General features: G+C 69.6%; 52 protein-coding genes, 2 pseudogenes and 1 other annotated feature. Of the genes and pseudogenes, 28 read left to right on the forward strand and 26 right to left on the reverse strand.

Annotation, left to right across the window (positions count from 1 at the left end; translation table 11 throughout):
* Positions 1–100, reverse strand: a sequence feature (AL1L pseudoknot).
* From HGBR_RS06175 to HGBR_RS06185, 3 genes and pseudogenes are all read right to left on the reverse strand, one after another.
* Positions 1–387 (reverse strand): annotated as a pseudogene (locus HGBR_RS06175) (transposase); the annotation flags it as partial. Its footprint overlaps the feature before it by 100 nt.
* A 262-nt stretch (positions 388–649) precedes the next feature.
* Positions 650–802 (reverse strand): hypothetical protein, encoded by a 153-nt coding sequence (locus HGBR_RS20350; RefSeq protein WP_019158463.1) that lies wholly within the window; start codon positions 800–802, stop codon positions 650–652.
* Between the two features lie 31 nt (positions 803–833).
* Positions 834–2,072, reverse strand: a complete 1,239-nt coding sequence (locus HGBR_RS06185; RefSeq protein ID WP_019481141.1) for an alpha-D-ribose 1-methylphosphonate 5-triphosphate diphosphatase — start codon at positions 2,070–2,072, stop codon at positions 834–836.
* 172 nt (positions 2,073–2,244) lie between these two features.
* On the opposite strand from HGBR_RS06185, the gene phnC reads away from it, so the two are divergent.
* From phnC to HGBR_RS06210, 5 genes are all read left to right on the forward strand, one after another.
* A complete protein-coding gene (gene phnC / locus HGBR_RS06190; protein WP_019158465.1) occupies positions 2,245–3,045 on the forward strand; it encodes a phosphonate ABC transporter ATP-binding protein in 801 nt (266 codons plus the stop codon).
* Positions 3,046–3,145: 100 nt separating this feature from the next.
* Positions 3,146–4,024 (forward strand): phosphate/phosphite/phosphonate ABC transporter substrate-binding protein, encoded by an 879-nt coding sequence (phnD, locus tag HGBR_RS06195; protein WP_026077382.1) that lies wholly within the window; start codon positions 3,146–3,148, stop codon positions 4,022–4,024.
* Entirely contained in the window at positions 4,021–4,857 is an 837-nt protein-coding gene (phnE, locus tag HGBR_RS06200) for a phosphonate ABC transporter, permease protein PhnE (protein WP_019158467.1), read from the forward strand. Before phnD ends, phnE begins: the two co-directional genes overlap by 4 nt.
* On the forward strand, positions 4,854–5,891 hold the full coding sequence (locus tag HGBR_RS06205; protein WP_019481145.1) for a phosphonate dehydrogenase: 1,038 nt from the start codon (positions 4,854–4,856) through the stop codon (positions 5,889–5,891). Before phnE ends, HGBR_RS06205 begins: the two co-directional genes overlap by 4 nt.
* A complete protein-coding gene (locus tag HGBR_RS06210; RefSeq protein WP_245533279.1) occupies positions 5,888–6,643 on the forward strand; it encodes a GntR family transcriptional regulator in 756 nt (251 codons plus the stop codon). The genes HGBR_RS06205 and HGBR_RS06210 overlap by 4 nt, the downstream gene beginning before the upstream one ends.
* A gap of 56 nt (positions 6,644–6,699) precedes the next feature.
* Here the strand turns inward: HGBR_RS06210 and HGBR_RS20715 are convergent, their stop codons facing one another.
* Genes HGBR_RS20715 through HGBR_RS16705 form a run of 3 tightly spaced genes read right to left on the reverse strand, consistent with a single transcriptional unit; the run spans position 6,700 to position 9,357 of the window.
* Positions 6,700–7,578 (reverse strand): type IV secretory system conjugative DNA transfer family protein, encoded by an 879-nt coding sequence (locus HGBR_RS20715; protein WP_245533280.1) that lies wholly within the window; start codon positions 7,576–7,578, stop codon positions 6,700–6,702.
* The gene (locus HGBR_RS20720; protein WP_245533281.1) at positions 7,523–8,437 is read right to left on the reverse strand and encodes a type IV secretory system conjugative DNA transfer family protein; all 915 of its coding nucleotides are present in this window, start codon (positions 8,435–8,437) and stop codon (positions 7,523–7,525) included. Before HGBR_RS20720 ends, HGBR_RS20715 begins: the two co-directional genes overlap by 56 nt.
* Positions 8,437–9,357: a hypothetical protein gene (locus tag HGBR_RS16705; RefSeq protein WP_019158470.1), complete on the reverse strand. Its 921-nt coding sequence runs from the start codon at positions 9,355–9,357 to the stop codon at positions 8,437–8,439. The genes HGBR_RS20720 and HGBR_RS16705 overlap by 1 nt, the downstream gene beginning before the upstream one ends.
* A 169-nt stretch (positions 9,358–9,526) precedes the next feature.
* Between HGBR_RS16705 and HGBR_RS18725 the strand changes: the two genes are divergently transcribed.
* Positions 9,527–9,892 carry an excalibur calcium-binding domain-containing protein gene (locus tag HGBR_RS18725; protein ID WP_218915951.1) on the forward strand — a complete coding sequence of 122 codons (366 nt, stop codon included), beginning with the start codon at positions 9,527–9,529 and terminating at the stop codon, positions 9,890–9,892.
* A gap of 197 nt (positions 9,893–10,089) precedes the next feature.
* Here HGBR_RS18725 and HGBR_RS06230 read toward each other — a convergent pair whose 3' ends face one another.
* The gene (locus tag HGBR_RS06230; RefSeq protein ID WP_019158472.1) at positions 10,090–11,049 is read right to left on the reverse strand and encodes a LysR family transcriptional regulator; all 960 of its coding nucleotides are present in this window, start codon (positions 11,047–11,049) and stop codon (positions 10,090–10,092) included.
* A gap of 161 nt (positions 11,050–11,210) precedes the next feature.
* Between HGBR_RS06230 and HGBR_RS06235 the strand changes: the two genes are divergently transcribed.
* The 4 genes from HGBR_RS06235 to HGBR_RS06250 all read left to right on the forward strand — a co-directional run bounded on the left by HGBR_RS06235 (position 11,211) and on the right by HGBR_RS06250 (position 15,879).
* On the forward strand, positions 11,211–12,650 hold the full coding sequence (locus HGBR_RS06235; RefSeq protein WP_019158473.1) for an aromatic ring-hydroxylating oxygenase subunit alpha: 1,440 nt from the start codon (positions 11,211–11,213) through the stop codon (positions 12,648–12,650).
* Positions 12,647–13,792, forward strand: a complete 1,146-nt coding sequence (locus HGBR_RS06240) for a flavin reductase family protein (RefSeq protein WP_019158474.1) — start codon at positions 12,647–12,649, stop codon at positions 13,790–13,792. Before HGBR_RS06235 ends, HGBR_RS06240 begins: the two co-directional genes overlap by 4 nt.
* A gap of 205 nt (positions 13,793–13,997) precedes the next feature.
* Positions 13,998–14,474 (forward strand): DUF2087 domain-containing protein, encoded by a 477-nt coding sequence (locus tag HGBR_RS06245; RefSeq protein ID WP_019158475.1) that lies wholly within the window; start codon positions 13,998–14,000, stop codon positions 14,472–14,474.
* A 187-nt stretch (positions 14,475–14,661) separates the two neighbouring features.
* The gene (locus HGBR_RS06250) at positions 14,662–15,879 is read left to right on the forward strand and encodes a cobalamin-independent methionine synthase II family protein (RefSeq protein ID WP_019158476.1); all 1,218 of its coding nucleotides are present in this window, start codon (positions 14,662–14,664) and stop codon (positions 15,877–15,879) included.
* 214 nt (positions 15,880–16,093) lie between these two features.
* On the opposite strand, the gene HGBR_RS06255 is transcribed toward HGBR_RS06250, so the two are convergent.
* Positions 16,094–17,239, reverse strand: coding sequence for an ATP-grasp domain-containing protein (locus HGBR_RS06255; RefSeq protein WP_019158477.1), 1,146 nt, complete (start codon positions 17,237–17,239; stop codon positions 16,094–16,096).
* A gap of 527 nt (positions 17,240–17,766) precedes the next feature.
* On the opposite strand from HGBR_RS06255, the gene HGBR_RS06260 reads away from it, so the two are divergent.
* Entirely contained in the window at positions 17,767–18,822 is a 1,056-nt protein-coding gene (locus HGBR_RS06260; protein WP_019158478.1) for a homocysteine S-methyltransferase family protein, read from the forward strand.
* A gap of 139 nt (positions 18,823–18,961) precedes the next feature.
* Here HGBR_RS06260 and HGBR_RS06265 read toward each other — a convergent pair whose 3' ends face one another.
* The gene (locus HGBR_RS06265; protein WP_019158479.1) at positions 18,962–19,816 is read right to left on the reverse strand and encodes an SDR family NAD(P)-dependent oxidoreductase; all 855 of its coding nucleotides are present in this window, start codon (positions 19,814–19,816) and stop codon (positions 18,962–18,964) included.
* 171 nt (positions 19,817–19,987) lie between these two features.
* On the opposite strand from HGBR_RS06265, the gene HGBR_RS16715 reads away from it, so the two are divergent.
* Positions 19,988–20,311 (forward strand): OsmC family protein, encoded by a 324-nt coding sequence (locus HGBR_RS16715; protein WP_083882764.1) that lies wholly within the window; start codon positions 19,988–19,990, stop codon positions 20,309–20,311.
* Positions 20,312–20,498: 187 nt separating this feature from the next.
* Here HGBR_RS16715 and HGBR_RS16720 read toward each other — a convergent pair whose 3' ends face one another.
* The 4 genes from HGBR_RS16720 to HGBR_RS06290 are packed head-to-tail and all read right to left on the reverse strand — an operon-like array spanning position 20,499 to position 26,456.
* Positions 20,499–22,571 carry a dipeptide ABC transporter ATP-binding protein gene (locus HGBR_RS16720; RefSeq protein WP_083882765.1) on the reverse strand — a complete coding sequence of 691 codons (2,073 nt, stop codon included), beginning with the start codon at positions 22,569–22,571 and terminating at the stop codon, positions 20,499–20,501.
* Positions 22,568–23,458 carry an ABC transporter permease gene (locus HGBR_RS06280; protein WP_019158482.1) on the reverse strand — a complete coding sequence of 297 codons (891 nt, stop codon included), beginning with the start codon at positions 23,456–23,458 and terminating at the stop codon, positions 22,568–22,570. Before HGBR_RS06280 ends, HGBR_RS16720 begins: the two co-directional genes overlap by 4 nt.
* Positions 23,455–24,621 carry an ABC transporter permease gene (locus HGBR_RS06285; protein ID WP_019158483.1) on the reverse strand — a complete coding sequence of 389 codons (1,167 nt, stop codon included), beginning with the start codon at positions 24,619–24,621 and terminating at the stop codon, positions 23,455–23,457. The genes HGBR_RS06280 and HGBR_RS06285 overlap by 4 nt, the downstream gene beginning before the upstream one ends.
* A gap of 2 nt (positions 24,622–24,623) precedes the next feature.
* A complete protein-coding gene (locus tag HGBR_RS06290; RefSeq protein ID WP_019158484.1) occupies positions 24,624–26,456 on the reverse strand; it encodes a TIGR04028 family ABC transporter substrate-binding protein in 1,833 nt (610 codons plus the stop codon).
* A gap of 399 nt (positions 26,457–26,855) precedes the next feature.
* Between HGBR_RS06290 and HGBR_RS06295 the strand changes: the two genes are divergently transcribed.
* From HGBR_RS06295 to HGBR_RS16730, 4 genes are all read left to right on the forward strand, one after another.
* A complete protein-coding gene (locus HGBR_RS06295; RefSeq protein WP_019158485.1) occupies positions 26,856–27,266 on the forward strand; it encodes a hypothetical protein in 411 nt (136 codons plus the stop codon).
* Positions 27,267–27,534: 268 nt separating this feature from the next.
* Positions 27,535–29,379, forward strand: a complete 1,845-nt coding sequence (locus tag HGBR_RS16725) for an N-acetylmuramoyl-L-alanine amidase (protein ID WP_019158486.1) — start codon at positions 27,535–27,537, stop codon at positions 29,377–29,379.
* Positions 29,380–29,409: 30 nt separating this feature from the next.
* Complete coding sequence (locus tag HGBR_RS06305) at positions 29,410–30,072, forward strand: VOC family protein (RefSeq protein WP_019158487.1); 663 nt, start codon at positions 29,410–29,412, stop codon at positions 30,070–30,072.
* A gap of 12 nt (positions 30,073–30,084) precedes the next feature.
* The gene (locus HGBR_RS16730; RefSeq protein ID WP_019158488.1) at positions 30,085–30,909 is read left to right on the forward strand and encodes a VOC family protein; all 825 of its coding nucleotides are present in this window, start codon (positions 30,085–30,087) and stop codon (positions 30,907–30,909) included.
* Positions 30,910–31,073: 164 nt separating this feature from the next.
* On the opposite strand, the gene HGBR_RS18730 is transcribed toward HGBR_RS16730, so the two are convergent.
* Entirely contained in the window at positions 31,074–31,706 is a 633-nt protein-coding gene (locus HGBR_RS18730; protein WP_019158489.1) for a CHAP domain-containing protein, read from the reverse strand.
* 244 nt (positions 31,707–31,950) lie between these two features.
* Here HGBR_RS18730 and HGBR_RS06320 point away from each other — a divergent pair, with 244 nt between their 5' ends.
* Positions 31,951–33,873 carry a gamma-glutamyltransferase family protein gene (locus HGBR_RS06320; protein WP_019158490.1) on the forward strand — a complete coding sequence of 641 codons (1,923 nt, stop codon included), beginning with the start codon at positions 31,951–31,953 and terminating at the stop codon, positions 33,871–33,873.
* Positions 33,874–33,958: 85 nt separating this feature from the next.
* Here the strand turns inward: HGBR_RS06320 and HGBR_RS06325 are convergent, their stop codons facing one another.
* The 3 genes from HGBR_RS06325 to HGBR_RS06335 all read right to left on the reverse strand — a co-directional run bounded on the left by HGBR_RS06325 (position 33,959) and on the right by HGBR_RS06335 (position 37,327).
* On the reverse strand, positions 33,959–34,624 hold the full coding sequence (locus tag HGBR_RS06325; RefSeq protein ID WP_019158491.1) for a YoaK family protein: 666 nt from the start codon (positions 34,622–34,624) through the stop codon (positions 33,959–33,961).
* Positions 34,625–34,737: 113 nt separating this feature from the next.
* Entirely contained in the window at positions 34,738–35,652 is a 915-nt protein-coding gene (locus HGBR_RS06330) for a D-isomer specific 2-hydroxyacid dehydrogenase family protein (protein WP_019158492.1), read from the reverse strand.
* Positions 35,653–35,695: 43 nt separating this feature from the next.
* Positions 35,696–37,327, reverse strand: coding sequence for a nuclease-related domain-containing DEAD/DEAH box helicase (locus HGBR_RS06335; protein WP_019158493.1), 1,632 nt, complete (start codon positions 37,325–37,327; stop codon positions 35,696–35,698).
* A gap of 52 nt (positions 37,328–37,379) precedes the next feature.
* On the opposite strand from HGBR_RS06335, the gene HGBR_RS20175 reads away from it, so the two are divergent.
* The 3 genes and pseudogenes from HGBR_RS20175 to HGBR_RS20725 form a co-directional block, all read left to right on the forward strand.
* A complete protein-coding gene (locus HGBR_RS20175; RefSeq protein ID WP_019158494.1) occupies positions 37,380–38,036 on the forward strand; it encodes a hypothetical protein in 657 nt (218 codons plus the stop codon).
* Positions 37,955–38,623 (forward strand): anti-sigma factor, encoded by a 669-nt coding sequence (locus HGBR_RS06345; RefSeq protein ID WP_161601850.1) that lies wholly within the window; start codon positions 37,955–37,957, stop codon positions 38,621–38,623. The genes HGBR_RS20175 and HGBR_RS06345 overlap by 82 nt, the downstream gene beginning before the upstream one ends.
* A 98-nt stretch (positions 38,624–38,721) precedes the next feature.
* Positions 38,722–39,249, forward strand: a pseudogene (locus HGBR_RS20725) (AbiV family abortive infection protein); the annotation flags it as partial.
* A gap of 107 nt (positions 39,250–39,356) precedes the next feature.
* Here HGBR_RS20725 and HGBR_RS19410 read toward each other — a convergent pair.
* Both HGBR_RS19410 and HGBR_RS06360 read right to left on the reverse strand, forming a co-directional pair.
* Positions 39,357–40,403 (reverse strand): IS481-like element ISKrh1 family transposase, encoded by a 1,047-nt coding sequence (locus HGBR_RS19410; RefSeq protein ID WP_083882766.1) that lies wholly within the window; start codon positions 40,401–40,403, stop codon positions 39,357–39,359.
* Positions 40,400–40,855, reverse strand: coding sequence for a DoxX family protein (locus HGBR_RS06360; protein WP_026077386.1), 456 nt, complete (start codon positions 40,853–40,855; stop codon positions 40,400–40,402). The genes HGBR_RS19410 and HGBR_RS06360 overlap by 4 nt, the downstream gene beginning before the upstream one ends.
* An 83-nt stretch (positions 40,856–40,938) precedes the next feature.
* Between HGBR_RS06360 and HGBR_RS19415 the strand changes: the two genes are divergently transcribed.
* On the forward strand, positions 40,939–41,490 hold the full coding sequence (locus HGBR_RS19415; protein ID WP_083882790.1) for a TetR/AcrR family transcriptional regulator: 552 nt from the start codon (positions 40,939–40,941) through the stop codon (positions 41,488–41,490).
* Here the strand turns inward: HGBR_RS19415 and HGBR_RS19420 are convergent.
* On the reverse strand, positions 41,429–41,863 hold the full coding sequence (locus HGBR_RS19420; RefSeq protein ID WP_083882767.1) for a type II toxin-antitoxin system PemK/MazF family toxin: 435 nt from the start codon (positions 41,861–41,863) through the stop codon (positions 41,429–41,431). The genes HGBR_RS19415 and HGBR_RS19420 overlap by 62 nt on opposite strands.
* Entirely contained in the window at positions 41,860–42,114 is a 255-nt protein-coding gene (locus tag HGBR_RS16745; protein WP_019158499.1) for a hypothetical protein, read from the reverse strand. The genes HGBR_RS19420 and HGBR_RS16745 overlap by 4 nt, the downstream gene beginning before the upstream one ends.
* A 173-nt stretch (positions 42,115–42,287) precedes the next feature.
* Between HGBR_RS16745 and HGBR_RS06370 the strand changes: the two genes are divergently transcribed.
* Entirely contained in the window at positions 42,288–43,334 is a 1,047-nt protein-coding gene (locus HGBR_RS06370) for a dioxygenase family protein (RefSeq protein WP_019158500.1), read from the forward strand.
* 124 nt (positions 43,335–43,458) lie between these two features.
* Here the strand turns inward: HGBR_RS06370 and HGBR_RS06375 are convergent, their stop codons facing one another.
* Positions 43,459–44,004: a MaoC family dehydratase gene (locus HGBR_RS06375; protein WP_019158501.1), complete on the reverse strand. Its 546-nt coding sequence runs from the start codon at positions 44,002–44,004 to the stop codon at positions 43,459–43,461.
* Between the two features lie 224 nt (positions 44,005–44,228).
* Positions 44,229–45,704, reverse strand: a complete 1,476-nt coding sequence (locus HGBR_RS20530) for a TM2 domain-containing protein (protein ID WP_019158502.1) — start codon at positions 45,702–45,704, stop codon at positions 44,229–44,231.
* A gap of 167 nt (positions 45,705–45,871) precedes the next feature.
* On the opposite strand from HGBR_RS20530, the gene HGBR_RS06385 reads away from it, so the two are divergent.
* Positions 45,872–46,198: a hypothetical protein gene (locus HGBR_RS06385; RefSeq protein WP_019158503.1), complete on the forward strand. Its 327-nt coding sequence runs from the start codon at positions 45,872–45,874 to the stop codon at positions 46,196–46,198.
* 2 nt (positions 46,199–46,200) lie between these two features.
* Positions 46,201–46,806 carry a class I SAM-dependent methyltransferase gene (locus HGBR_RS06390; protein WP_019158504.1) on the forward strand — a complete coding sequence of 202 codons (606 nt, stop codon included), beginning with the start codon at positions 46,201–46,203 and terminating at the stop codon, positions 46,804–46,806.
* A gap of 34 nt (positions 46,807–46,840) precedes the next feature.
* Here the strand turns inward: HGBR_RS06390 and HGBR_RS06395 are convergent, their stop codons facing one another.
* Entirely contained in the window at positions 46,841–47,590 is a 750-nt protein-coding gene (locus tag HGBR_RS06395) for an IclR family transcriptional regulator (RefSeq protein WP_019158505.1), read from the reverse strand.
* A 228-nt stretch (positions 47,591–47,818) separates the two neighbouring features.
* Between HGBR_RS06395 and HGBR_RS06400 the strand changes: the two genes are divergently transcribed.
* From HGBR_RS06400 to HGBR_RS06415, 4 genes are all read left to right on the forward strand, one after another.
* Positions 47,819–49,003, forward strand: coding sequence for an acyl-CoA dehydrogenase family protein (locus HGBR_RS06400; RefSeq protein ID WP_026077388.1), 1,185 nt, complete (start codon positions 47,819–47,821; stop codon positions 49,001–49,003).
* 14 nt (positions 49,004–49,017) lie between these two features.
* The gene (locus tag HGBR_RS06405) at positions 49,018–50,091 is read left to right on the forward strand and encodes an acyl-CoA dehydrogenase family protein (protein ID WP_019158507.1); all 1,074 of its coding nucleotides are present in this window, start codon (positions 49,018–49,020) and stop codon (positions 50,089–50,091) included.
* Positions 50,092–50,174: 83 nt separating this feature from the next.
* Positions 50,175–51,005 carry a crotonase/enoyl-CoA hydratase family protein gene (locus tag HGBR_RS06410; protein ID WP_019158508.1) on the forward strand — a complete coding sequence of 277 codons (831 nt, stop codon included), beginning with the start codon at positions 50,175–50,177 and terminating at the stop codon, positions 51,003–51,005.
* A 246-nt stretch (positions 51,006–51,251) separates the two neighbouring features.
* Positions 51,252–52,703 (forward strand): sodium:solute symporter family protein, encoded by a 1,452-nt coding sequence (locus HGBR_RS06415; protein ID WP_019158509.1) that lies wholly within the window; start codon positions 51,252–51,254, stop codon positions 52,701–52,703.
* 80 nt (positions 52,704–52,783) lie between these two features.
* On the opposite strand, the gene HGBR_RS16755 is transcribed toward HGBR_RS06415, so the two are convergent.
* The gene (locus HGBR_RS16755) at positions 52,784–53,101 is read right to left on the reverse strand and encodes a TM2 domain-containing protein (protein ID WP_019158510.1); all 318 of its coding nucleotides are present in this window, start codon (positions 53,099–53,101) and stop codon (positions 52,784–52,786) included.
* A gap of 213 nt (positions 53,102–53,314) precedes the next feature.
* Complete coding sequence (locus tag HGBR_RS16760; RefSeq protein ID WP_051013344.1) at positions 53,315–55,900, reverse strand: immunoglobulin-like domain-containing protein; 2,586 nt, start codon at positions 55,898–55,900, stop codon at positions 53,315–53,317.
* Positions 55,901–55,970 lie beyond the last annotated feature (70 nt).

Raw genomic sequence — 55,970 nt, forward strand, 5'->3', positions numbered from 1 at the left:
GCACCCTGCAGATCGGCTCGACCCCGTGCTCATCCCTGTGCGCGTCGATGAACGCGCACATCACCGCGAGGGGCGGTCGAGCTCCGCCGCGAAGAAAGCCGAGGCTTGCCGCAGGATCGTGTTCGCGCGCCTGAGCTCGCGGTTCTCCCGTTCAAGCTCCGCCATCCGAGCCGCGTCTTCCGACGTAGTACCCGGCCTGAGGCCTTCATCAACCTCGGCCTTCTTCACCCAGGTACGCAGCGCTTCGGGGTGGACACCGAGTTGCTCGCCGATCCGATTGAACGCGCCCCTGCGAGCTTCGGGATCTTTGCGCGCATCGATCGCCATCCTCGTGGCTCGCTCGCGTAGCTCGTCGGGGTACTTTCGTGGTGCGACCATGCCGCCCATCCTTCCGGGTTATCGATGTCTCCATTAAACCCGGGGCGATTCAGTACGTGGTCCCCGATTTCCACCCCGTGCCACAGGCAGCCGGGGTCGACGACGGTCGGGCCGACCCGCGCACTGGTGAGGTCGAGAATGCAGGTGCAGATCGTCGAACGAACAGGATTCATCCGCCGAAGCTATCAAAGTTGCAAGATCGACTTAGAGCGTTACGAACTGTAATCGACCATCGAGCGGGGGTTCGGCGAGGGCCCGGAGAGGATCCAAGTCATTCTTTGATTCTCCAGGCCTGGGGCGCTCGGCTCACGATCTGGTCGATCCCCTCCAAGTGGTGTTTGCGCTCGGGCACGATCACCGGTGTGAGCGGCCCGTCACGGTTCCGCGACGCCTGGATCTCCACCAAACCGATCTCGGTCAACACGGTCTCGAGCTAAGCCACACGTCGGACGTGTTCACACTTCAGCAGCAGTGGCGGCTCTCATCGTGATCGCCGAGGGCCACGTCTTGCTGAAATCGACGAGTACCAGGTCGGCGACCGTTCCCTCTGTGAGGGTGCCGCGGTCGTCGAGACCGACGCACGCGGCCGGTCCCGAGGTGACGAGACGCACGGCTTCTGGGAGTGTCGCGATTCTCTGGCTCACCAGCCGCACCACACTCGGCAGCAGCGACGTTGGAATGTAGTCGCTCGCGAGCCCATCCACCAGGCCAGCAGATACAAGCTCAGCCGCAGAAACATTTCCCGTGTGGGACCTACCCCGAACGACGTTCGGCGCTCCAGCGATGACGAGCATTCCCTGGTCTCGGGCGGCGCGCGCCGCTTCTAACGTCGTCGGGAACTCTGCCACCGAACATCCGAGCGCGGCCGCCGCTTCGACGTCGTCCCGCGTCGCCAAGTCATGACCGAAGAGCCGGATCAGGCCCTTCCGGGCAAGGCTTTCCAGCCATGCAAGCACGCGATCCCGCACGCCCTGTCGTTTCTCGCGGCTGCTGCGCCACCATTCGACGTGGTCGGCGGCGTCATCCTGCGACATTCCCTCGTTCAGCACGAGCCAGCGCTGCATCGTCATCGGATCTGCGAATTGCCCCTGTCCGGGCGTGTGGTCTTCATATGACACGACCGGCACACCTGCGCCCCGGCCCTCAGGCGCCGGGCTTCCGGAGCGGTCAGCAGGACGGGATAAGAGCTCGGCTCGCGGCTCAAGTTCCTTCTCGAGCAGTTCGCGGCCGTATTCGCAGCGTACGTCGAGCCGATGCAGGACCTGGTGGTCGACTTGCCTGTCGTCCGTGCAAGCGAGGGCTTCCGAAAGCTCGGACGCGGCAGGAGAGTCAATGGCGGTCCCTACAATCGATCGCTCCTGGAACGCCAGCCCGTGGAGGACCGTGGTGGTCCCCGCAGCTCGAAGGCGCGCACCAGCCGATGCAATGGCAAGACTCGGATCGAGGACGACTCCCGGCCGGGGCCTCATCTCGCGCGACAACATGTCGCTGTGGACGTCGATGAGGCCCGGCAGCAGGTATGCCCCGCGAACATCGAGGTCACAGGAGGCCCCGGGAGGATGCGGCCCGACGTGCGCAATCCGGCCACCACGCACGACTAGCCTGGCGTCCTCGATGACCACGTCCGGCAGCACGGCGGAGGCATGGCCGATCACCAGATCGCTCACTGCGCCGTCCGGGGTAAAGGGTGTCATGGCTGATCAGCCTGACATTTGCTTCTTGCCTGGATGTGTACGCCGCCTTAACTGCTGTGGGTGAACGGGCTGTTTCATCGGGGTTCACAAACCGTTGTCTCCCACAGCGCCCGGACTTCACAAGTCCTCTATACGTTTTCACTCGTACAGCGCACTCGTATAGAGGACTTTCATGATAGAGCTCGTCGATGTCAGCAAGACTTACGAAGGCGGCGTTCAAGCATTGGCCCGAACCGATCTGTCGATCGAGCGCGGAAAAGTCACCGTGCTGCTCGGCCCGTCGGGTGCCGGCAAGTCGACCTTGCTGCGATGCATGAACCTGCTCGTCAAACCCACCACCGGCTCCGTGCGGGTTGACGGGACGGCGTCACTCGACTCCCGCCGCGAATTGCGTCGACACCGCCGCCGCACGGGGATGGTATTCCAACACCACCAGCTGATCCCACGCTTCTCGGCCTTGCGCAACGTGCTCCTCGGCCGGGTCGGTTATCACAGCTTCTGGCAGAGCATCCTGCCCTCCAGTCGCGGCGACCAGCGCATCGCGCTCGAAGCGCTCGAACGCGTCGGACTGCTGGACAAGGCCCTGACCCGGGTAGACAACCTGAGCGGTGGCATGCAGCAGCGAGTAGGCATCGCTCGAGCGCTCGCGCAGCAACCGGACCTGATCCTTGCCGATGAGCCGGTCGCCAGCCTCGATCCCAACTCTGCGCGTCGCGTGATGGAGCTGCTGCGCCGAGTCTGTCAGGAGAACGGCATCACCCTGGTTGCCAGCCTCCACCAGGTCGACCTCGCGCTCGAGCACGCCGACCGCATCGTCGGCCTGGCACACGGGGAAATCGTCTACGACGGCCCTGCAGCCGGGGTCACCGATGAGGATTTGCTGGTGATTTACGGCGGCGTGCCCGCCGACGAGCAGGCCGATGCCCTTCCACTGTCGGCACAGACCGTTTCGCTGCCGACTTCTGCTGACTAGCAAACGCTCAGGACTCAATAACCTCGACCGCCACCCCCGAGATCGACCACCTTCCGAACTGCTGAAACAGGAGTGAATTCCCATGCCTAGACCCACCCGCTTGGCGACTGCCGCGATCGCTGTAACGACTGCCTTCACCTTCGTCCTCTCCGGTTGTGGTGCCAGTTCAGAGGCAACCACCGCCCCGGAAACCCTCCGCGTTGCGCTGCTTCCCGACGAGAACGCGTTGGAGGTGATCAAGAACAATGAGCCCCTCAAGGAGCACCTCGAAAAGGAACTCGCGCTTGACGTCGAGCTCGTGGTGACGACCGATTACTCCTCGATGATCGAGGCGATGGCCCGCGGCCGCATCGACCTCGGCTACTTCGGCCCTCTGTCCTACGTCCTCGCCCAGGAGAAGGCCGACATCGAGCCCTTCGCCGCCCTGCAGGAAGTCGAGGGTGAGGACCCGACATACCAGGCAGTGTTCATCGCCAACGCGGATTCCGGCATCGAGGACCTCGCGGATGTCGCCGGCAAGACCGTTGCGTGGGGAGACCAGGCCAGCACGTCCAGTCACCTCATTCCCAAGGCCATGCTCGCCGAAGAGGCGGACCTCCGAGTAGACCAGGGTGACTACGAGGAACAGCACGTCGACTCCCATGATGCTGTGGCCTTGGCAGTGCAGAACGCCAATGCGGACGCGGGGGGCATGAGCTTGCCCATCTATGAGCGCATGGTCGAGGAGGGGCTCATCGACTCCGAGACTGTCGTGAAAGTCCAGGAATCGGATCCCTATGCCAACTACCCCTGGACGATGCAGTCCAATCTGCCCGAGGACCTGAAGGAGAAGCTGCGGGCGGCGTTCCTGGAACTCGACGATCCCGAGGTGCTCGAACCATTCGGAGCCGCCGGCTTCGCAGAGGTTGCCGATTCGGACTACGATCAGATTCGCGACCTCGCTCCGCTGCTCGACATCGATCTCGAGGATTACCAGTGAGCAGCCCCGCGGTCAGCGTGCCGCGCGAGGATCGCAGAGAGCAGGAATACCAGCGAATCACCGACCAGGCACAATCCGGCTGGAGGCGCTCGTTCTCCATCACGGGCTTGATCCTCGTCGCGGTGATCCTGAGTGCCTGGGCCGTGGGTCTGCTCGACGCCAACCGCATGGTCACAGGCCTCGCCGACATTGCCGACCTGCTCAGCGAGATGTGGGTGCCGGACTTCACCCATCTGAACAGCTGGTGGGGGCCCCTGCTCGACTCGATGACAATGAGCATCGCGGCCACAGCACTGGCTGTGCTGCTCTCCGTCCCTCTCGCATTGCTCGGAGCACGCAACACCTCACCGCACCCGGCGATCTACTGGGTCGCGCGGCTCATCCTGAACGTGCTGCGATCAGTGCCCGAACTGATCATGGCGATCGTATTCGTCGCCGCCGTCGGCTTCGGCGCGCTGCCCGGGGCTTTGGCATTGGGGATCCATTCTGCCGGCATGGTGGGAAAGTTCTTCGCCGAAGCGATTGAGCACGCTGCCGAAGCCCCTGTCGAGGCCGCCAGGGCGACAGGAGCCGGCCCGGCCCAAGTGATTCTCCACGGCATCCTGCCCCAGGTGCTGCCGCAGATGGCCGACGTCACCGTCTACAGGTGGGAGCTCAATTTCCGAGCGTCGATCGTCGTCGGGGTCGTCGGCGCCGGCGGCATCGGCTTCGAACTCATCGCCGCCCTGCGAACCCTCCAGTACGACGAGGTCGCCGCAATCCTGCTCGTCATCCTGGCCACCGTGACCGTAGTCGACGCTCTCGGCGGAGCGTTGCGAAAGAGGTTCCAATGAAACAACACAGTCGACGTCCGAAGGTCGTACTGACGCACCGCGTGCATGCGCCGATCCTCGAATTGCTCAGCGAAAGCTGCGAAGTTGTCGCCAACCAGAGCGACAGCAGTCTCCCGGCCTCCGAGGTGCGGCGCCGCGCAGCAGAGGCCGAAGGATTGATGGTGTTCATGCCCGACCGGGTCGATGCAGAGCTCCTCGACTCATGCCCCAACCTGAAGGTGGTCGCGGGAGCCCTCAAAGGGAACGACAACATCGACGTCGAGGCTTGCACAGAGCGAGGCATCTGGCTGACCAGGGTCGAGGACCTCCTGACCGAGCCCACTGCAGAACTGGCGGTCGGACTGCTCATCGGGCTCGCGCGGAACATCACCGCCGGGGACCGCCGGGTGCGCTCGAATTTCGCCGGGTGGCGGCCGACGCTCTACGGGAGGACCCTCGTAGGATCGACGATCGGCATCGTAGGGGCAGGCAACCTCGGCCGGGCTGTTGCACGGATGTTGCGGGGATTCGCACCCGAGTTGCTCTACTTCGACCCTGAACCGCTATCGGCGGCCGATGAAGCACTACTCGACATCCGGCGTGCGGACCTGTCCGACCTGCTGGAGCGCAGCGACGCTGTTGTGGTCTGCGCCCCACTGTCGGCGGAGACAGTCCACTTGCTCGACCGGAATCGGCTCGAGTCAATACGACCGGGGGCGCTACTCGTCAACGTCGGCCGCGGCTCCGTCGTCGACGAATCCGCGGTGATCGAGCTCCTACGCGCCGGACAGCTCGGTGGCTTCGCGGCTGACGTTTTCGAGTTCGAGGACCTGTCCCGACCGGACCGGCCCGCTGCCATCTCCGCCGAGCTGTTGGCGATGCAGGACCGCACGCTGTTCACGCCACACCTGGGATCTGCCGTGGCCGCGACTCGTCTCAAAATTGAGGAGCACGCCGCCACTGCCATACTGCAGGCCCTTGCAGGGCATGAACCACACGGAGCCGTCAACCGCCCGTGTGGCGTGGGATCTGCTGGAACGCCTACTGCCCTATGATCGGTCCTATCGATCACAGCAAGACGAAGAAGCCTGCCTCTCGCACCCCGTTGTACCTGGCCGCCGCGGACTCCCTCGCTGAGCAGATCGCTGACCAGCCCGTGGGGACTCGCCTGCCGTCAGAAGACGAGCTTGCCGGTCAGCTCGGGGTCAGCCGACTCACCGCGCGGGCAGCACTGGCTGAGCTGGAGAGGCGCTACCTTGTTCGTCGGCGACAGGGAAGCGGAACATACGTCTCCCGACGAGTCGATTACACGATCAGTCGACATCATCCGCCGTCGTGGAGTCAGAGTGTTCGTAGCGCCGGGCTCACCCCCGAGGTGCGCACCACGGGCTGGCGCCTCGAATACCCGCCACCCGAGGTCCGCCGCCGGATGAACATCGGCGCGAGGCAGCAGGTGCTGGTGATCTCACGTGACCGGTACATCGACGATGAACTGGTCGGATTCGCCGAAACCTTCCTCGATACGCACCTGGTCCCTGACTTGCCCCAAGTTCTCGAGCCGTCCGCATCGCTGCACGACGTGCTGGCTGATCACTACAGACTCCAGCCCGTACGAGGATGGTTCGGGGTCGCTATCGATCCAGCGACACCGGAAGTCGCCGAGCATCTCGGCCTCAGCGGTCGCCCGCCGGTCATCTCCATCCGCTCACGAACCGATGCCGTTGCCCAGAATAGCCGTCCAGTGGAACTCACCGTCTCGTGGCTCAGGGCCGATGTCTTTCGCATCGAGATCGACTTCGACACGTAAGGCGCCTCACGCGGTTTAGATCTAGAAGCCACTGAAGACCGCTGTAGGTGGTATTGCTATGGCTGGGCGGCGTTTCGGGCGGCCAGTTGTTCGTAGTAGTCCTTGGAGGCGGTCACGTCGGGCCCGTAGGGCTGGGTGCTGTAGTGCTCCAGCTCCACCAGCGCCGGCGGCAGACCGGATGCCGACAGCACGGCACGGCCGCGGGGCAGGGCGGCGAGGTCGCCCACGTCCAGGAGGCGTTCGCGCTGGATGGCGGTGGACACGGACCGGCCGCCCTTCTGGGTGGAAGAGGTGCGGCGGATGACGTCGTGGTCCCCGATGAGCTGGGACAAAAACGGCAGGAACGCGGAGTCCGACAAGCCCGACCCGGCGACCCGGATGTTCGCCGCACTCCAGAGCTTCTTCATGCCCTTCTCGCCGAAAGCCTCCAGGCCCTGGTCCCAGCCCTGGAAGAAGGAGGACAGCACGATCCCGCGGGAGCCGTAGTGCGAGTACACGTCCGGCAGCTGACGCCAGCGCACGACGTTGGCGACCTCATCGAGGACCCCGGTCATCGGCGGGGAGAGCCGCCCGCCGGGGTTCAGAGCGGCGATCTGTTCGGCCTCGGTCAGCACCGCCACCGCCAGGGCCCCGGCGATGGCCCGGGTGGACCCGGCACCTTCCTTGGAGATCAGGTACAGGGTGTCGGTGGAGGCCGCGAAGCGTTTCGGGTCGAACTCGGCGCGGCCGAGCACTCCGGTGTCCCGCACCCACGGCACCACCCGGTCATAGGACAGCACGTTGACCCAGGGGCGCATGGTCCCATACACGCCGTCGCGCTGCTTCGGGGTCAGCTGCTGGATCTTGGCCAGCGAGGCGGCCACCGCCGTCTGCCCATGCTCAAGCAACAGGTCCCGCGGGGTCTTGTCGTCGGGGGCCTGGGCCCAGACGAACACGTCGGTGATGGGCCTGCCCCCCCACCGATGCCGCGTAGAAGAGCATGGCCAGCAGCCGGCGGCCGTCGGACTCGAAGTAGGCGTCCTGGGTGGCCCCGGCACTGGTGGCCGAGGACACGAAGATGTCCGCCAGGGCCTCGGCCCGCTCCATCCCCGTGATGAAGGACAGCGGGTTCCACCACCAGGTGGGTTCTTCCCCGATGATGCCCTGCACGTCGTGGACCCACACCACCCCGGTCCGGGACCGGGGCCCGCGGGTCAGGTCCACGAGGTCGCGCTTGTTCGAGGTGGCCACGACGGGCCCCTTGGTCTCCAGGACCTGGGGGACGCACACACTGGTGGTCTTGCCCGCCCGGGGTCCCATGAGCCAGATCTGCACCCATTCCCAGGAGGCGTAAAGCCGCTTGCCGTTGTAGACCAGCTTGGCCAGCGGCACCCCCGGCCCGGCGGCGAGGGCCCGGAGCCGCTCGGCATCCCGGGCGGCGTGGGGCTCGGTGAGGGCGTCGAACTCGCGGGCCTTGGCCATCTTCGGCGCTAGATGGTCGATGCGGGTCCGGGTCTTCTGGGTGCGGCGCACCACCACGACGAAGGCGGCCGCGACCACCAGCAGCACCACCAGGCCGAGACCGAACACGGCCAGCTGCACGCCACCGACCGGTACGTTTCCGGTGGCCTGGCCGAGCAGCAGCTCCACCGGGCCGCCGGCGGTGTGGGTGCGGGTCGCGGGGTCGAGCCAGGCCCCGACCGTCCAGAGCAGCGCCCCGCCGAGGACGGCGGTGAGGACTCCGGCGGCTAGCACCCAGCCGGTCTCGGCCGAGGCCGGCTGGGTGCGCCGGCCGGGGCGGGGGTCTCCGAGCATCACTGCACCATGTCCCAGTCGCGGTTGGTGTTGGTGTTGTCGATCTCCAGGTCGGTGAGCTGAACGTGCAGGGGCACCCCGGCCTCCTTGCCGGTCTTGAGCAGGAAGTTCCCCGCCCCGGGGCGCAAGCCGGCTTTGCCGGTCCAGGCGTCCACCGGGGCCTCGGCGATCCAGTCCGAGAGTTGGTAGACCTCGGCGCGGGAGAGGCCGAACACCTCCCGCAGATTGCCCATCTCGCCCTCGGCCAGCCCGCCGAGGAACACCATGGCGGAGCGTTCCACGAACCCCCAGGCGGTGGCCGTCAGGTGCGGTTCGGCCAGTTTGAGGTCGTTCATGGTGTGGGTGACCATCACCTGGGCCATCATCCGGCCCCTGTTGAGGCGGGTGATGGCGTCGATGAAGTGCACCATGTCGGCCGAGGCCCGCAGGATGCGCCAGAGCTCGTCCATGACCAGCAGGTAGGTCTTCCGTTGCCGTCCCTCGTCGGCGGCCAGGTACGCCTCCGCCGAGACGGTCGCGGAGCCGAGATTCCAGCACAGGGACTGCACCGCGGCCATGAGCACGTGGTCGTTCTCGTTGACCCCGGAGATGTCGAACACGGCCGGACGGCCGACCTCGATGTGCTCGGAGGTCGGCTCGGAGAACATCGTCCCGTACATCCCCGACGGGCCCAGGGAGATCAGCGCGTCGAGGACCTCCCGGACGCGGGCGTCGTAGTCGGCGTCGTTGTCGTGGGTCAGGGTGACCGCCCGCAGGGATGCCGGCCGGGCGGTGATGTGGGCGATGACGTCGCCCAGAAGCGGCGGGGAGGTCAGGTCCGGGTCCAGGTCTGTCAGGGCGGTGGCGATCACGGAGCGCTCGTGCGGGGCGAGCTCACGGCCGAGCATCATCCCCACCACCCCGGCGATCAGCGACCACACACCCGGGAGTGGGGCCAAATCAAAGCATCACAGTGGGGCCAAATGAGGTTGTCATACTCACGCGACGTGGCTGCCGCCGCGCAAGGGGTACCGGTGTGAGTATGTCGCCCGTCAGATCCGGGTGAAGCACGACTACGGCCTGTGGGTCACGCAACCGGAGTTCGACGCGATGGAGCGGCTGCTGCTCGACTGCGATGAGGACGCGTTCGGTGAGGACGACTGGCCCGGTCGCGGTGGCGGAGATGTGCGGGAGACGGTGTCGGGGTCATCGGGCGGGTCTTCGAGCGGATCGGGCGGGTCGTCTGGGAGGTCGAGCGGTTCCGGCGGTTCCGGAAGCGCGTCGTCCGGTGGGTCGTCAACCGGGTCGTCGGGACCCGGTGCGTCCTCGGGCGGTGGTTCGTCGTCGGGCTCAGGGAGCGTCTACTTCGAGAACTGCACCGCCGCGCGCGAGGCCGGGGCCGCTCCCGTGCACGCGGGCGAGCCGGGTTATGCCTCGCACCTCGACCGCGACGGCGACGGAGTCGGCTGCGAGTGAGCGCGGCGCGGTCGCGGCTTCGCGACGCATAGCCTGAGGGTCCGACACACCCGCGCCCGCGCGGTCCCGTCGAGCACGCAATCGGCGTGTCGAGGCTGAGGGGCCCGGCGCGGGTGGCAGTGCGCGGTCAGGCCCGCTCGCTCAGACGCACGCGGCCGGCTCGCCCCACATGACCATGACGCGAAGGGGCTCATCCGTCAGGTTATCGAGGTCGTGACCGGCCCCGGATGCCCCATCTCGCCTCGTCCCGCCTCGATCGCTCGTGCCGCATCGCCCAGAGCGGTGAGCGCGGCGTCCACCATGGGGCGGGCCTCACTGCCACGGCGGATGCCACTGAGGATCCGTCGCGACGGGACCGGATCGCCGGTCAGCGGCACGCGCACCACGTCGTGTCCGGCGGGCAGCCGCGCCAGTCGCGGGACGAGCGAGACTCCCAGGCCCGCGCTCACCAGCGCCGCGCCGGTCTCCCACTCGCGGGAGATGTGCGTCTCCCGGGGACGGAACCCCGCCGCCGAGCATGCCGCCAGCACCAGCCCGTGATACGTCGACCCCGGCCTGTCCATGATCCACGGTTCCTCCGCCGCGTCGATGAGGGCGACCGATTCCCGACTCGCCAGTGGATGTGACGCCGGCACCAGGAGGTCGAGCGGATCCTTCAGCAGGTCGTACTGGAGGAACCGCTGGTCGTTGCGGGCCGGCAGCGGATCCGTCGCGACGACGACGGCCACGTCAGCGCGCTCGGCCAGCAGCAGCTCGAAGCACTCGACGGGGTCGGCCTCGACGATCGTCACCTTCCCGCCCGGGAACGCCCGCCCCACCGCCGAGGCCGCGGCCGGCAGCAACGACCCCGCTGCGGTCGAGAAGCCGCACAGGGTGAGGGAGGGATCGCGCACCGCGTCGCCGGCCTGCAGCACCTGCCCGCGCATCTCCTCCCACCGCGTTCTCAGTTCGTGGGCGTGCTGCAGCAGGAGGAGGCCGGCGGCGGTGAACCGCAGCGTGCGCCCCCGCTGCTCCACCAGCGCGACACCCACATCGTCGGACAGGGTCTTGAGCTGGTGCGATACCGCGGAAGGTGTGTACGACAGCGCCTGTGCCGTCGCCGTCACCGTGCCCTTCTCCGCGAGCATCCGCAGCACCGTGAGTCTGCGATCGATCATGCAACCAGTCTGCACGATCTCATGGAATTCCGTTCGCTTATCTTTCCAGCATCAGTGGCCGACACTGAAGATACGGACCGGGGCGACGGGGCCTCCGCATCGGCACGCGGCGGCATCGCACCCTGGTGGACTCACTGCATCGACGCAAGGAGGGACCGACAATGACGACGATCCCACGCCCCACAGAGACCCTGGCCCGGCCCGGCACCGCGGCGGGCGCGGGCAGTGCCCGGGCCACGGCCTCGGCGGCGGCCGCCCAGCCCGGCACCTGGGAGCACGCGGTCGTGAACCGGCGCCCCGGATACTCGCTGGAGGCGCCCTTCTACACGGACCCGGAGTTCTACCGGAAGGACCTCGAGGCGGTCTTCCTGCGCACCTGGATCTTCGCCGCCTCCGTCGCCGAGGTCCCGGAGCCCGGCGATTTCGTCACCCTCGACGTGGGGCGGGCCTCCGTCATCATCATCCGCGACGATGACGAGGAGATCCGCGCCCACCACAACGTGTGCCGGCATCGGGGTGCTCGGCTGCTGATGGAGGTCTCGGGGTCGGTGGGCAACATCGTGTGCGGCTACCACCAGTGGACGTACTCGCCGGAGGGCGACCTCCTGCACGCCGGGGTGCAGGCGCCGGGCTTCGACCGGAAGGAGTTCTCGCTGCGGCCCGTGCACGTGCGCGTAGTCGCAGGCCTCATCTTCGTGTGCCTGGGAGCGGAGGCGCCGGGGGACATCGACGAGGTCGCGAAGCGGATCGGCCCCTACATCGCGCCGCACGCGCTGGAGCGGACGACGGTCGCGTTCCAGGAGGACATCGTCGAGGTCGCGAACTGGAAACTCGTGATGGAGAACAACCGCGAGTGCTACCACTGCGAGGCCGGCCATCCCGAGCTCACCTGCACGTTCTTCCCCACGTACGGGTACAGGGTGGAGGAGATCCCCGCCCGGCTCATGCCCGCCCACGACCGCTACCTGGCCGCCGAGCAGCTCCTGTCCGTCAACGCCGACCGCAACGGTCTGCTGACGGAGGCGATCGAGGAGCTGAGCGGCCGCCCCACCGGATTCCGCATCCAGCGGGAGGCCCTGGACGGAGCGGGCGAGTCGTACACGAAGGACGGGGCGGCGGCGTCGAAGAAGCTGCTGGGCGAGTTCGACACCCCTGTGCTGGGGCGACTGTCCCTGCACGTCCAGCCCAACACGTGGTTCCATTTCCTGGGCGACCACGTCGTCACGTTCGCGCTGGTGCCGCTCGATGTCGACCGCACGCTGGTGCGGACGACGTGGCTGGTCCACGAGGACGCGGTCGAGGGCGAGGACTACGACATCCCGCACATGACGGAGGTCTGGCACCAGACGAACGCGCAGGACGCCGTCCTGTGCGAGCGCGCGCAGCTGGGCGTCAGCAGCCCCGCCTACGTGCCCGGCCCCTACGCGCCGCACGAGTACCAGGTCGACGAGTTCATCGCCTGGTACCTGGAGCGGCTGAGGGACTACGGCGGGCTCGAGGGTGTGGCGGGTGCTGGTGGGGCTGGTGCGGCTGGTGCTGCTGCCGCTGGTGCGGTCGCGGGTTCCGGCGTTGGTGACAGCGGAGCGGAGGCGGCCTCATGACGACGTACTACGACGGCGGGTCGGGGACGCCCACGACCGAGGTGCCGACGGCCTCGGCGTGGGGTGCCTCGACGGCTCTGCCGCGGGACGAGTTCACCGGCGACCTCGTCTGCACCGCCCTCACGCCGGTCACGCACGACGTCCTCGACGTGACGCTGCGGGCGGCTGACGGCGGGACGCTGCCGTACTCGCCGGGCCAGTACTACACGTTCACCTTCCCGGGGCTGGGGCCGGGCGGGGAAGGTGTGGATCGGTGCTATTCGGTGAGCTCGGCGGCGGTGACCGGCGGGGGCGTCGAGGAGCTCACGATCACGGTCAAGCGGGTGCCGGGCGGGCCGGTCTCCGCGTTCGTGCACGAGCGCCTGCGCGTGGGTGACACGCTGCGCGCGGATGGACCGTACGGCGTGTTCGGCTCCGACGTGCGGCCCGGCGCGGGCGCGCTGTACCTGTCCGCGGGCAGCGGGATCACCCCGTTCCTGTCGATGATGCGGACGCGGGCGGTGCTGCTGGAGAAGGGCGAACGGAGCCTGCCACTGTGGTCGTCGGTCGTGCATGTGCACGCGGCGCACTCGCCGGCGGACCTCGTCCACCGCGTCGAGGTCATGGGCCTGTCCGACCGCCACGAGACCACCGTCATCCCGGTCTGCTCCGCGGATTCCCCCGCCGAGGCCTGGGCCGGCGTCCGCGGCCGCCTCACCGCCCAGAAACTGGCGGTCCTGGTGCCGGACCTCATGGAGCGCGAGGTCCTGGTGTGCGGGCCCACCGCGTTCATGGAGGCCGTCGTCGCGATGGTCGTGGACCTGGGCGTTCCGGCCGAGCGCATCCACCTCGAGTCGTACGTGTTCGGGGAGAAGCCGCGGGTGCCGGCCCAGGCCTCGGCGTGGGTGTTCTCCATCGAGTTCCGCGGTGCGGGGCGGACGGTGTCCTGCCCGGCGGGGACGACGATCCTGGCGGCGGCCAGGGAGGCGGGGATCGCGCACCCGTCGTCGTGCGCCGAGGGCGTGTGCGGCACCTGCAAGGCGACGATGGTGAGTGGCGAGGTGGACATGGACCACCAGGGCGGGATCCGGCCGCGGGAGGTGCGGGAGGGGAAGATCCTGCCGTGCTGCTCGGTGCCGCGGACGGACATCGTGCTGGAGTGAGGGTCGCGTGTCGCGGTGGCCCCGTGTGGGGGTAGCATGGCGGCGGCGCAGATCCATCGCCCAGCCATCGCACCGACCCCAGCTCGGACGCGCAGGTGAAGGGGAGCAGATCCTCGGATCACAGCACAAGCACGACCACCGTGGGACCAGTGACGAGTCACGCGCCGTGCAGGCTGGGGATGCGAGCGGCGCGGGAAGACCGCACATGACCACTCGGAGTGACTTCAAGACGATCGTCCGCGCTTGCATGGCGCGCACCGGCGAGAACTACACGACCGCCCGCGCAGCGCTGGAGCTGGATCGCGAGGCCGCGCGGATCGCACACGAGCGCCTCATCCGCCCGCATGTCGAGGGGGCCGGTGAGCACCTGCGCCTTCTTCGGATCCCCGCGCGCAGGCGCCCCCGATTCGCGGTGCTGCTGGAGCTGCTGGCCCGCTTCGTTCCCGGCGAGACCTACACGGAGACCCAGGTGAACGCGATCCTGCGCCCGGTCCACGACGACGTCGCGTACCTGCGGCGCGAACTCATCGACTACCGTCTGCTCGAACGCGATTCGCTGGGCACGTACTGGGTGGCGCCGCGCCCGCCGGTCCGCGACGGGAACGAGGCGCAGGAGTCGGGGGATTGGGAGCGGATCTGGTTGCCGGATTTCTTGGCGGTGGGTGAGCGAAAGACTGAGTGAGAGTGCGGATCGGCCGCGTCGGTTTGTGACGTTTCATCGCCTTCCGTGACGCTCCGCGCGGGCCAGCTGTACACGCGTGTGATGACCTGTGATCGTCCGCACGCGCCGCGGAGTCCTCGGAGACCGGGGTGCGGGCGGGATACCCAAGACACCTAGCCGGGTAACCGGGTTCCACAAGGAGATCACCATGTCCGACGCCATCCGCACCTCCCACGCCGGATCGCTTCCGCGCACCCCCGCCCTCATCGAGGCGAACGCCACAAAGGCCTCGGGGACCGCCAGCCCCGAGGAGTACGCCGCACTGCTGACCGACAGTGTCGTCGACCTGCTGCAGAGGCAGAAGGACCTGGGCATCACCGAGCCCAACGACGGCGAGTACGGGCACGCGATGGCCTCGCAGTTCGACTACGGCGCGTGGTGGCACTACTCGTTCAACCGGACGAACGGGCTGGAGATCTCCGGTGAGGGCCTGTGGAACCTCCCCAAGCAGGTGAGCGAGCCGGGCAACATCAAGCTCACCAGCTTCGCGGACCGCCGCGACCGCAACCTCTTCCCGGCCGCGTACAGCGATCCGGACGCGGGCACGGATACCGGCACGCAGCCGGGGTTCCCCGTGGCCGTCGGCCCGATCTCCTACGCCGGGCACGAGGCCGTCGCCCGTGACATCTCGAACGTGACGAAGGGCCTCGAAGCCGCCGGCTACGAAACGTCGCGCGGCTTCCTCAACGCGCTGTCGCCGGCCTCGGCCGCACGCATCGAGAACGAGCACTACGCCACCTACGAGGAGTTCGTGTGGGCGTGGGCGGATGTGCTGCGCGAGGAGTACCTCGCCATCACCGAGGCCGGACTCACCGTGCAGATCGACGACCCCTCGCTGGCGGAGAACTTCGACCAGATCAACCCCGAGCCCAGCTACGACGACTACCAGGCCTTCACGCAGCTGAGCATCGACGCGCTCAACCACGCCCTGCGCGGCATCGACCCGCAGCAGGTCCGGGTGCACACGTGTTGGGGCTCCTGGCACGGACCCCACGTGACAGACCTGCCGTTCTCCGTCATCGTCGACCAGGTCCTCACGATCAACGCCGCCGGCATCACGTTCGAGGCGGCGAACGTCCGCCACGAGCACGAGTGGAAGATCTGGAAGGACGTCACGCTGCCGGACGACAAATACATCATCCCGGGCATCGTCTCCCACTCGACGAACGTCGTGGAGCACCCGGAGCTCGTCGCGGATCGGGTCTCGCGCCTGGCGAACCTCGTGGGTGCCGATCGCGTCGTGGCCTCGACGGACTGCGGCCTGGGCGGTCGCGTCCACCCGGAGATCGCAGTCGCGAAGCTGCAGTCGCTGGTCGAGGGCACGCGGATCGCGTCGGAGTCGTTCAATCGCTCGGTGCTCGTCTGACGAGAGCCGCTCCCCGATCCCGTCACTGAGTGACATGAGACGGCCGGGTGTTCCCGCCACTTCGCGTGGTGGGGACGCCCGGCCGTCTGTCGTGTGGGACGAGCCTGTCACCGAGCCGAGGGTGAACGGTTCGTCACCAGGGTGCGCGCAGGGAGGTTTCGAACCGCGTGCCCATGTCTCGCGGGGCAGGGGTGTGTGGCGAATACGCCGCTGGTCAGGCGGCTGCGTGCTCGCCTGACACTGTCGCCTGCTCCGCGAGCTCACGAGCGATGAACTCCGCGATCCTGTCCGCAGCGGACAGGCGGCCGGCTGACGTCTCGGCGGACTCGACCGCGGGGTTGTAGTTCGTGTTCGTGTTGATGTCGTAGATGACCTGGTCGCCGTCAGCGGTGTCGATGAACTCGATGCCAGCGATGTCGATCCGCTGCTCTGCCAAGAACGCCTCCAGCCGCTGGACGAGCGGTGACTCGCGGGTGAGGTCCTCGCGCCGGGTGAACAGGCCGGTGAGCTGAGGCGCGTCAGGGCTGGGACCGGAGGCGGTCTCGGATCCGGACGCGGCCTCGGGACCGGGTGCGGCCTCGGGGTCGGTGGTGACGGCGGTTCCGGCCGTCCCCTCAGGAGCGGGAACCGCGCAGACGGCGGTGCTGATGCCGGGCTGGGGGATCTCGCAGGCCTCGGCGGGGCAGAGCTCGAACGAGCCGGCGGACACGTCGACGCGGACGGCGTAGTGGAAGCGGCCGCCGATGAACTCCGCGCGCGTGATGAACGGCTGCGCTGGGCGGACGTACTCCTGGGCCAGCGTGATCCCGTCGTTGGGGGCGTTGTCGCCGCCGGGCGCGAACTCGTGGGCGACGGCGTCGAACTCCGCGTGGCTGTCGAACCGCCGCACGCCCAGCCCCTTGCCGCCCTGGTTGTGCTTCGTGATGAAGGGCGGATCGAGCGTGCGCACAGCGTCGGCCAGCCCCGCCGCGCCCAGCGCCGCGACGGTCCGGGGCACGGAGAAGCCGCGCGTCTCCAGCCGGCGGTGCTGCAGGACCTTGGACACCTCCAGCTCGTACACGTGCGCACCGTTGAGAACTGTGCGACCGCCGGCCTCGAGCCACGCGAGCAGCGCGCGCCCGTACTCCTTCACGTGCGGGTCGGTCCGGGTGTGCGACGACGCGGACAGGCGGGACCAGTAGAGGCCCTGCGGCGGCTCCTGCGACAGGTCGATGGTCGTGTCGGGCAGGAGCCACTCGACGACCTCGATGCCGCGGGTCTCCAGTGCCGTGGCGAACGGTGGGATCCACTCGGGGTTGTCATGGATGACGTGGACCGTCAGTGGAGACGAGGCGGGAGCCGAGGTCGTCGTCGGAACCATGTGCGTGGCCTTTCGCGATGCCCGCCGGGCCGGGCGGGTCTGCGGTGAAGCGTTTCCTGCCCACGGTAGTGCGCGCGGTGGGACGGCCGGGCGGCAACGGTCACAGGGGGTCACAGGCCGGGCGTTGGTCCGAGGGCGGTCGCGAGGATAGGAGGTGGGTGGGGCCTCCACTTCGCGACGGACGGCCGGGTGGCTCGAGGGACACGCGCGTGCACCCGTCCCGCGAGCACTCCGCCCGTCCTTCGCGGATCTGCGCCGCGCGTCAGCCGCACCAGGGCCACGTGGTCCGCCCGTCCCTCGCGACGCATGGTGCCCTCCCTCCATGTGGCCCCGCGAGCTCGCTGTATGACTCCCGGTGACGGGCGAGCACAGGCCGCTGATGGCCCCCGTGCTTAGGTGGCGACGTGATCGCGCCGTGGCGTCACGGACCATCCGTCGTCGCACGAGCATCACTGCCGATGCTGCGATCCCCCGGGATGCGCGGTGTCCAGGCGAAGCCCAGCCGGTGCACAGCCAAGGAGACAGACATGACCGTCACACCCGCACCCACCCTCACCCAGCGCCTCGACGCAGGCCCCGTCATCATCGCGGAGGGATTCCTCTTCGAGCTCGAGCGTCGGGGATACCTGACCGCCGGCGAGTTCGTCCCCGAGGTCGCCCTCGAGTTCCCGGAGGCCCTGCGCGCCCTGCACGTGGACTTCCAGCGCGCCGGCTCCGACATCGTCGAGGCCTTCACGTACAACGGCCACCGCGAGAAGATGCGGGTCATCGGCAAGGAGGAGCTGCTGGAGCCCCTCAACAGGGCGGCACTCACAATCGCGCGCGAGGTCGCTGACTCCCGCCCCGGTGACCTGGTCGCGGGCAACATCTCGAACTCCAACATCTGGGATCCGTCGAACCCGCAGAGCCAGGCCGAGGTCCGCGCGATGTTCGAGGAGATGGTGGGCTGGGCCGTCGAGGAGGGCGCCGACATCATCATCGGCGAGACCTTCTACTACGCGGGCGAGGCGCTCGCCGCCCTGGAGATCGCGAAGGCCAGCGGCCTCGAGGTCGTCCTCACCCTGGCGCCCATGGCGTTCGAGGAGATGGCCGACGGCGTGAGCGTCGTCGAGACCGCGCAGCGCCTCGAGCAGGCCGGCGCGGACGTCGTGGGCATGAACTGCTTCCGCGGCCCGGACACGCTCCTGCCGTACATCCGCCAGATCCGCGAGGCGGTGTCGTGTCACGTGGGCGCGCTGCCCATCCCGTACCGGACGACGCAGGAGGAGCCCACCTTCTTCAACCTGAGCGATCCGCACGCGCGCGTGCCCGCCCCGCACGGCCGGACCTTCCCCACGGCCCTGGACCCGCTGTACTCGAACCGGTATGAGATCCGCCAGTTCGCACAGGACGCGTACGAGATCGGCGTCAACTACCTGGGCGTGTGCTGCGGTGCCTCACCGGTCCACATCCGCGAGGTCGCCGAGGCCCTGGGCCGCGTGACCGACGCGAGCCGCTTCTCCGAGCGCATGGAGAACCACTTCATGTACGGCAGCAACGAGCGCCTGCCGGAGCACATCGTCGCTCTGGGCGACCGCGCCTGAGCTGACCGGCCGGGCCGCTTGAGCTGACCGGACCTATCTGCACCGACGCGCCGCGAGCCTGTTCGACGCACCCCAGCACGCGGGGTCCCGTCGAACACGCTCGCGGCGCGTCGCGATTCAGGGGAGAGGCGGACCGGCCTCAGTACCGCGGCCGCACCCACACCTCGCTGATGACCGCGTCCTCCGGTGCGTCGACGACGTGCCGGACGGACCGGGCCACGCTCGTGGGGTCCATGCGGAAGTCCCGCTCCTGCACCGGATAGTCGTGCTGGCTGGACTCCTGCGACATCCGCGTGTGCGTGGGCCCGGGAGCCACCGTCGAGACGCGCACCCCGTCCTCGCCCACCTGCTGCCGCAGCCCGTCGGCCACCGCCTGCAGTGCGTGCTTCGACGCGGAGTACACCGTGTGGAACGGCACCGAGGTCCGCGAGGCCCCCGAGCCGATGAACACGACCGTCCCCTTGACCATCCGCAGCAGCGGCAGCAGCGACCGGGTGATCTCAGCCGGTGCGATGACATTGGTCGCGAACGATTCCCGCCAGTCATTGGGCGTCGCGTCCTCCACGGTGAAGCGGGGCGCCATCGCGGCGCAGTGCACCAGGACGTCGACGCGGCCCAGCGGCGTGGCCTCCTCGAGGATGATCTCCCCGGCCGTCTCCGGATCCGTCAGATCCGCGAACACGGGGATGACGCGCGACTCATCGACGGCAGCGGAACCCGCGCGTCCCGCCGCAGAGATCTCCGGCGCCGTCGACGCCACGGACTCGACGACCGCCTCGAGCCGCTCCATGTCCCGGCCGATCGCCAGGACCAGGTGGTCGTGCGACAGCTCGCGGACGATCTCCGCGCCGATCCCGCTGGATCCGCCCGTCACCACCGCGACGGGGGTGGAGGACTTGATCCTCTTGCTCGAGAAGTCGAGGACCTCGGCGTTCAGGTTCGAGGGAGTGGGGCGGGAGGACCCGCCGGACTGCGTGAACGGAGAGTGCGGCATTCCCCCATTGTCACGCAGACGACCGGCCCGCGGGGCGTGATGTACGCGTCAGCCGTGGCCAGCGTGCGCGGGATCGTTGCCAGATCGGGTGAGGTGAGCACATGCGTGAGCCGATCCCGCTCCCGCCGCACGATGGTGCACCGCTTATGAGCCCGCGGCGCGTCCAGTCCTCTGGACCAGGTGCTGGGTGCGTTCGTCGCGTGCAACCAGGTGACCTCCGCGATCGTGGCCCAGGGCCAGGGCATCGAGCTGGGACAGTTCTCGGGCCGGGTGGAGGCGGAGCTGGACAACTCCGTGCTGGTCTATGGGGCGGAGGGGAACCCGAACTTCTCGCGCGTCGCGCTCACCGTCGAACTGGAGACCCATCTGGACGACGCCGCTTTCGACGTATTCGTGGCCGAGGTCACCCGGCGATGCCCGCTGACGCAGCTGTTCGTGCGCTCCGGCGTTGAGGTGACGACCGACTGGAAGAACAGGGTGCTTGCCTCAGCCTGACCGATGGTCGGTCCACCCACGTCTGACTGGGCATCGACATCCCGGGTCGGACTCGTCGGGAGACGGGTCGATCACTGCCGGCGGACTGCCCACCCCGGTGATGTCCGACGAGCTGGTGGCCCGTCCGTGTGTCCGTCCGGCGCCCCCGCTCACACATCCCGCACGCACTGCATGATCAGATCGAGAGTCAGATCGACAGTGCCTGCAGGTCCAGCACCTGGGTGTCCAGCGGGCGCGGGATCGCGGCCAGCAGTCGCTGCGTGTACGGATTCTCGGGCCTGGCGAACACCTGCTCGACCAGCCCGGTCTCCACCTGGTGGCCCTGCGACAGGACCGTCACCGAGTGCGCGATCTGCCGCACCACCGCCAAGTCGTGCGAGATGAACACGTACGTGAGCCCCAGCTCCTCCTGCAGCCGCTGGATGAGCTCGAGGATCTGCGCCTGCACCGTCACGTCGAGCGCCGAGACCGCCTCATCGAACACGACCAGCCGCGGCTCGATCACCAGCGCCCGGGCGATCGCGATCCGCTGCAGCTGCCCACCGGACAGCTCCCGCGGCCTGCGCGACGCCAGCCCCGGATCCAGCGCCACCCGCTCCATGGCCTGCGCGACCAGCTCCATGCGCTCGGCCTTCGTGCCGATGCGGAAGTTCCGCAGAGGCTCCGCGATCGACGCCCCCACCGTGTGGACGGGATCCAGCGCGCTCGCCGGGTTCTGGTGCACCAGCTGCACCGTCCGCCGGTACTCGCGCAGCTGCCGCTTCGTGAGGCTCTCCGCCTGGAAGTCGCCCACGCGGATCGTCCCGGACTGCGGCGCGGAGAAGCCCGCGAGCGCTCGCCCGATCGTCGACTTCCCCGACCCGGACTCGCCCACCAGTCCCAGCGTCGTCCCCGCGGGGACGCTGAAGGTCACGTCCTCGATGCCGATGATCGCCGACTGGGTGCCCCCGGCCTCGGCGGACGCGACTGTTCCTGAAGCCGCGCCGGTTTCCGAGACAGCACCTGCTCCCGAGGTCGTACCCGGCTCCCCGTCCTGCGTCTCCTCTCGCGGGACGCGGGCGAAGACCTGGGTGAGGCCGCGCACCTCGACGAGGGGCGCCTGTGTTGCAGCCTCCGAGTCGGACGCCGGTGCCGACGTCGAAGCCGCTGTCGAGGCCTCAGCCCCGTCCGTCAGACCGGTGAGGGCCTGCATCGACGGCGCATCGGCCAGGAGGCGGCGGGTGTACGCGCTCTCCGGACGGCTCAGCAGCAGCTGGGCCGGGCCGCGCTCCTCGACGATGCCGCCGCGGACCACGACGAGGTCGTCGGCGCGCTCGGCGGCGACGGCCAGGTCGTGCGTGATGAAGAGGATGCCGGTGTTCGCCTCGCGGCGCAGGTCGTCCAGCAGATCGAGGATCCGCTTCTGCACCGTCACATCCAGCGCCGAGGTCGGCTCATCCGCAATGAGAAGCTGCGGATCCAGACTGATCGCCGCCGCGATGAGCGCGCGCTGGCGCATGCCGCCGGACAGCTCGTGCGGGTACTGCTGCGCCCGCATCTGCGGCCGGTCGATCCCCACGCGATCCAGCAGCTGGTGCACCCGCTCCCGGCGCTGCGCCGAAGTCAGTGACGTGTGCAGCCGCAGCGACTCGGCGACGTTCGCGCCCACCGTCTTGAGCGGGTTGAGCGACGTGCCAGGATCCTGCGGGATGTACCCGATCCGCGCCCCGCGCACCCGCTGCCACTGCGCGGGCGTGAGGGATCGAAGGTCCAGCTCTGGGTCCTCACCGTGGGCGCCCAGCCGGATCTCACCACTGGTCACCTGCGCGTTCGACGCGAGCAGCCCGATGACCGCGCCCGCCGTCGTCGACTTGCCGGATCCGGACTCGCCCACGACCGCAGTGATCCCGCCGGCCCGGATGTCCAGGTCGACGTCGCGGATCGCCGCGGCCGGCTCGCCGGACCGCGTCGTGTAGGACACGGCCAGGTCGCGCACGCGCAGGACAGTTCCCGCGACCGAGGCCCCCTGCCCATCCGCGGTTCCCTCCGGGTCCGCGAACACAGCCGGGTAATCGATCGAGTAGTCCGTGCCGATCCGGCTGCGGTACTTCTGCGGCGTGCCCACACCCACACCGCGCGGCTTGGGCTGGGGCGTGCTGTCAGCACCCGATGCGGGGGCTGCGCCAGCCGCCGGGGTTGCGCCTGCGCTGGTCGCAGGGGTGGTGCCGTCCGCGCTGGACTGGACCGGGGCCTCGGCGCCGGTGTTCTTCTCGCTGCTCATGCGGCTGCCTTTCGCAGTGCGGTGCCCAGGCGGTGCGTGGAGACCACGACGGCCATGACGATGAGGCCCGGGAGGACGGTGAGCCACCAGGCGGTGGCGACGAAGTTGCGGCCCTCGGCGATGATGAGGCCCCACTCGGGGGTGGGTGCCGGCGCGCCGTAGCCCAGGAAGCCCAGGGTGGAGATCTGCAGGATCGCGCTGCCCACCTGCAGCACCGCCAGCGCCAGCACCGCGGAGATCGCGTTGGGCACGACGTGCCGGATGAGCACGGACCAGTAGCTGCCGCCGGATCCGTAGGCTGCCTGCACGTAGTCGGCCTGCATGATCGTGACGGCCTGCGACCGGGACAGGCGGGCGAACTGCGCGATCGCGGTGATTCCCACGGCGATCGCGACGTTCACGATGCCGAAGCCCAGGACGATGACGATCGTGAGGCTCAGCAGCAGTGCGGGGATCGAGAGGAGGACGTCGACGATGCGCATGAGCACCTCGCCCAGCCAGCCGCCGCGCGACCCGGCGATGAGGCCGATCGCGGATCCCACGATGAGTCCCACGCCCACCGCGATGAGCGCGGCCAGCAGCGATCGTGAGGCGCCGTGGACCACGCGCGAGTACACGTCGCGCCCGATCTGGTCCGTCCCGAACCAGTGCTCCGCCGACGGCGCCAGCAGCGCCGCAGTGTCCCCGCCGTCCACCGGATCATGCCCCGTGAAGAGGCCCGGCAGCAGCGCCCACAGAATCGTGATCCCCAGGATCACCGCCGCGATGATCGTGCCCGGTGTCAGCAGGTCGCGTGCCGTGGAATGGCCTCGGCGGCCGCGTCCCGAGCGTCCCTCCGCGGGCTGCGCGACCGGAGCGTCTGCGCTCGTCAGATCGATCGTGCTCATGCCGGGTCTCCGTTCGTGGACGAGGTGCGGGGCGCCGAGGCTGTGCCACCTGCTGCTGAAGACGGACCGCTCGAGGCCGCCGAGGCCGTGGTCGCCGTGGTCGCGCTGGCTGAGGCCGTGGCGGTCTGGGTGCTGTCAGCTGGGCTCGTGCCTGCCGAGGTTCCGGTCGCAGCGCTCGCCGCGCCGGCGGGTTCGAGGTGCTTGCGCGCGGCGCGGCCGACGCGGCCCCGGTGGCGCAGGCGCGGGTCGACCAATGGGTAGAGCAGGTCGACGATGAGATTCACGATGACGAAGCCGATCGTCGCGATGACGACGATCGCCAGCAGCACCGGGTTGTCGCGGTTCGCGACCGCCTGCGCGGTGAGGCTGCCCAGCCCGTTGCGACCGAAGACGGTCTCCGTGACGACGGCGCCGGCCACCAGCTCGCCGAACAGCAGGCCCGCGATCGTGAGCGCCGGCAGTGAGGCGTTGCGGATGACGGAGTTGACCAGCAGCCATGCCTCGGAGGCCCCCTTCGCCCGGGTGACGTGGACGAACGACTGGGTCCGGACCTCGGCGACGGACCGGATGAGGACCTGCGCGAGGGGAGCCGACAGCGGGATGGCCAGCGTCAGGGTGGGGAGGATGAGGGCTTCGATCGGGCCGGGGTCCACGACGTTCACCCAGCCCAGCTGGAAGCTGAGCACCTGGATGATGACGATGCCCAGCCAGAAGACGGGCACGGACACGAAGAGGCTGGGGGCGGAGTCGACCGCGGCGGCCAGCCACGCGGGCCTGCCGTAGGAGGCCAGCACCGTGACGATGACGGCCAGCACGATCGCGGCGACGAAGCCGCACAGGGCCAGCACCGCGGTGGACGGCAGGGCGGCCGTGATGAGGGTGGACACGGCCGCGCCCGAGTTCACGGAGTAGCCGAAATCGCCCTGCAGGAAGCCCACGAGCGACTGCCAGTACTGGATGTACCAGGGGGCGTCCGCGCCGTAGGAGTCGCGGATCGCCTCGACCTGGTCCGCGGACAGGCCCAGCGCGGGGTTCGCGAAGCGGGCCAGCACGCCGTCGCCGGGCAGGATCATGAGCAGCACGGCGGCCAGGGTGAAGGCCAGGAACAGGACGAGCACCGCCTGCCCCAGCCGGGAGGCCACGTAGCGGAGGGTGGGGGACATGCTCAGGCCTCCTGGCGGGTGGTGGTGCCGGCGGCCTCGGCGGCGGTGGTGCGAGCCGAGCGGGTGGAGCCGGTCGAGCGGGTCTCACCGGCGGCCTCGGCGCGGGTGTCCCCGTCGGCCAGCCAGACGTCGTAGAAGCGGGGGCGGCCCACGGGCTCCGTCGCGAAGCCCTGGACGGTGCGGCGGAAGCCGAACACCTGCGGCTCCTCGAAGAGCGGGATCACCTGCGCCTGGTCGATGAAGTGCTCCTGCAGATCCGCGACGGCGGCCTCGCGGTCCTCCGCGCGGGCGGAGCCGGTGACGCGGGCGAGGATCTCCTCGACCTCCTCGTCGCCCCACTCGCCGGTCTCCGCGTCCTCATTCAGGAACGCGTTGCGGTTGTTCACCGACCACTGGCTGGCGACGACGTCGTAGTCCGCGCGCGCCACCATCGAGTGGTAGATCTGCACGCGGTCCAGGTTCGCGGAGTCGATCGTCTGCTGCGCCTGGTCGCCCTCGTTGATGAGCAGCTGGACGCCCACGCGGCGGAGGTCCTCCTGCACGAGGCTCTGGACCTCGCGTGACCGGGGCTGGGGGAGCGCAATGTTCACGCGCACGCTCAGGCGGGTGCCGTCCTTGACGCGGTAGCCGCCGTCCGCGGGGCGGGCCCAGCCGGCCTCGTCCAACAGGCGGTTCGCCTCCTGGGGATCGAACGCCCACGCGCCGGGCGCTTCGACGTAGCCGGCGGCGCCGCGGGCCAGGATGCCGGTGGCGACGGGGTAGTTGTCCGTGAAGAGCTTGCTGACGATGCGCTCGCGGTCGATCGCGGCGGTGAGTGCGCGGCGCACCTGGACGTCCTCGAGGATCGGGTCGCGCTGGCGCAGTGTCATGCAGTTGTTGATGCCGTTCGTGGGCTGTGCGAACAGCTGGATGCCCTTCTCCACGACGCGGGCCTCGTCCGGGGCCTGCACGTCGCGCACGCCATCGGCCTGGCCGGAGACCAGGGCGCCGATCCGCACGGAGTACTCCGCGTTCACCAGGTAGTCCAGCCCGTCCAGGTGGGCGCGACCCTGGTGCTCGAAGTGGGGCGGCGCCCAGTCGTAGTCCTCACGGGCGCGGATCGACAGGCGGGTGCCCACCTCCTCGTCTGCGATGTAGAAGGGGCCCGAGGTCGCGATGCCGGTCGACCGTCCGGGGCCGAAGCCCTCCGAGTCGAGGTCGAGCGTCGCGTTCGACAGGAGGCCCGCGTTCATCGTCGAGGTCGCCTGCGGGAAGCCCGGCGCGGGCGCATCGAAGCGGAAGCGGACGGTGCGGTCGTCCAGGACCTCGCTGCCGGCGTAGTTGGTGATCTGCTCGGAGATCGGCAGGCCGCGGGCGTTGTCGCCCAGGCCGAAGAGGTCGAAGTTCTTCGCGACGTTCGCCGCATCCAGCGCGGAGCCGTCCGAATACGTGACGCCCGTGCGGATCCGGAAGGTGAACTCCGTGGCATCCGCGTTGACCTCCGGCAGTTCCTCCGCGATCCACGGGTGCAGCTCGAGGGTCTCCTCGTCCTGGTACAGCAGCCGGTCGGTGATGTTGTTGACGATGCCGCCGTTGGGGTAGAAGCCGGCCTGCGGAGGGAAGAGCGTCGTCCACGTCTGCGGTTCGAAGTACCGCAGCACGCCGCCGCGCACGGGCTCATCGCCCGCGGGCAGCGGTGTCGTGTCCGTGGGCGTGCACCCCACCAGCGTGAGGAGGGCGCCCAGGCCCAGACCGCCGCCCAGCACGGCGCGCCGGGGCACGGCGCGTGCGGGGAGGGTGCGCGGGGGCAGGGTGCGACCCAGGGCAGGGGAGGAGGGGGTCAGCGAAGAAGGCACGGATTCTCTCGTCTGCAGTGCGGAGTGCGATGTCACGCGTGCGTCGCGGTGGGACGCGCGTCGCGGTGGGGTGCGCGGGGCGGGACTGTGTGCGGTCCCAGGGCGCGGGGATGCCGGAAACCGGCAGATGAGCCGGGGGCTCGGAGAGATCAGCTCAACACGTGGCTGTCGTGACGACCATGTGGTCGATGTGCCGGCGGCGCCAGCACAGCAGGGACTCGGGTCGTGTCATCACGCAGACGATCACACCACCGATTGCTTGCCGTGTCAACTGAAGTGTGGTCGGCGGCAGCAGTGGCCCGTGACTGTGGCGCGCGTTACAGTCGAGGCAGGCGGCGGGCAGTGCCCATGTCACGGGTACGGTCCGGGACGCCAGCACCCTCGATGAAGGAGGTCAGCATGACTGACGAATCACGCACGCGCGACACGGAGCCCCGCGGAGACGGTGCGCCCGGCGACTCCAGCGGAGTCGATGCGATCGACACCGTGAATGAGGGCGCTCGGAAGGTGCTGGGTGACGCCCAGGTGAGCTACGGCGAAACGCAGACCTACAACGAGCCCGACGAAGCGGCGCTCCAGACGGAGGCCGCCCTCCACGGCGACCGGATCACGCGGAACCCGGACGGGACCCACGAGGTCACCTCCCTGGCACCCGGACCCGCGGATGACCCGGCCGGCGGCTGGGCGGACCTGCCCGCGGGTCGCAAGGGCGACGGGGCACTGACGGAGACCGTCGAGGAGACGGAGGCGCGTCAGGCGGAGGCGCGTCAGGCCGAGCAGCGGGACGCGGACGCGCAGACACGGGACTGACGACCGCGTCCGGTCCTGACGACCGCGTCCGGTCCTGACGACTCGCCCGCGGGGGCCGCACGTACCCCCGCGGGCGGATTCGGTCCGGCCCCGGCCACCGCCGGGTCACGACTGGGGCGCACCGCGCGTCGCACCCGGATCCGTTCACGCGGATGTGCCAGCATGTCCGTTGACAATCACATACGCACCCCTGTGAGTCGACGCGCGCATCGCCGGACCTGACCGACGGATCGCGCGCCACTTCCCCCACGAACAGAGGTTCTTCCCCATGCATGCGCGACCCCTCGCGGCGCTGGTCGGTTCGACGACCGCGCTGCTCACTGTCCTGACCGTCGCCCCGGGCACCGCCCTGGGCGCGCCGGAGACCTCGGACGCCCCCGAGACCACCGAGTCCCAGCTCCAGGGCATCGACGAGTCCGGACTGCAGCTGCCCGGCGCTCGTGGCTCCTCGACGTCGACGACGGCGACGACGGACTCCCTCACGACCAACGTGCCTTCCCTCTTGCGTGCGCCCGCTGCGCAGGCGCAGCTGTCGACGGGCTTCACGCAGTCTGTCGCCCAGCAGGTGGGCGGCACGACCGGCGGTGACGCATCCGGTGGCCTGCCCACCGGCGGCGCGCAGGCGGCGAACCTGGGCACGGGACCGGGCGCGGCCTCGGGCGCGGAAGGTTCCGGCGTCACCGGACCCGGCGGGACGGGCGAGGACTCGCCGTCGACCGCGGAGGCCGAGGTCGACGTGCCCCCGCCGTCCGGGTCTGTCTCCCAGACCACGGAGGACGGCATCACGATCGCCGCCCTCTCCGACGAGATGGCGCTGCCGGAGGACGCCCCGGGGGTCGTGGGCCTCGTCTACGACGCGCACTCGGACGTGCAGTTCGAGGTGCGGACGAAGGTCGACGGCGAGTGGACGGCCTGGGACCGGCTCGACGCGGAGGAGGTCGACGGCGGCACGCCCGGCACCGACCCCTACTACGTCACCGGTGCGCAGGGCCTGCAGGTGCGGATCCTGGGCGACGACTGGGATCCCGCGGGCACGCGGGTGCTGCTGGTCGATCCCAAAACCCTCGATTCCGACGCCGAGGCCGTGCGCGACAACCAGCCCGTCGTCCCCGAGCAGGGGGAGACGGACGAGGACGCGGGCACCGACGACGGTGCCGGGACCCCGGAGACAGGGGCCGAGGACGGCGCAGATGAGGGTCCCTCCACGGACGGACCTGTGGACGGGCTGACGGTGCAGAACGCGTCGTTCCCCGTTTCGGGTGGGACGAGCAGTGTCACCGCAGGGGCGGACGGTGAGTCCTCGGGCGCCAGCGGTGCCGGCGGCTGGGAAGCGACGACGACCTCGGCGAAGGTCAAGAAAGTCGAGAAGCCGAACGTGCGCACCCGCAAGGACTGGGGCGCCAGCAAGAAGCTGGGGACGACGGACCACGATGTGGCCGGTGAGACGACGGCTGCGATCGTCCACCACTCGGCGGGTGCGAACGACTACGACGCAGAAGACGTGCCCGCGATCCTGCGCGGCATCCACACCTTCCACGTGGAGGGCCGCGGCTGGGACGACGTGGGCTACAACATGTTCGCGGACAAGTACGGACGACTGTGGGAGGGCCGCGCGGGCAGCCTCAGCAAGGCGGTCGTCGGTGCGCACGCGGTGGGGTACAACACCGGGACGTTCGGCATCTCCGTCCTGGGGACGTACGAGAAGAAGGCGCCGCCCACGAGGACGCGCGACGCGGTCGCCGGCGCGATCGCGTGGAAGCTGTCGCAGAGCGGTACGTCCGCGGATGCGAAGACGACGATCGCCGGTGACCGCATCCGCACCGTCAGCGGCCACCGCGACGTGGGGCAGACGAGCTGCCCGGGCGACGCGTTCTACTCGAAGCTGGGGGAGATCCGATCGACTGCGGTGGAGATCCAGCAGGGCGACCGCGACGTGAACCCGCCGAAAGAGAAGAAGGAGTCGGACAAAGAGGACTCCGGGAAGAAGGACGCGAAGGACTCCGGCGGGTCGAAGGACTCCGGCGGCAAGGACTCGAAGAAGTCTGAGAAGAAGGAGTCCGGCGGGATGACCGGCGGGGCCTCGGACATGACGCCGGGGGTCGCCCAGGACTGAGCGGACGCGGGGGTTCTGTAGGGTCGGATCATGGCGATCACGACTGCTCTGGACCATCTCGTCTACGTCGTTCCGGACCTGGAAGCCGGGGTGAAGCGCTTCGCGGAGGCGACCGGCGTCACGCCCGTCTACGGCGGTGCGCACGTGGGGAAGGGGACGGCGAACTTCCTGGTGGGACTGCGTCCTGCCGGATGGGGGTCGGACCCCGCCCCGCTGACCTACCTGGAGATCCTGGGGCCCGATCCGCAGCAGGTGGTCGCACCCGGCACCCCGCTACCGCTGGAGGTCGACCGCGTCGACTCCGCGCGCCTGCAGACGTGGGCGATCCACCCGGACGGGTTCGACGGGGTGCTGGACGCCGCGGCGACCCGCGGTGTGGACGTGGGCGAGGCGCGCGACATGTCGCGGCGCACCCCGGAGGGCGAACTGCTGGAGTGGCGGCTCACGATGCGGGATCGACTGCCGTTCGAGGGACTCCAGCCCTTCCTCATCGACTGGGGCACCTCGACGCATCCGGCGACGCGCACGCTGCCGGTCCTGGGACTCCAGTCGCTCACCCTCACGCACCCGGACGCGGACGGTCTGCGGGCGGCGCTCGATGTGCTGGGTGCCGGCGGGACGGACGTGGAGCAGGGCGCCGAGCGCCAGGTGCACGCGGTGCTGGAGACCCCTCACGGTGCCGTCGAGATCTGAAAGGCGGACACGATGACGGATGTGAACGCCGAGGGTGGGGTGTCGGACAGCGGGGCCGTGCGCCCGGACGGTGCGTTGGCGACTGCTCCCGGAGTGGTCCGGACGTTCGACCACCTGGTCGTCGCGGTGCCGGACCTGGGCGCGGGTGTGCGGGAGTTCGAGGAGCTCACCGGTGTGCGGACGACGCCCGGTGGCAGCCACCCCGGCCGCGGAACGGCGAACCACATCGTGCCGCTGGTGCCGCGCGGATGGAGCGGTTCGCCCCTCACGTACCTGGAGATCCTGGGCCCGGACCCGCAGCAGGACCCGGACCTGGCTGCCCAGTCGCTGCCGGGGGTGACGCGGATGCTCGCTCAGCGCTGGGCCGCCCATCCGGATGATCTGGACGCGACGGTCGCCGCGGCAGAGCGGGCGGGGGTGGACTTCGGGCAGGTCTTCGACATGAGCCGGAACACCCCGGACGGGGGACTGCTCGAGTGGCGACTCACGCGCCGAACGCCGCTCGCGCACGGGGGCGCGCAACCGTTCCTCATCGACTGGGGCACCTCGCAGCACCCGGCGGACACGCTGCGGGAGGTGCCGCCCACGCCGCGGGATGCGGCAGGTGAGGCGGCACGGGAGCCGGCCGCGGCCTCGGCGGAAGCGACGGGCGGCTCCTCACTTGAGCCGGGCCCTGTCCTCGTGCTGGAGCGGCTCGAGTTCTTCGGCCCGGACCCGGAGGTCCTCCGTGAGGCGATCCGTGTACTGACGGGCGAGACCGTCGACGTCGCGCAGGCGCCGGAGCCCGGGGTCCGCGCTGTCATCAGCGGCCCGGCAGGGGAGTGCGTCATCGACTGACGCGCGCCCGCGTCCGTGCGGGATCACCCGGACCCGGAGGCTCCCGCAGGGTCCGGCTGAACCTGAAACGACCGACCCCTCCCCACTGCGTTCCGTGGCAGTCGGGAGGGGCCGGTGCGAACCGGGAGCGTCAGGGCGTGCCCGCCGACTCAGAAGTCGGGGACTCACTTCATGCTGAGCCAGCCCATGACCCCCGAGTAGTCGTAGGTCGAGACGTTGGCGGCGCCGGGGTTCTGCTCCAGGACGGTGACGTTGTTCCAGTCCGCCTCGAGGACCACGGCCGTGTGGCCGTATCCGCCGCCCCAGCTGCGATCCCAGACCAGCACATCGCCCGCCTTCGGCACGGAATCCGGGTCGGTCGTGGAGTTGACGTGCTTCTCCCAGTACTGGGCGTTGCCGTTCGTGTCGTAGTTCTCGAAGATGCCCGCGGCCGCACCGTCGCCGGTGGCCAGCGCGGGCAGCCCGTTGTCGATCGCGTACTGGGCCACAAGGTCCCAGCACTGGGCGCCGTAGTACCCGTCGACGTCGATGTACGAGCCCTCCCACTTGTCGCGGAAGGCCTGCGCGGCATCGGCACTGGAGGCGACCTGGGCGACTTCCTCCGCGGGGTCGGCGGACTCTGTGGCGGCCGAGTGCTCGGCCTGGTGCGGCGTGGCGGAGGCGGAGGCCGCGCCGGGGGCGGCGACCAGCCCTCCGGACACGGCGAGCGCGCCAGCGGCGAGGAGTGTCCACGCCTTCGCGGTGGTCTTCGACGTCGTGATGGTCTGTGTCGTCTTCGTCCGTGCGGTGGAATTCATGCTGTCATCCTCTGCTCGTCTGTGTCGGTCGGTTCGAGCGTAGGCAGAGGTGATTCGGGGCGATCAACAGTGGTGAGGTGAATCTCAGACGGATCGAACCTGCTGGTCAGGGGACTCTGAGTCAGAGTTCACCCGCGGGCCGTGGACGACGGCGCAGTCGTATGCCCACGGGCTCGTCGAGTCCTCTACGGTGGGGTGCAGGACTCCACTCCCTTCACCGACGATGCCAGGAGGGCACGACGCGATGACCGCTTTCGTCACACCCGATGAGCACACCACCCGGCCGACACTCGAGGGCACTTTCGGGATGTCCGCCTCGACTCACTGGATCGCGACCGCGACGGCGCAGGCTGTCCTGGAGCGCGGCGGCAACGCGTTCGATGCGGCGACTGCGGGGGCGTTCGTCCTCCACGTGGTCGAGCCTCATCTCAACGGCCCCGCCGGCGACATGACAGGTCTCTTCGCGACTGCGGAGGACCCGGACCGGCCCGTCGTCATGATGGGGCAGGGCGCGGCGCCGCAGGGAGCGACGATCGAGCACTATCGCGCGCTGGGGCTCGACCTGGTCCCCGGCGCCGGCGCGCTCGCCGCCGCGGTGCCCGCCGCTGTCGATGCCTGGCTGCTGCTCCTCCAGGAGCACGGCACGTGGGAGCTGGCGGACGTCCTGGCATACGCGATCGACTATGCGGAGGACGGGCACCCGATCCTGGCACGCACATGTGCGCAGATCGCCGCCGTTCAAGATCTCTTCACTCAGCACTGGCCCTCCAGCGCGGCACTCTGGATGCCGGACGGCGAGGTGCCGGCAGCCGGACAGATCGTCCGCAACCCCGAGTACGCCCAAGTACTGCGCGACCTCATCGAGGCCGGCGCAGAGGCGGAGCACCGCGAGGAGCGGATCCTCGCGGCCCGCGAGGAGTGGCACACCGGCCGCGTCGCGCAGCTGAGCACGGAATTCATCCGCACCCCGCACCGGCACTCCGACGGCGGCGACTACGCGGGTGTCCTCACGGTCGACGACTTCGCGACCTCGACGGCGCAGTTCGAGGATGCCGCGACGATCGAGTTCCGCGGATACACGATCGCGAAGGTGGGAGCCTGGAGCCAGGGGCCGGTGCTCCTCGAAGCCCTGCGCATCCTCGACGGGTTCGACGACGACCGTCTGGACCCGTCGACGGAGCTGGGCGCCCACACGATCATCGAGGCGCTCAAGCTGGCGCTCGCGGACCGCGACGTCCACTTCGGCGACAACGACCTGGACCTCGACTCGCTGCTCTCCGACGAGTACATCGCGCAGCGGCGGGCACTCATCGGGGAGACGGCCTCGGCGGAGTTCCGCCCCGGCGCCGCCGGCGGGCGGGACGGGCACCGGCCGCCGCTTGTGACGGCGGAGGAGTTCGTCGCCCGCTTCGGCGGTGACACGGCGGCCGCCGGTGGCGGGGAGCCGACGGTGCCCGGGGCCTCGGGGCCGGCGGCCTCGGACAGCGCGGCGCAGGTGGCGAAGGCGTTCGCGGGCGGGTCCGGTCACATGTTCGCAGTGACGGAGGCGGAGGCCGGCGCGGACGACAGCGGCGCGGTCCGCGGCGACACGTGCCACATCGACGTCGTGGACCGGTGGGGGAACATGATCGCGGCGACACCGTCCGGCGGCTGGCTGCAGTCTTCGCCCGCGGTCCCCGGCCTGGGCTTCTGCCTGGGCACGCGCCTGCAGATGACATGGCTGGATGAGGCGTCGGGACAGTCGCTGACTCCGGGCGCGCGTCCGCGGACCACGCTGTCACCCACGCTCATCCTCAAGGACGGGAAGCCGGTCATCGCGCTGGGAACCCCGGGCGGCGACCAGCAGGACCAGTGGCAGCTGCTCCTGGTGCTGCGCCTGCTGGTGGGCGGCTACGAGCCGCAGCAGGCGATCGACGCGCCCGCGTTCCACACGACGTCGATGGTCGGCTCGTTCTGGCCGCGCACGTGGAATCCGGCCGGTGTCATGGTCGAGGACCGACTGGGCGAGGACGTCATCGCGGGTCTGGAAGCGCGCGGCCACCGGGTCACACGCGCGGGTGAGTGGGCGCTGGGCCGGCTGTCGTGCGTGACCCGTGACGCGGAGTCCGGTCTTCTGACCGCGGGCGCGAATCCGCGCGGTGCGCAGGGGTACGCCGCCGGGCGGTGAGTCCCGTTCAGGCAGAGGACTGCGGCTCCAAACCCGGCTGGGAGGCGTCCGCGGGACCTGCGGCGGCCTCGGGAACGGGTGAGTTTCAGGCGCGGTGTCGCGTGAGGTGGCCCGCCACGGTGACCGCACCGATGATGACGGCGGTCAGCAGCACGCCCAGCCAGAGGTTGACCTGCAGGGTCAGTGCGCCCACGAGTGCGCCGATGAGGATGCCGAGGATGGCGAGGACTCGGCGGGGCCACTTGTCGCCGCTGCCGCCGGCCAGCCGTGATTCGGAGGCCAGGCCCACGATGGTCGACGTGACGACGACGGTCGTGACGTCCGCGACCCCGATCTTGCGCGCCGCCGCGGCCTGCATCCCCATGACGAGGGCGAGGACGGACGTCGTGATCGTGCCGACCAGGTGGTTCTGCGTGGGATCCTCGAGCAGGACGAGACCGGCGAGGGCGAGGCAGCCGATCGCGACGGCGCCCATGACACCGGTCGTGCGGCCGGACCATTCGCCCTTGGGAGTGGGCTTGAGGATGCGGCCGGCGATCACCGCCCCCACCAGGAAGCCCGCGAACGCGAGTGCGGGACGCAGGACGGGAATGCCGGGTGCGCCGGCCAGGCCCATGCCCAGGATCACGACGTTGCCGGTCATGTTGCCGGTGAAGACCTTGTCGTAGCCCAGATAGCCCACCGCATCGACGATGCCCGTCGAGAACGTGAGGACGAGCATGAACGTGAGCTGCAGTTGGGCCTTCGACATGGGGTCGACTGTAGAGGTGCCGGTCAGAGGCGGTGCGGGCGGGGTCGAGGCGGGCTCTATGAGAAGACCTCGCGGTCCAGTGCACGGCTGCAGGAGTCAGCGAGCCTCAACACTCAGTACTGCTTCTCCAGGTCGATGACCGCGTTGAGCGGCTCACCGGCGGCGAACGCGCGGATATTGTGCTCGACGTGCCGGGCCAGGTTCGCGTGGAGGCTATTCAGGGGATTCGCGACGTGCGGGGTCAGCAGCGCGTTGTCCAGCGACCACAGCGGGTGACCGTCCGGCAGCGGCTCCTCCTCGAACACGTCCAGGCCCGCCGCGAACAGCCCGCCGTCCCGCAGAGCGGCGACCAGGGCGTCCGTGTCGACCAGGTCGCCGCGGGCGATGTTGACGAGCACGCCGTCCGGCCCCAAAGCCGCGATCTGGTCCGCGCCGATGAGGTGGCGTGTGCGCTGCGTCGAGGCTCCGGCGACGATCGCGTCGTCTGCGCGCCGCAGCACCTCGTCCAGAGCCTCCGACGTGTGGGTCTCCGCCGCCCCTTCGACGGGGTAGCCGCTGCGGTTGACCGCGATGACGGATGCCCTGTGCGCGGTGAGCAGAGGGATGATCGCGCGGCCGATCGAGCCCGCGCCCACGATCGCGACCGTCCGGCCGCGCAACGAGCGCATGACCGACCACGTCTCCTTCTTCTCCCACGTCGACGTGCGCGCGAACCGGGGGAACAGGCGCAGTGACCCCAGGAGCAGCGCGACGGCATGCTCCGCCACGTCGTCGGAGTAGGCGCCCACCGCGGACGTCCATGTGCGGCGGTCATCGATCCGGCCGGTCGCGAACCACCGCTCCACCCCGGCCGACGGCAGCTGCACCCAGCGGACGCGGTCCGGAAGTTCGTCCGGGAACGACGTGGGGCTCCCCGTCCAGACCAGGCCATCGGCCTGGGCGAGATCCGTGCGGACGGCGCCAGCGGCCTCGGCGGCGGCGTCCATCTCCGGGGTGGACGTGGGCAGAACGGCGATGTTCACGGTCATAGGACCACTGTATGAGGCGGCTCGCCTGCCGTGCCGGGCCGTCTCACCCCTCCGCTGAGGTCCCCTGCCCTCCCAGCCGCGCCATCTCCTCCGAGCTGCCCACGACGACCAGCTTCGTGGAGGCCCGCGAGACGCCGGTGTAGAGCATCTTCGGGGCGCGGTCCTCGTCGCGGATCCCGTTGACGCACAGGACGACGGCCGGCCGCTCGAGGCCCTTGAAACCCAGGACGTGGCCGTAGAAGACATCCTCGCGGGCGAAGAACTGCTCCCAGTACACGTCGTATCCGCTGCTGTCGACCGTGTTCTTGTGCTCCGGGTGCCTGCGCCCGGTCGTCAGCAGCGCGATGTCGCCGGGCTCCCAGCCCTCGTCCATGAGCTGCTCGACCGCGTCGTCCGCGACGGTGATCGCGTCCGCCGCATCGCAGTCGATCCAGTCGACCTCGAAGGCGGGGTCGTTGCGGACGATCGCCTCCTCCGTCGACAGGTCGGCCAGCACATCCGCGATCTGCTGGGAGTTGCGCAGGTTCTCGTCCAGTTGGAACGGACTCAGCTCGATGGGGACGACGCCCTCGCGGGGGAACAGGCGCTGCTGCTCGTCCGTGAACGCGTAGAGGGTGCCCTCGACCTGATTGCGCAGGCACGACTGGACGGCCTCCCACCACAGGGACGAGAAGTCCTGCCCCTCGTCGATGACGATCGCGTCGAACAGCTCGCGGCGCGGCCGGTCGTCCGCCAGCCGCTTGAGCTGCGTGGGGAGGGTGACCTCCCAGTAGGCGGAGTCGTCGTCGGAGCCGGGCTCTGCACCCCAGCTGAGCGGCAGGTCGTGGAAGAGGCCCGTGAAGGCGGGCCGCTCGTCGTGCGGCCACTGGGCGACCGCCAGCTGCAGGTAGCGGCCCAGGCCGCGCGAATAGCACATGAGCGCGACCTTCTTCCCCTCCTTCACCAGCGAGCGGGCCTTCATGAGCGCCAGATGCGTCTTCCCGCTGCCCGCGCCGCCGCTGATCTGCGCGCGGGCGTGGTGGCGCAGCACCCGCAGCAGCCGCTCCTGCTCCATCGCGAGCGTGTCGCCCGTCTGCTCGATCTGCCGCGCCCACTGCGGGATGTTCTGCATCGCCTCGTACGTGCGCCGCAGGGTGCGGACGGTGGGGTCGACGGGGACGAACAGGTTGTCCCGGTCCGGGTCGTAGCTCTTGCGCAGGAGGGTCGCGAGTCCGTCGGCCAACCGGTCCACCTGGCCGCCGTCGAACAGCAGCTCCCGCGGCGCGTCCGGGACGTCCCAGTCGCGGGGGATCGTGGAGAAGGGGAGCGCGGCCGCGTAGACGACAGGGGTGAGGACCGTGGACAGCCGGCTGCGCAGGTACGTGTACAGCGTGTGCTTCCCGACCATCGCCTGCTCCAGCGGCGACCGCTTCAGCCAGTTCCTCCCCTGCGCCCCGGAGGTGTACCACTCCCCGTTCTCGACGCCCACGACTCCGCCCTTGACCTCCAGGACGACAGCGCCCAGGCCCGGCCACAGGATCAGCAGGTCGATCTCGACGTCGTTCCGGTCGTCGGTGAGCCGCTGGCCGTGGAGCAGGACGGCGTCGTCCGGCAGCTGCGCCGCGAGCGCCTCCCACACGACGCGTTCGGCCTGCGAGGACTCGAAATCCGGTTCTTCGGGAATCAGGAGCGCCATGGTCGAAGCCTAGCGGGGTCATCCGATCGCCGTGCCGCTCCGAACCCCACACATGGAACCGCGCCCCGCCACCCTGCCCCGCCCCCGAGCCTTCATCGCCGGCCTCATCGCCACCCTCGTCCTCCTGGGCACGGCGGACGCGCTCGCCCGCCTCCTGGGCGCGTCGACCTCTCCGCTCACCGCGGTGGGCCTGCTCGTCATCCGCGTCCTGCCCACCGACCTCGTGAAGCTCGCGATCGCGCTGTTCGGCGAGGCGGACAAGCTGGTCCTCGTCCTCACCGTGGGCGTCGCCGGGCTGGGCATCGGCGGACTCGGGGGCCTCCTCCTGCGCACCCGGCCCCGGACCGCTCTGCTCACCTTCACCGCCGCCGAGGCCGTCCTCACCCTCCTCGTCGCCCTCCGCCCCGAGGCCGGAGCCCGGGACGTCCTCGCCGCGGCTCTGGGGGCCGTGCTGGGTGCGCTCGCCTACGCACTGCTGCTGCGCAGCGCGGGGCCCGGCAGCACGCGGGGACCGGCACGCATGGGTGACCACGGCCTCGGGCGCGGGGTGCAGGGGGACCGGCCGGGCAGGCGAGGATTCCTGCTGGTGGAGGGAGCGGCGGTCCTCGTGGGATCCGTGGGGATCGCGTGCCCTCCTTCCGCCGGTCCGTCGCGGAGTATGAGGACTCGGTGGCGGGGATCGCGGAGACCGACGAGCCGCTGGAGGTGAGTGCGGAGGCGACCGCCGCGATCCTCGCGATCCCGCGGGAGACGGGCACCGGATCCGACGGCCGTGCTGAGCAAGTTGTCGAGGAACCCGTGTCTCTCGAGAAGGTGCGCGCGTCCCGTCGGACGTGTCGAGCGGTCGCGGGAGTCTCCGCTGCCGCCGCACTCATCGCGGTCGTGGGCCTGGGCGGTGCGCTGCTCCATGTGACGGGGCAGCAGAGGGACCTCGATGACTCGTTGGCGCAGTCCCAGCAGGAGCTGCAGCGCACGGAGCGGCTGCTGGGAGCCCCGGACGTGCGGACCGACACGGTGGACATGGGCGCCGACGGCGGCATGACGGTCGCCTGGTCGATCGAAGAGCAGGTGTTCCAGGTGCGTCCGCACGGAGACACGCAGGTGCCCGACGACCAGGTGCTGCAGCTGTGGCTCATCGACGACGCTGGAGCGCACAGCGTCGGCTTCCTGACGGATCAGCCGGTCGTCGTCGACGCCCAGCAGTTCGACGGCGGGGCGCTGGTAGGAGTGACCCAGGAACCCGCCGGCGGTTCGGAGCAGCCCACGATGGACCCCCTGGCGGTCGTCGAACTCTGACTCCGTTGCCCTATCCGGCAGGCGAACACCGGGCTGTCTAGTTGTACTGACCGGAGACGTTGATCGAGGATCGGCCGGTGACGCGAGATACTCGCTGCATGGGCGAGCCGCAGGTTGAAGAGGTCAGCGCAGACTTCGCGCGCCGATGGTGGAAGTCCCTGATGGCGAACGCGGTGGCGCTTGTGGAGGATGCCCACGCCCTGGCGGACCGGGGCAGTGCCGGCCGGGCTCAGGCGCTCCTGGTGCTCGCGATGGAGGAAGTGGCGAAGGCACGCTGGCTTTACGAGGCCGCCGAGTGGGAGTGGAGTGCACCTTTGAGCCTCTACGGGGTGCAGCCTCACGAACCTGGCCTGGTTCGGGTTCCGGACGGCCTACGCACCACCCGCGCACCACATGCAGAAAAGCTCCAGGTGGCGGAGCAGTTTGCGTCAGGTCTGGGTGGCTTCTGGGACCCAGACCGTCGGATCGAGTACTACCAGTTGCCGGACTTGGAGACGTTCCATGGGTTGGCGCGGCAGCGGAACCTCGACAAGCAGGCTGGCTTCTATGTCGACCGTGCAGCCGACCGGATCTCCTCGCCGCTGGACATACCCGCCGGGGGGATCGTGGAGCAGATTCGTCGAGCGGCCAAGGTAGTTCAGATGCATCTGATCCAGGACCACACCCGCCAACAAGACGCCTCCGTTCCTAGCCGGATCGACTCGGCGGAGGATCTCCACTGGACGATCCTTCCCTACTCGGACCCCGAGTTCTTCACCGAGGAGCCGCCCGGCGTGGGCGTCGAAGCCACCGAAGAGTATCCAGCCGCTCTGAGTTTGGTGAGTGGCGGCTGGTTACCGCACGCGGTATGCGGTCGCACTTCGTTGTAGTGCCCCAGCCACGGCTCGAGCGCGTCGCGGCGTTCTTGCTCGCTGGTGTAGCAGCGGGCGTAGGCCCACCCGTCGGCCATCGTCCGGTGGAAGCGCTCCACCTTCCCATTGGTCTGCGGGCGGTACGGGCGGGTCCGTTTCGGCGTGATCGACAGGCCATGGCAGGTGTCGCGCCACAGGTGCGAGCGGTACGCCCCACCGTTGTCCGACAGCACCCGCTCGATGGTGACGCCATGGCCGGCGAACCACTGCACCGCCCGGCGAAGGACGGCGACGGCAGTGACGGCGGTCTCGTCGTCGTGGACCTCGGTGTATGCGACGCGGGAGTGGTCGTCGATGACGGTGTGGACGAACGCGTACCCGAGTTTCGGGCCGCCGTACTGGTTGCGCGGCTTGCCTGGCGTGGCGGCGCGGTTCTTCTCGCCTTGGCGGCGGCCGACGTACCGCCAACCGCCACCGTCAGGGATGTTCCCGACCTTCTTCACGTCCACGTGAACCAGCGACCCGGGGTGAGGGTGCTCGTACCGGCGGACGGGCTCACCGGTGGCGCGGTCCACGTAGGACAACCGGTTCAGGCGCGCCGTGGTGAGGATGCGATGCACGGTGGACGGTGCGATGTCGAGTCGGGAAGCGAGCTGAACGGGCCCTTCCCGCAGTCGCATTCGAAGGCTCACGCAGCGCTTCGTCACCGACTTCGGGGTCTTGTTCGGCGAAGTCCTCGGGCGCGACGACCGGTCCTGCATGGACTCGCCGACCAGGTAGCGGTCGACCCATCGCTTCACGGTCGGCCATGACACTTGGAACCGCGCGGCGACTTCACTGATCGGCCAGCCGTCGTCGACGACGAGACGGGCGACCTTGAGTCGGTGTCGGGGCGTGAGAGCGGCGTTGGCGTGATGTCCTCGTGTCATGAAGCCAGAGCCACGAAGAGTGTCGCCGCGATGAAGACGCACTGCATCGCCGTTCGCTGCGGCAGGGGCGTGTTGGGTGAGTGCTCAGACCTACGGGCTTGTGACGCGTAGACATTCGCGGGGAACATCACGAACAGCAGCACGGCCAGACTGAGCGCTGCTGCCACGCGCAGCTGTCCCGCCTCGGGAGGAACGAGAAGGGCGACGGCACCCAGCAGCTCGAGCACGCCGGTGAGTGCGACCAGCGCGGCGGGATGCTTGAGAGCCGGTGGGACGATGGCGATGAGCCCTGCCCGCCGTGCAGGGAAGAAGTGGCTGGCGCCGGTCACGATGAACATGGCAGCCAGCCCCACAGCCGTGGCGGCGGGCCAGGAGGCGACGTAGCCGACGCCCAGCGCCCCCACCGCTCGGGCAAGAGTTGTGAAGACGAGTAGGACGATCAAAGGTGCCATGGGAACTCCCTATCTAGACAATGACTAGATCAGGCTAGCCTTTGATCTGGTCGATGCCTAGATCGAACTCATAGGGTGTGGTCATGAGCGACGGATATCACCACGGCGACCTAAGACGAGCACTCCTCGACGAGTCGGCGCAGATGATCGACGAGGTTGGACCCAGTTCACTGTCGCTGCGCGAGCTTGCCCGTCGGGCCGGGGTCTCGCATGGCGCACCCGCGCATCATTTCGGCGATCGACGAGGGCTGCTCACGGCGCTAGCCGCGCAAGGTCTGCGCCTGCTTGCCGCCGATGTGGCCGCAGCCACGGCTGGTGGCTTCGACGAGGCAGCAGTCGCGTACGTCAGGTTCGCACGTGAGCACCCTGGCCACTACGCCGTGATGCACAGGCGGGAGCTGCTCCACGCCGATGACGGTGAGTTGAGTGCAGCCCGGGCATCCTCGATGGAGGCGCTTATGGCAGGCGTCGAATCAATACCCGCAGAACGCAGGGCACACCTGACAACCTCGGAAGCAGCGCACGTGGCCTGGTCCCTGGTTCACGGGCTTGCATCCCTTGCAGCCGAAGGCGCTACCCCCGATCTTCAAACAGACGATCTCGCCCGCCGCGCCGCTCGGCAACTCTTCGCGTAAGTCTTCGATCAACGTCCCCGGTTAGTACATCGTCGAACAGGAAGTCGTGGATCCATCCGCGAATAGTGATGAGGCACTCTGGGTCGACGGACCCGACCACCGCGCGGATCCGGGAACGGGAGACCGTCCGCACCTGTTCGGTCATCGCGAACGAAGGTTCCGTGAGTCCGGTGGCCACCCCACGGACCGGGACGTGGTTGCGCCATCCGCGGTCCGTCGACGTGACGGGCACGAGGGAGACGAGCGTTGTCATCGTCTCGAGACCACCAGTGCTGGACACGACGATGCCGGGACGTCGGCCACCCTGTTCACGACCTTCCACCGGGTCGAGCAGCACGTGGACGACTGCACCGGGGAACAGCGTCGACGTCACGCGATGCTGTCGTCTCGCGGCAGTCCGTCGGCCGTCGTGGAATCCCAATGGGCGACCTCGCGCTCGACCTCCACCAGGAGCGCTGGATCAGTGGCGTGGATGTCCGCGCGCAGCCCTGCGAAGCGCTGTTCGCGCGACTCTCGTTCCGCGAGGGCGCGCAGATGTTCGCCGAGTGTCCGGCCGTGGCTCTCTGCCTGCGCCTTGAGGCGATCCCGGATCGCCGTGTCTACCTTGATCGTCGTGAGTGTCATACCAGGAGTATGACAGGCTGTGTTGATTTCGGAAAGACGGCTGCAGAGCCTACTGGTCGGGTTCTGGCGCAGTCTCCCGCTGGACGTGAAGATCCACAGCTGCGCCATAGGAACGACCCAGGCCTGGCCGGGGCTGTGCCGGTTGACTCGTGTCCAGTCGAAAGGAGACACGGGTGAGGAACAGCGGCGGAGAACGGGATACGAGGGTCTTCGAGGGGCGGCCCCTCGACCGACCGGAGGAGGACATCGAGGACCAGGGGCTGGCCTTCGACCTGCGGACGGCGATCGATCGACGGATGGGCCGGCGCGGCGCGCTGGGCGCCCTGGGTGTGGGGCTGGGAAGCGTGGTGCTCGCGGCCTGCACGACGGACGAGGCGAGGGTGGACGGGGAGGCGGGTGCGGCCTCGGCGAATGCGGACGAGTACGCGACGGAGACGGCCGGGCCCTATCCCGGCGACGGGTCGAACGGGCCCGACGTGCTGGAGGAGGCCGGGATCGAGCGGTCGGACCTCACGACCAGCATCGACGGCGGGGACGCGGTGACCGGCGTGGCGCTCACCCTCACGATGTCGATCCTCGATATCACCGGCGGCGGCAGCGGGGCGATGCAGGGTGCAGCCGTCTACCTGTGGCACTGCGATGCGCAGGGGCGGTACTCGATGTACTCGGACGGGGTGACGGACGCGACGTGGCTGCGCGGCGTCCAGGTGACGGATTCGCAGGGACAGGTCACGTTCACGACGATCATCCCCGGCTGCTACGCCGGACGATGGCCGCACCTCCACTTCGAGGTGTTCGAGTCGATCGACGACATCACGGACGCGACGAACGCGGTCCTCACCTCGCAGATCGCCCTGCCGGAGGACGTGTGCCGCACCGTCTACGCGCGCTCCGCCTACGACGGGAGTGCGGCGAACCTGTCGGACGTGACGCTCGAATCGGACGGGATCTTCTCCGACTCCCACGAGCAGCAGCTGGCGACCGTGAGCGGATCCGTGAGCCGCGGGTACACCGCGACGATCGAGGTGCCGATCGACCTCGACACGGCGAACGAGATGAGCGGCGGCGGGGAAGGAGCGCCCGGTGGTGAGGGCGGCGGTGACGGCGGTCCCGGTGGAGGGGGCGAATCGCCCGTGGAGGCACCCAGCGACGGCGAGAGTCCCGAGGGTGCGCCCAGCGGCGAGCCGCCGGAGGGCGGTCCCGGCGGCTCACAGAGCTGAATCGCTGAGAGGCCACCGGAGCGCTCGAGACACCACGGCGTGCGGCGGTCCTTCGAGCACTCCGGCGGTCCCTCGAGCGTGCAGATACCGCGGAGAGGCGTGCGTCCCGGCCTGGACGGGCGGGTCAGGCGTCGCCGGCGGCGGCCTCGGCGTCCTTCTGGGCGTACTCGTCCTTGAGCTTCGCGATGCGTTCGGCGTTGGGGCCGTGGCCCTGCTTGTAGACCATCGCGGTGCGCTCGAAGGAGCAGACGACCTCGCCGCGCTGGTTGTAGCCCTCCGTGAAGACGGTGACCATACCCATCGTGGGGCGGGAGTTCGACTCGCGCACGCCCAGAACGGTCGAGCGGGAGCGGATCGTGTCGCCCTCGAAGACGGGCTTGGGCAGGGAGATCTTCTCCCACGCCAGGTTGGCGAACACGTTCTGCGAGATGTCCGTGACGGTCTGCCCCGTCACCAGTGCCAGCGTGAAGGTCGAGTTGACCAGCGGCTTGCCGAACTCCGTGTTCGCCGCGTACTCGTGGTCAAAGTGCAGGGGCGCGGTGTTCTGCGTCAGCAGCGTGAACCAGGAGTTGTCCGTCGTGGTGACGGTCCGGCCCAGCGGGTGCTCGTACACGTCGCCCACGACGAAGTCCTCGAAGTAGCGGCCGTTCCAACCGAAGTGCGTCGTCATGCTCTGTTCCTTCATCCCGGGGTGGGCGCAGGTGCGCGATGTGATGTGGGCCATCGTACGGAGGGCCGGGAGGGGGCGGGGCTGCGGCCCGCATGGCAGACGACGGTCCGCTCCGTGAACCGGAACGACCCGGGGCGGTGGAGTCGTCGTGACTCCACCGCCCCGGGTCGTGGTGGTTGCGGCGGTCGGGGGGGCTGCGGCCTGGGGCCCGCTCGACCTCCCGGTCAGCCGGGCGTGATCGTCCAGTCGCCTGCGGCGGTCACGCGGATGATCGACGGACCGGGGTCCATGGTCGCGCTGCCGGAGTAGCTGTCGATCTCGTTGACCAGCAGGTTCGAGGTGCCCCCGTCGCCCACCTGGTGGACGATGAAGTTGCTCTCGCCCTGGTAGTCGAGGGTGACGGGTCCGCCGTCGCCCTCATAAAGGAAGATCCCGGAGCCGCTGCCCGACTCCGGCAGCGCAGGAGCGGAGGAGACGGGGGCGAAGGTGACGGACCAATCGCCCGTTCCGGACACGTCGACGCCCGCGGCGGTCGAGTAGTCGCTGATGCCGATGTCGCCGGTCACGGTCTCACCGGCCGCGCCGGAGAGGTACATGCTGCCAGCGGCGCTTCCCGCGTCGTCCACGGTGCTGGCCCGGGCGCTGTCGCCCTTCACCTCGAGGGTGACGATCGCGGCCTCGACGCCGTCGGGGACCGGGACGACCTCGTCACCGCTGCCGTCGACCGTGACGGGATCGAACGACCCGTAGGTGGAGTCCGCCCAGTCGGCGACCGCGCCGGACGCCTGCTGGCCGCCGGTGTCCGTGCCGCCCTGCTCGTCGGTGCCGTCGCCGGACTGTCCCGGGTCCTCGGTCTCCTGCGATGTGCCCGGGTCGCCGCCGGGGTCGCCGCCCGGATCCGTCGTCGTGGTGACGGTGGCGGCGCCGGTCATGAAGAGGACGACGCCCACGAGGATGCTGACGATGAGGCTGACCACCCACGCGATGATCGTGACGATCCACGCCATCTTCTTGTTGCGGTCGTAGCCCGCCAGGCGGCGTCCCTGCTTGTCCCGCGTCGCGCCCACGAGGTGCATGATGAGGTCGATGAGCGCCCAGATGCCCAGGCCGCCCGCCGTCACCAGCTTGGCGATCGCGGTGCCGATCTTGCCCAGGTAGAAGCGGTCGGCGCCCAGGGAGCCCAACAGCCAGCCCAGCAGCCACGTGACGACGAAGGACTTGTCCGACTCGCCCTCCGCCTGCGCAGTTCCGCCGATCGGGTTGAGGTACTGCCCGTCGCCATAGGGCGCCGCCGCCGAGGCCCCGTACTGGTCGCTGCTGTACTGGTCACCGCCGTACTGGCCGGGCTGCGAGCCGTACTGTCCGCTTCCATAGAGGTCGCTCGAGTGCTGGTCCCCGCCGTACTGACCCTGCTGGCCGGAGCCGTAGGGGTCCTGCTGACCCGAGCCGTACTGTCCGCCGGCGTACGGGTCTGATCCGTAGGCTGTGGTGGGCTGGGAGCCGTACTGACCCGGGTCACCGTACTGACCCTGCTGACCGGCGTCGTACTGGCCGGGCTGCGAGCCGTACTGTCCGCCCGCGTACGGGTCGGAGCCGTACTGCTGCGTCTCCGGGCCCGGGTTCTCCGGCAGACCGGTGTGGGGGTTGTGCTGCGGGGTGTCGTCGCTGGATCCGGGAGGGCCGTAGGGCGGTTGTGACATGTCGTCATCCTCTTCGACTGCGAGGCGGTCCCCGTCGTCTGTCCGCCGGGAGAGCCGCCCTGAACGTGTGCGGATTCAGTCTGTCATGGTCCGGGCGTCTCACTGTGCTTCCCATGTAGCAGGATCGCCATGAGTCCGGCGCAGGGGTCGTGGCTAGACTCGCGATCATGAGCAGCGAACCTCTCTTCAAGAATGCCGCCGACGTCTCGACGGCACCCGTCGTCGCCCTGGGACTGCTGGGCGGATACCTCACGGCGCGCGAGACGATGATCCGTCCGCTGGGCGGCGCCGTGCTGGCCGCGGCTGGTGCCTACGCGGGCCGCACGTGGCTGGCGAAGCGCGGCGCGGCCACGACGGCGGGTCTGTCCGCCGCATACCTGCTGGGCTTCGGGCTGTCGCACCCACTGGCGAAGAAGATCGGCGCGTGGCCCTCGGTCCTGGCCGTCACCGCGGCGACCGCCGGGGCCTCGTACCTCCTGGTCGACCGGGACTGAGCGTGGCGGAGCACGGCAACCTCTGGACGGAGGCGCTCGCCCGCGACCCGGAGCACTCGAAGAACTACGCGCAGCGCTGGCGGCGCCTCGAGGCTGCCGGGCAGGACATCGACGGCGAGGCGCGCCTCATCGACGCGATGGCGGAGCGCGGGTCGCGCATCCTGGACGCCGGCTGCGGCACGGGACGGACGGGCGGGTGGCTGGCGCAGCGCGGACACACCGTCGTGGGCGTCGACCTCGATCCCCACCTCATCGAGGTGGCGCGGGACGACCACCCGGACGCCACCTGGCATGTGATGGACCTGGGGCAGCTGGACCTGCGTCAGCCGTACGGCGATCGCATCCGGTTCGACCTCGTCGTCATGGCCGGCAACGTCATGACCTTCGTCGCGACGGACGAACGGCAGGAGGTCCTGTGCCGGATCGCCGACCACCTGTACCCGGACGGCCGCTTCGTCTGCGGTTTCGGTGCCGGTCGCGGCTACGACTTCGAGGAGTTCTTCGCAGACGCCGAGGCCGCCGGCCTGGGCCTGGACCTGCGCCTGGGCACATGGGACGTGAAGCCTCCGTCCCCGGACTTCCTCGTCGCCGTCCTCAGCCCCCGCTGAGGCCCCGCATCAGTCCGGGGCCCCGTCCGCGCACTCACCCCCGCGCGGCCCACCTCCCCCGCGCCTCGCGCAGGACCGCCACGATCTCGTCCGCGCGCTCGTTGATCTCCCCGTGGTCGCCGATGCAGGCGACCGCGGCGACCGTGCGCCCGTCCACCGTCACGGCGGTCGCGATCCCCTCGATCTCCACCTCGGACACGTCCGGTGTGATGACCAGACCCGTCTCCTGGATCGTGGGGAGGTCGGCCAGGAGGCGCTCGACCAGCGGTTCCTCCTCCGCGCGCGCCGCACTGAGGCGGCTCCACAGGTCCCGCCGCTCCATGCCGGCCAGCAGGACCCACCCGCTGGAGCACCGCAGCACGGACCGCTTCACGTAGTTCTCCGCCAGATACGCGTACGCCGGGCTCGTCGAGGCGTGATCGACGTAGTAGAGGTCGGCTCCCACCAGCACCGCCAGCACGGTCGTGAGCTCCGTGCGGTCGTGGATGTCCTCCAGGTCCGCATGCGTGACGACGTCCGATGCGGGCGTCCCCGCCAGCCGCGTGAGGAAGTGCGGTGCGGGCCCCAGCGTGTACAGCCGGTCCCGCTCCTCCAGGAACCCCGTCGCCACGAGTCCGTTCGTGAGGCCCTGGATCGAGCTGAGCGGCGCCTCCAGCACCCGTGCCATCTCCGTGAGGGTGACCCCGTGCGGCCGTCGAGCGGCCAGATCGAGGATCTCCGCCACGCGATCGACCATGCGGTGCCGCGGCCGGGGCTTCCCCTGCGGCGGGTGCGGCGTGGCCATGGAACCTCCTGGAAGCACTGGGGGCGGTGTCGTCCCGGCACGTGCCGGGGCTTCATGCAGTGTAGGAGACCAATCCGATGCACCGCAATTAAGTAGACCGCAACGCGAGTACGTACTACGGTGTGAGGTGCATCGCCCGCAGGAGCGCCATCGCGCTCCCCGCGGACCCGCATGCACCGGTGGCGGACAGTGCGCCGGCTGGAGGACGACGATGGAGGTGGCACCCGGATGAGCAGACAACTCGTCCCGCAGCTCGTCACGGAGGACGAGCAGACCCGCGCGCTGCGACTGGAGGTCCGGGACTTCCTGCGCCAGGAGATCGCGAACGGCTCGTTCGAGCCCTGGGTCGACACGTGGCTGACCCGCTGGGACAACGACTTCACGAAGCGCCTGGCCCAGCGCGGCTGGGTGGGCATGACGATCCCCACGGAGTACGGCGGTCACGGCCGCACGTTCCTGGAGCGCTTCGCGGTCACGGAGGAGCTGCTGGCCGTGGGCGCGCCCGTCGCCGCCCAGTGGATCGCCGACCGCCAGATCGCGCCCTCGCTGCTGCGCTTCGGCACGGAGGAACAGAAGCAGGCGTTCCTGCCCAAGATCACGACCGGCGACCTCTGCTTCGGCATCGGCATGTCGGAGCCGGAATCCGGCTCGGACCTCGCCAGCGTCCAGTCGAAGGCCGTCAAGGTCGACGGCGGGTGGAAGCTCAACGGCCGCAAGACCTGGACCTCCGGCGGCCACGTGGCGGACGGCTTCTTCGCACTGGCCCGCACCGCCCCGCTCGACACGTCGAACCGCCACGCGGGCCTGTCCCAGTTCATCGTCGACCTGCGCGCGGACGGCGTCACGATCGACCCGATCATCGCGATGAACGGCAGCCACCACTTCAACGAGGTGACGTTCGAGGACGTCTTCATCCCCGACGACCGCGTGCTGGGCACGGAGGGCGACGGTTGGCACCAGGTCACCTCGGAGCTCGCGTTCGAGCGCAGCGGACCGGAGCGCTTCCTCTCCACCTTCGTGCCCCTCCAGGAGCTGCTGACCCACCTCCGCACACAGGCCGCCGAGGCCGCACCGGGCTCCGACGCCGCCGCACCCGCCCGTCCCACCGGTCGCCTGGGCCGCCACATCGCCCGGCTCACCGCGCTGCACCACATGTCCCTGTCCGTCGCCTCGAGCCTCCAGGCCGGCGAGAACGCGGACACCGCCGCCGCCCTCGTCAAGGTGCTGGGCACGACGGAGGAGGGCGACATCGCAGAGACGGTCGATCGGGTCGCCGGTGACTGCGCCGCCGCGAACCCCCGCCTGCAGGACCTGATCGACGGCGCCGCCGCCCAGCGCCCCGGCTTCACGCTGCGCGGCGGAACGAACGAGGTGCTCCGCGGCGTCGTCGCCCGGAGCCTGGGCCTGCGGTGAGAGAGGACGAACCGATGACGCACACCCCCACCCTGACCGACGACCAACTGGCCGAAGCCCAGGAGACCGCCGCAGAGCTGCGCAACCTCGCCCGCGACATCCTGTCCGATGCGGCAGGTGAGGCCCCGGACACTGTCGAGCGCCCGCTGGACCCTGCGGTCTGGGCCGCGCTCGAGGAGACGGGCCTGGCCCGGCTGACCGGCCTCGAGGCCGCAGGCGGCAGCGATGCCGGCTGGCTCGAGGCCGCCGCCGTCCTGGGCGAGGCCGCGGCCGCGGGCACCCCGCTGCCGCTGCTGGAGCACGATCTGCTGGCCGGCTGGCTGCGCGACACCGCGGGCCTGCCCGGTCTGCCGCCGTCCGGTGACGGCCCGGTCCTGGCCACCGCCGCCGAGGTCGTGGCCGCCGGCCGTGCGGTGACCGTCCCGTGGGCGGCGGCCGCGGCCTCGGTCGTGGTGCTCGACGTGAGCGGAGCGGCACCGCAGGTCTACGAAGTGGCGGTCGCAGACCTCGAGGTGCACGAGCGGGTGGCGGTGGGCGGCGAGCCGCAGGCCGCCGTCACCCTGCCCACGGCTGTCGCTGGTGCGGTGACGGTGTCGCAGGAGGTCGCGGACGAGTTCCGGCATCGCGGCGCCCTGGGCAGGGCCGTGCAGATCGCGGCGGCGGCGGAGGCGATCACGCAGCTGTGCGTCGACCACGTGACGACGCGCGTGCAGTTCGGCCGCCCCATCGGGAAGTTCCAGGCGGTCCAGCAGTTGGTGACGGACGTGGCGAGCGAGACGGCACTGGCCCGCACGATGGTCGACCGCGCGGTCCTCACGGTGGCCCGGCACGGCCTGCAGGACCCTACGGCGCAGTTCGCAGTGGCGGCGGCGAAGGCGTGCGCGGGGGCCTCGGCAGAGGTGATCGTCCGCAACGCCCACCAGATCCACGGTGCGATCGGCACGACGCTGGAGCACGGACTGCAGCGGCGCACGCGCCCGGTTCTGGGATGGCGGCGCGAGTTCGGGACCACGGCGGACTGGGAGGACCGGCTCGAGGAGCTGGTCGTCACCGGCGACGCGGACCTGTGGGACCTCATCACCCGGTGAACGGCAGGGGCCCGGTGAGGCGGCCCCGATACGACAGCGATGACGACGTCGACAGACAGGACGTCCGCAGACAGGGAGAGACCATGACAGAGCAGGACACGCAGCGGACCGACGAGCAGGCGCCGCTCCTCATCGAGCGCGACGGCCACGTCGCGACCTGGACGATCAACCGTCCGGAGTCGCGCAATCCGATCTCCGACGACGAGATGGTCGAGGCGTTCCTCGACGCGGTCGACGCGACGAACGCGGACCCGGAGATCCGGGTCGTCATCCTCACGGGTGCCGGATCCGCGTTCTCCGCGGGCGGCGACGTCAAGAAGATGCGGGACGGCGAGGGGATCTTCGGCGGCCACCCGCACCAGATCCGGCGCGGGTACCGCTACGGCATCCAGCAGATCCCGCTGGCGCTGCAGCGTCTGGACGTGCCGCTCATCGCGGCGGTCAACGGGCCGGCGGTGGGTGCCGGCTGCGATCTCACGGCGATGGCGGACATGCGGATCGCGTCCCAGAAGGCGTGGTTCGCGGAGTCGTTCGTGAAGCTGGGCATCATCCCCGGCGACGGCGGCGCGTGGTTCCTGCCGCGCCTCGTGGGCCCGGCGCGTGCTGCGGAGATGACGCTGACCGGCGATCGCGTGGACGCGCAGACGGCCCTCGAGTGGGGGCTCGTCAGCCGGGTCGTCGCGCCGGAGGACCTCATGAGCGAGGCGCGTGCGCTGGCCGACCGTGTCGCGGTCAACCCGCCGCACGCGGTCGCGATGGCGAAGAAGCTGCTGCGCGAGTCCGAGTCCTCCAGCCTGTCGTCGCTGCTGGAGCTCTCCGCCGCGATGCAGCCGCTGGCGCACCACGCACCGGATCACGCGGAGGCGCTCGCGGCGTTCCTGGACAAGCGGGAGCCCACCTACACGGGCGAGTGAGCAGGACCGGCCGCGTCGTCACCCGATGACGCGGCCGTGCCGGTGGCAACCGGCAGAAGCGCGTGACCCGAGGGCCGTGCGCGGGGGCGGTGACAGCCCCGCGCACGGCCCTCGGTACTCTGGACCGCGGCGTGCGCCGGCGCACGCATCCAGGCGTGCGCCGCTGCGATGCCCCTCGACAGGGCTGTGCCGCTGCCGCGTCACCGCACCGTGGTCCCACGACCGTGACAACAGGAGCAGACACCCGTGTCCGACACAGCGCTCATGACGCTCATCATCGTCGCGTATCTGGTCGTCATCGCGATCGTCGGCCTGGCCGGCACGAAGCTCATCCGGGGGACGGACGACTTCATGCTCGCGGGCCGCAGACTGGGCCCCTTCATGGTGCTCACCGGACTGACCGCCACCCACATCGGCGGTGGGGCCGTCATGGGTGTGAGCGAGGACAGCTACGTCTTCGGCATCAGCGGCATCGCCTACAGCGTGGGCACCGCACTGGGCCTCATCCTGCTGGGCGTGCTGTCCGCGAAGCAGCTGCGGAACCTGTCGCTGCGGACCATCACGGACTACCTGGCGCTGCGTTACGACTCGAAGTGGGTGCGCGGCCTGTCCGCCGGTCTGTCGATCGTCGCGGTCACGGGAATCGTCGCCGCCCAGGTGAACGCGGCCGGCGGCGCGCTGGCGATCCTGGGCATCGACCCGACGATCGGCGCGGTCGTCGCCGTCGTCCTGTTCATCGCCTACACGGTGTTCGCCGGGATGTGGGGCGTCGCCCTCACCGATGCCGCGCAGATCATGATCGTCGTCATCGGCGTCCCGATCGCCTCGCTCCTGGGACTGCGCGCGGCCGGCGGCTTCGAGGGCCTGCGCGTGTTCGCCCAGACCAGCGGTGATGTGGTCGCCTCCGACTACTTCTCGCCCGTGGGCATGGGCGTGGGCGCGATGCTGGGCATCATCACCCCGGTCATCATGTACGACCTCATCGGTCAGGACTTCTACCAGCGGCTGTTCTCCGCCCGCAGTGCGGCGGTGGCCCGCGGCTCCGCGATCGGTGCGGGTCTGCTCCTGCTGGTCTTCGCGTTCTTCCCCGTGATAGGCGGGATGAGCGCGCATGTGCTGTTCCCGGATCTGGAGAACACGTCGTCCGCTCTGCCGACCCTCATCTCCGAGGTCCTGCCGGTGGGCATCGCCGCCGTCATCGTCGCCGCGATCCTGGCTGCCGTCATGTCGACTGCGGATTCGCTGCTGATCGCCGGCAGCACGCACGTGACGAACGACTTCTACCGGGAGATCATGGGCCGCGATCCCCAGGGCGACAGCCCGCGCACGCTGCAGGTGGCCCGCGTGTGGACGCTGGTGCTGGGTGTTGCCGCGCTCGTGTTCGCACTGACCGTCCCAGGCATCATCACCGTCCTGTCGCTCGCCTACACGATGTATGCCTCCGGCGTCTTCGTCCCGGTGATGGGCGGGCTGCTGTGGAAGCGGGCCACCCGCGCCGGCGCCCTGGCCGCGATCATCGCGGGGTCCGCGGGCGGACTGGCCGGCGTCTTCGGCCTGCTGGACTACGGCGGTGTGCCCGAGGTCGTGGTGGGCGGTGCTTGCTCGCTGGTCGCCTTCGTGGTCGTGTCCCTGCTGACGCGGCCGGAACCGGCCGAGGCCGTCGCCCGGCGCCTCACCCCGGAGCCCGCCACCGTCTGAGGCCGCCGAGGCCGGGGAGACGCCGAGGCCCCCGCAGCGATCGCTGCGGGGGCCTCTGCGGTTGAGGACGGATCAGAGAGTCACATCATCTCCGTGACGTTGCCGGCGGTGATCGCGGCGGAGCAGCCACCGGAGATCATGCCCAGGACGATGAGGACGATGGTGACGATGCGGGTGACCTTCTTGTGCTCCTCGAAGCCGTCCAGCGGGCGGCCCTCCTTGTCCGTGGTGTTGCCGGTGAGGACGAGGATGAGGTCGATGAGGGCCCAGATGCCGAAGCCGCCGGCGGTGATGAGCTTGAGGATGCCGGTGCCGATCTTGCCCAGGTAGAAGCGGTCGATGCCGAGGGTGCCCAGGAACTGTGCGAGGGCCCAGGTGACGAGGTATGACTTGTTCATGCGGACAGCGTACGACGCTGAGGGGCGTCTGCGTATGGCCCGCATGTGTCGATTCTGCGACGATGCGGGGCTGGATTCCTGAGGGCTGCTCGTCGAGACCGTGCTGAATGGTTCGAGGGGCACCTGCACGCAGGTGCCCCTCGAACCATTCAGCCTCACGTGGGCGGATGCGCCTGGCGATCCGGTGATCGGGTCACCGGGCACATCCGTCGATCAGGCCTTGCGGCGACGCGAGGCGACGAGTGCGGCGATGCCCGCACCCAGCAGGGTCACGCCCGCACCCAGACCGGCCAGGGTCGCACCGGTCCGCGGCAGCTTCCCGTCATCCGAGTCGTCGTCACGGCCGTTGTCCGAGTCGTCGTCGCGGCGGTCGTCGTCCTGGTCGTCCCGGTTGTCGTCCGAGTCGCCGTCATCGCCCGGGTCGTCCGTGGGCTCCGTCGAGGGGTCCTCGGAGGGATCGGTCGACGGGTCGTCGGTCGGGCCATCCGTAGGAGCGTCCGTCGGATCATCCGTGGGCTCGCCCGTCGGCTGATCAGTGGGCTGGTCCGTCGGGTCCCCTGTGGGGTCGTCCGTCGGATCATCCGTGGGATCATCCGTCGGCTGGTCGGTGGGGTCGTCGGTGGGCTGATCCGTGGGATCGTCGGTCGGGTCCTCCGTGGGCTCCGGCGAGGGAGCCTCAGCGACCGTGATCGTGCGGGACGCCGTCGCCGTGTTCCCGGCGACGTCCGTCGCCGAGTAAGCGAGGTCGTAGGTGCCCGGCGTCGACGTGTCGACGGTGCCCTCGACCGTGATGCCGTCCTCATTCAGCTCACCGCACGCGTCGGTCGCGTCCACGCCCTCGAGCGGATCGAACTCGGAGCCCACCTCGACGGTCGCATCGCCCGGCGTCGCGATCTCCGGCGCCGTCTTGTCCTTGACCAGTTCGACCTTGTCGATCTGCTCGCCGTTGTCCACGCGGACGGTCGTCGTCGTGATCGAGCACTCGCCCACCTTGACGTTCGAAGTGGTGGGGGTCTCCGACTGATCACGCACTGCGGCCCACGGCGTGAACAGCTCCGGCGCCATGCTGTAGTACTTGCTGCCGGACGACGAGTTCGCGGTGATGTAGAGGAGCTCGTTGCCCTCCGGGTGCAGCTGGTCGTGACCCTCGGGCGCCGTCGTCGTCTCATCGCTGGCGACCTCCAGCCCGTCCATGAGGTGGGTGCGGGAGTACGCGTGGTCGTGGCCGGCGAGCACCATGTCGATACCGTCGATCTCCGCGAGGATCGGCGCGAAGTCCTCGCGGATGTCCTTCCCGTCCGACAGCGCGTGCGGGCCCACGGAGTAGATCGACCGGTGGAAGGTGAGGATGGTCCAGGCCGCGTCGTCGCCCTGCTCCGCGATCGTCTCCTCGAGGAATCGCCGGTGCGACTCGAAGTCGCGGTTCTCCGTCGACACGTTCAGGTGGAGCACACCGTTCTGCTTGAACCAGTAGCTGCCGCCCGTGGGATCCTCCTCCCACTGATTGGGCAGGCTGAAGTGCTGGCCGAACAGGCCCTGCGGCTCCGACCGGTTGAAATCGTGGTTGCCCAGCGTCTGCGCGGAGGTCTGCGTGCGCATCTGCTGCGGGGCCAGGTAGGCCTCGTATTCCGCGGGGTCGCCGGCGTAGTCGTTGATCTGGTCGCCCGCGGACAGGAGGAAGTGGGCGTCCGGGAACAGCTCGTTCGTGCGATCGAGCGTCGTCTGCCAGCCGGCCGCATCGCTCTCGAGGTTGCCGGACGAGCCCAGCTGCGCATCGCCGATGAACGAGAACTCGTGCTCCAGATCCGCGTCGTGGTTCTGGAACTGCTGGACCTCGGACCAGCCGCCCTCCTCACTGCCCACGCGGTACGAGTACGTGGTGCTGGGATCCAGCCCGGTGACGGAGGCGTGCACGTAGTCGTTCGTGCCGTCGTCGGAGGCGCCGCGGTCCACCGGCTCGACGGTCTGCGCATCCGCGGGCATCGTCTCGTGCGCACCTGCGGCGATCTGCACGGACTCCGGCACGCCGGTGTCCGTGAACCAGCTGATGCGGCGCTCGCTCTGATCGGAGCCCACGCCCAGCAGGATCGACGACTGCCCCTGGGGCTCCGGCGCCTGCTCGAGGGCGAGCTCCTCGAAGTCGAAGTACAGGTCGGAGCTGGTCGCGCGTCCCTGGTGCAGCTGGACGGCGATCGTGTTCTCGCCCTCCTGCAGGACGTCCGTGTCCACGCTGAAGGTGCCCTCGCGGGGCGCCGAGCTGTTGGACCCGCCGTACTGCATGTTGCGGCGCTCGCCGGTCTCCGGGTACTCGATGTCGTCGTCGTGGAAGCCCGCGACCTTCTCCCCGTTGACGAAGATCGTCGCGGCGTCGTCGTAGCGGACGGTGCCGGCCAGCTGCTCGCCGTCGGCCAGCTGCTCCGCGTCGACCGTCACGTCCGTGCGGAAGAAGAACGCTTCGACGTTGGTGCTGGGCTCGTCCTCCTTGTACTGCGTCAGGAGGTTGTCCGGCAGGAATCCGCCGCTGAGCTCCTCGAGCTCCCCGCGGAGTGCACCGAAGGAGCCGGTCGCGGCCTCCCACTGCGCATCGTCGAAGGAGGGCGCGGTCCAGTCGGTCCGGTTCTCCAGCCCGTCGGCGGGATCCGTGTCCGTGTCGAGGTAGGACCAGGTCGTCTCGCCGCTCTGCACGAGCGAGACGGGATCGACGGTGTCGGAGGGCGCGGCCATGGCGGACGTGGCGACGGCGGGGCTCAGCAGTGTCAGTGCGGCACTCGCGGCGAAGAGCCTGGTGAGGCGGGGCATGGAATACCTTTCATGCGGTCGGAGCAACGCGCACGACGCTACGGACTGACGACCTACTGAGGGTTTCCTG

Source organism: Brevibacterium senegalense (assembly GCF_000285835.1).
Lineage (GTDB): Bacteria > Actinomycetota > Actinomycetes > Actinomycetales > Brevibacteriaceae > Brevibacterium > Brevibacterium senegalense.

Coding starts and splice junctions, on each gene's coding strand:
- HGBR_RS16755 (WP_019158510.1), bottom strand. CDS start 53,101: ATGAACAAGTCATACCTCGTCACCTGGGCCCTCGCACAGTTCCTGGGC.
- HGBR_RS06375 (WP_019158501.1), bottom strand. CDS start 44,004: ATGACGACGCACTTCGGTTGGAACGGCCGCTACTTCGAGGACTTCGTC.
- HGBR_RS06280 (WP_019158482.1), bottom strand. CDS start 23,458: ATGAGCACGATCGATCTGACGAGCGCAGACGCTCCGGTCGCGCAGCCC.
- HGBR_RS06410 (WP_019158508.1), top strand. CDS start 50,175: ATGACAGAGCAGGACACGCAGCGGACCGACGAGCAGGCGCCGCTCCTC.
- HGBR_RS16745 (WP_019158499.1), bottom strand. CDS start 42,114: ATGACACTCACGACGATCAAGGTAGACACGGCGATCCGGGATCGCCTC.
- HGBR_RS06330 (WP_019158492.1), bottom strand. CDS start 35,652: ATGACCGTGAACATCGCCGTTCTGCCCACGTCCACCCCGGAGATGGAC.
- HGBR_RS20720 (WP_245533281.1), bottom strand. CDS start 8,437: ATGCTCGGAGACCCCCGCCCCGGCCGGCGCACCCAGCCGGCCTCGGCC.
- HGBR_RS16720 (WP_083882765.1), bottom strand. CDS start 22,571: ATGAGCAGCGAGAAGAACACCGGCGCCGAGGCCCCGGTCCAGTCCAGC.
- HGBR_RS06260 (WP_019158478.1), top strand. CDS start 17,767: ATGACCGTCACACCCGCACCCACCCTCACCCAGCGCCTCGACGCAGGC.
- HGBR_RS06210 (WP_245533279.1), top strand. CDS start 5,888: ATGATCGGTCCTATCGATCACAGCAAGACGAAGAAGCCTGCCTCTCGC.
- HGBR_RS06360 (WP_026077386.1), bottom strand. CDS start 40,855: ATGGCACCTTTGATCGTCCTACTCGTCTTCACAACTCTTGCCCGAGCG.
- HGBR_RS18730 (WP_019158489.1), bottom strand. CDS start 31,706: ATGAATTCCACCGCACGGACGAAGACGACACAGACCATCACGACGTCG.
- HGBR_RS18725 (WP_218915951.1), top strand. CDS start 9,527: ATGGAGCGGCTGCTGCTCGACTGCGATGAGGACGCGTTCGGTGAGGAC.
- HGBR_RS06265 (WP_019158479.1), bottom strand. CDS start 19,816: ATGCCGCACTCTCCGTTCACGCAGTCCGGCGGGTCCTCCCGCCCCACT.
- HGBR_RS20530 (WP_019158502.1), bottom strand. CDS start 45,704: ATGTCACAACCGCCCTACGGCCCTCCCGGATCCAGCGACGACACCCCG.
- HGBR_RS06405 (WP_019158507.1), top strand. CDS start 49,018: ATGACGCACACCCCCACCCTGACCGACGACCAACTGGCCGAAGCCCAG.
- HGBR_RS06240 (WP_019158474.1), top strand. CDS start 12,647: ATGACGACGTACTACGACGGCGGGTCGGGGACGCCCACGACCGAGGTG.
- HGBR_RS06245 (WP_019158475.1), top strand. CDS start 13,998: ATGACCACTCGGAGTGACTTCAAGACGATCGTCCGCGCTTGCATGGCG.
- HGBR_RS06250 (WP_019158476.1), top strand. CDS start 14,662: ATGTCCGACGCCATCCGCACCTCCCACGCCGGATCGCTTCCGCGCACC.
- HGBR_RS06230 (WP_019158472.1), bottom strand. CDS start 11,049: ATGATCGATCGCAGACTCACGGTGCTGCGGATGCTCGCGGAGAAGGGC.
- HGBR_RS16725 (WP_019158486.1), top strand. CDS start 27,535: ATGCATGCGCGACCCCTCGCGGCGCTGGTCGGTTCGACGACCGCGCTG.
- HGBR_RS06205 (WP_019481145.1), top strand. CDS start 4,854: ATGAAACAACACAGTCGACGTCCGAAGGTCGTACTGACGCACCGCGTG.
- HGBR_RS06305 (WP_019158487.1), top strand. CDS start 29,410: ATGGCGATCACGACTGCTCTGGACCATCTCGTCTACGTCGTTCCGGAC.
- HGBR_RS16730 (WP_019158488.1), top strand. CDS start 30,085: ATGACGGATGTGAACGCCGAGGGTGGGGTGTCGGACAGCGGGGCCGTG.
- HGBR_RS06325 (WP_019158491.1), bottom strand. CDS start 34,624: ATGTCGAAGGCCCAACTGCAGCTCACGTTCATGCTCGTCCTCACGTTC.
- HGBR_RS06295 (WP_019158485.1), top strand. CDS start 26,856: ATGACTGACGAATCACGCACGCGCGACACGGAGCCCCGCGGAGACGGT.
- HGBR_RS16760 (WP_051013344.1), bottom strand. CDS start 55,900: ATGCCCCGCCTCACCAGGCTCTTCGCCGCGAGTGCCGCACTGACACTG.
- HGBR_RS06235 (WP_019158473.1), top strand. CDS start 11,211: ATGACGACGATCCCACGCCCCACAGAGACCCTGGCCCGGCCCGGCACC.
- HGBR_RS19410 (WP_083882766.1), bottom strand. CDS start 40,403: ATGACACGAGGACATCACGCCAACGCCGCTCTCACGCCCCGACACCGA.
- HGBR_RS06255 (WP_019158477.1), bottom strand. CDS start 17,239: ATGGTTCCGACGACGACCTCGGCTCCCGCCTCGTCTCCACTGACGGTC.
- HGBR_RS06385 (WP_019158503.1), top strand. CDS start 45,872: ATGAGCAGCGAACCTCTCTTCAAGAATGCCGCCGACGTCTCGACGGCA.
- HGBR_RS06285 (WP_019158483.1), bottom strand. CDS start 24,621: ATGTCCCCCACCCTCCGCTACGTGGCCTCCCGGCTGGGGCAGGCGGTG.
- HGBR_RS06320 (WP_019158490.1), top strand. CDS start 31,951: ATGACCGCTTTCGTCACACCCGATGAGCACACCACCCGGCCGACACTC.
- HGBR_RS19415 (WP_083882790.1), top strand. CDS start 40,939: ATGAGCGACGGATATCACCACGGCGACCTAAGACGAGCACTCCTCGAC.
- HGBR_RS06185 (WP_019481141.1), bottom strand. CDS start 2,072: ATGACACCCTTTACCCCGGACGGCGCAGTGAGCGATCTGGTGATCGGC.
- HGBR_RS06335 (WP_019158493.1), bottom strand. CDS start 37,327: ATGGCGCTCCTGATTCCCGAAGAACCGGATTTCGAGTCCTCGCAGGCC.
- HGBR_RS20175 (WP_019158494.1), top strand. CDS start 37,380: ATGGAACCGCGCCCCGCCACCCTGCCCCGCCCCCGAGCCTTCATCGCC.
- HGBR_RS06395 (WP_019158505.1), bottom strand. CDS start 47,590: ATGGCCACGCCGCACCCGCCGCAGGGGAAGCCCCGGCCGCGGCACCGC.
- HGBR_RS06400 (WP_026077388.1), top strand. CDS start 47,819: ATGAGCAGACAACTCGTCCCGCAGCTCGTCACGGAGGACGAGCAGACC.
- phnC (WP_019158465.1), top strand. CDS start 2,245: ATGATAGAGCTCGTCGATGTCAGCAAGACTTACGAAGGCGGCGTTCAA.